This is a genomic window from Streptomyces sp. NPDC088706 (genome assembly GCF_044752765.1).
Lineage (GTDB): Bacteria > Actinomycetota > Actinomycetes > Streptomycetales > Streptomycetaceae > Streptomyces.
This window is the reverse complement of the sequence record NZ_JBIVLW010000003.1, coordinates 112,991-168,714: the sequence shown is the minus strand read 5'-3', so window position 1 is coordinate 168,714 and position 55,724 is coordinate 112,991. Positions and strand designations below refer to the sequence as shown.

Sequence of the window (55,724 nt, the reverse complement as noted above, 5' to 3'; positions counted from 1 at the left end):
ACAAAGCCCCGGGCCGCTGGCCTGGGGCTTTCGTAGGTACTGCGTGGAGCGGGTAACGAGAATCGAACTCGCGCTCTGAGCTTGGGAATCAGCGGTTCTCCAACGGTCACATTGGCTCTGACCTGCATATTCGCTCAAGGCGTGCGAGGTTGGAGAGTGTTCTTGACGCCGTACATGACCTCTGCTGTCCGCTCCGCTGGGCACAGATGGGGCACGGCGGCGACGGCTTCTAGAGGGGAGCCGATTGCCGCGTTTCCTCAATATTTGTGCAGGCGAGGAGCCTTGGCGGTCCGTCGTTGGGTGCCGCTAAACGCGCCACATGTCGCGCGGAGAGACGATCGGTGGAGACTGTACGCAGCGGAACCGCTCCCCCGGGGCCGCACCTCGCGCTAACATGCGGCATACGGTCGCACAACAGCTCTGGGGGGAAAATGCTAGAAATTTCGACAGCTACCAACTTCGGTGCGATTGACGCCGACGCCGATACGCTGTTGCGGGAATGCTTTCAGGATCATCCGGCCTATATTGCAGCTAAGAACAATGAGAAGTTCCTTATCCTGGGGCGCAAAGGGTCTGGCAAGACTGCGATCTTCAAGCGCTTCCTGACAGAGCGAAACCCTAACGAATTCTCCTACGGTCATTCGTTCAATGATTACCCTTGGCAGCACCATGACCTCCAAGCCCAGACCGGCGTACCAGAGGAGAGGAGGTTCTTTCATAGCTGGAAGTACCTAATCCTTATGGGGCTGGCAAAAATTCTCCTAAATCAAGACCAGAGTCAGCCGTGGAGTGAGCAATCTGCTGAATCAATGCAGGCGCTTGAGGATTCTGTAGTCGATTCTTACGGGTCCCGTGACCCTGACGTCCGGCAGCTATTTAGCCCGGAAAAGGAGCTACGCTTTAAGGGGGCCCTTAAAATCCCCTTCCTTGACATTTCGGGCGAGCGGGTCCGAGTCAGGGAGCTCCCTCCTCATATTCAAGAAGTGAATCAGGTGATTCAGGAGCATGTGCTTTCGTTCTTTGAATCCAGAGAGCTCATACTATGTATGTTTCGACGAGCTTGACCTTGGCTACTCGGACTATCTGCTGAATGAGCTGGATGACGAGATTGCGAAGCATGTTCCGCAGTACAAGGAATATTTGGAGGTTGTAAAAGAGTTGGGTTCTCTGTCGTTCACGTTGGAAAACTTTTCTTCCGCTTGGTCGAGGAGATCCTCTCTGTCTGAAATTGAGCCTATCTCTGGATTGGCGCAACTATTTGAATTTTCGGTGGTTGGATATCTGAAACCCGGCGGACGTGGCGGTGGCTCTGAGTACGTCTGGCGCTATCGAGATCCGCGCGCGCGGTTCAACGCGGCGTCCGAATCTTTTCGTGTGCACCCCGGCTTTAAGGAGGCCTTGGACCTGCTGACCGGTCGCAGCTGACGTCCAATTTGGCAGAGCGGCTTCGGTAAATCTGTGGAATCGGCTATGCGGCGGCAGAGGGTGTTCGATCGCTTTACGCTTGTAGTCGCTGGGCGCGGCCAGGCGGGTCGAGGATGGGACTCGGTTCGAGCACGGAGGGGGCCCTCTGTGCTCGAACCGTACTGAAGCAGGGAAGGTTGGCCACGACAGAATTGTGGCTTCTGCGGTGGTTGATCACCCCTCCGCACCGGACACGGAGGGGCTAGTCGCGTGAGAGCGCCCTGATGGTCGTGAATGCTAGTTCGCGGAACGCGTCGCGAACTTCGGCCAACGGTTGCCGGTCGCGGGTGTAGAAGAGCTTGTTGGTGAGAAGAGCGGCCCAGCGGTTGTTGGTCGGCGAGATCCACATGGCGGTCCCGGTGAACCCGTAGTGCACCCAGACGTCATCCGCGGCCCTTGTCCCGGGCGCCGGATGCCAGAACAAGCCGCGGGCCGGTTCGAGGCTGTTGGTCTGGGTGGTGAGCGACTGCGCGATCCAGTTGGGGCCGAAACCGGCGCTGGGCCCGTCCGTCGAGGGTGCCAACATGTGGCTCAGGAAGTTCGCCAGGTCGTCGAGGACCGTGAAGGCGCCGGCGATGCCGCAGACCCCACCGAGCAGGCGGGCCGAGAAGTCGTGGGCGACGCCCTTGAGATGGGTGTCCGTCTCCTGATTCAGCTCGGTGGGGGCGCAGCGAGCCGCGAGCTCGGTGGGCAGCGGGCCGAAGCGGGTGGTTTCCATCCCGAGTGGCTGCCAGGTTCGCTCGGTGGCGAGCTGGTCCAGGGGCATTCCAGAGAGGTGCTCGGCGAGGAAGCCGAGGATCAGGGCCGCGCGGTCGGTGTACTCGACCGCCTCGCCCGGCGGCCGATGTAGTGGTTCGCGTAGCACGCCTTTGCGGATGTCGTCATGGTTCGTTCCGTACTGGTTCTTCAACTGCGCCCGGAGAGGAACGCCGGCCGTGTGGGTCAGCAACTGTCGCGCTGTGACATGGCCCAGCTCGTAGTCGGTGACCTCTGGCCAGTGGGTGGCGAGTTGGTCGTCCAGGTCGAGGTGGCCGTCCTCCCAGAGCGCTCCGATCGAGGACCAGACGGCGAGGATCTTGGTGAGGCTGGCGGCGTCGAAGACGGTGTCCAGCTGCATTCGGTGTTCTGGTTCGCCCGGATCGAGCACCCCCGTGTAGCCGTTCGCCTTGATGCCGGTGGAATCTCCCACGGCCCAGACCGCACCGGGGTAAATCTTGTCTCGGACGCCCTCGTCCAACAGGGCTTCAATACGGTCGATCATGGTCTCCCTCTACTTCATGGGGTCTCCGCCGCTCAGCGTAGTGACGGAACGCGGCGGCTCAGGGTTCGGCGCGGCTTACCTCAGCACCTGGTGTCCCAGGGCGTGTAGAGCCCGTTGGGTTGAAGAGAGCGGGTAGCGCTGGGCGTTGGCGAGCCCTGCTTCTCGGAGTGCGGGAAGCACCTCCCTGGAGTCCCGCATCCGCCGCAACCCTCGGGCTACCGCACCAGGCCGGGTGAAGTCGACGGGCGCTGCGGAGTCGCCGAGCACCTCGTTGAGGCCCGGCACCGGTTGGTAGAGGACGGGCAGTCCACATGCCTGTGCCTCAAGAGCCACCAGCCCCATGGCCTCCAGCGTGGTGGACGGCATCACCAGAAGGTCGTGGTCCGCGAAGGTCTTCCACAGCTGGGGACGGTGGAGCCAGCCGAGGTAGCGGGCCTGGATGCCTGCTCGCCGTAGCAGCGGTGTCATCGCCTGGAACTCATCTTGCGGCGCGGCGATGCTCAGCTCGATTCCGCAGGCCGGCGCGAGGCTCTTGATCAGAGCCTCGCCTCCCTTCTCAGTCGTGAGTCGACCGGCGTACAGCAGGCGGAGGTGGCTCGCTGGTGGCCTCGCGCGTCGGGGCTGCGGGCTGCTCAGCAGGTGGTCGGGGACGCCCCATGGAATGTGGGCGATCTTCCGGCGGTCCGTACTCGGGGCCAGCTTGAGGAGGCGATCGGCCATCGCGCCCGTGGGCACCACGATGGCGTCCGCCGATCGCACTGTCTCACGCAGGATCCGGTTCTGGTCACGGTGCCTCTCGGCGAAGAGCAGGTCGGTGCCGTGTACCAGGGCGATCCTAGGCGGCGTCGGCAGAGCCCGTATTAGGGCCGGGGTCGCGCCGAAGGCAAGGTGCTGGAGATGAAGAACATCGATCTCGGACGGGTCGATGGCCCTCCGTAGGGCCTCACGCAGTTCGGCTACGTACCTGCCGAACGCGGGGCCCACCAGGCACTTACCTCGAACCCGCAGGAGCTTGAGGCCAGCCCTGGGGCGCGCATCCGAATTCTCGGTGGCGAGCATGAACGCGTGGGCCGGGATGCCGGGTCGGTTGCCGGTGTAGAGGTCCAGGAAGAGTTCAACGCTTCCTCCCGGGCTGTCGGCAGGAAGGTCCAGAGCCGTGGCAACCATGGGGTTCACAGTCGGTCTCCCCGCATCTCCTCGTACAGGCGGGAAGTCTCGATGCCCTTGCTGGTCCGGTACTTGCGGCCGTGCTGCTGGTAGCTCGCCGGATCGCCGAAGGTCTGGTGGAAGGTGACCTTCCCGAACACCATGAGCGGATAGACGCGTACGGGACGAGCTGCCCGTATCTCCAGGGTCCACTGGATGGCATGGCCCTGGTGGCCGAGCGGGGCGGAGACATGGACCCAGATTCCGAGGGCACCGACGCTTCGACTGCCGTTCAGGAGTTGGGCGTACGTCTCCGATCCGGTCCTCTCGTAGGTGATGCCCAGGTACAGGCGTTCCGGCAGCAGGACGTATCCCTCAGGAGGGATGGTGACCGTCCGGCTCTGAGTGCGGGCTGCCGCGTCAAGTTCGCCGTCGCACACGTGGAGAGCCTCGCCGAGCCGCCAGTCGTATGCGTTGGGCGAGAGCCGGTCAGGGTCGTAAGGATCGATGGTGACGGCGCCGGCAGCACGTGCCGCAGCGATGGCCGACCCGGTGAGGATCATGAGACTGCCGATCCGAAGACGGGGTTGTCGCGCCAGTACGCGGAAGGCTGCGGGCCTGTGGCTGCCTGGTATTTACCGGTATACAGATCGACGGCTCCGACGGCGACGAAGAACATGATCTGGCCGATCTTCATGCCGGGGTATACCCGCAAGGGACGGATCGCTGACAGCATCAGCGTCCACTGCCCGTGGAAGCCGATGTCCCCGATCGGGGCGGTGATCTCGACGAACAGGCCCAGTCGCCCCACCGAGGACCTGCCGAAGAGCAGGGGCACGAAGGAATCGGAGCCGACTTCTTCGAGGGTGTGGCCGAGGTAGAGCTCGCCCGGTTGCAAGACGAATCCGCCCTCGTCCATGCGTAGATCCATCGTGGGGTTCGGGCGATGGCTGTCGATGACTGGCGTCGTGTAGGTCAGCAGGGTCGGACCGAGTCGGACGTTGTAACTGTTCGGGTTGACCTGGTCCTGGTCGAAGGGCGCGATACGCAAACGACCGTCGGCCGCAGCGGCACTGATTTCAGGGCCGGTCAGGATCACGGCCTTTCTCCCTCGGTCAGTACGTGCTGGATGGCCTGGCCAAGAGCAACGACTGCGTGTGCGGGCTGTCCGCCGAAGTACGCGTCGGCCAGGTAGTCAGTGGTCAGCACGGTGCGGATGTGGGGCGGCAACGGAGCGGGTGCAGTGATGAACGGTCCGGCCGAATCCGGCAGGGAGGCCAGCAACGAGACGCGCTGTTGATCATCCGACAGCGTCACGTTGACGAGGTGATTGTCGAATGGCTCGGTCGCGAGCAAGTCGCCCACGGTGAGCGTGCTGTGCAGGGGGACGGGCCGCAGCGCGGTCTCGTTGAGGAGAACTGTCTCCGCCCCCAGCCCCGTGTGCAAGCGCCGGGCGACCTCGGCAAGCAACGCACCGCGGTCGGGTAGTCGGTGCCGGTACGCCGGAACGATGGTGCCGAGGGGCGAGTTCATCCGGCGGCGTAGGATTTCGATCTCCGCGAGAAGCGGAGCCAGCTCGGGGCAGTGGCCGTCAGGCGCCGGCGGTAGGAGATTCGTCTGGGCGTCCCACCGGTCGTCCGCAGGTTTCGCCAGTGCGTATCCAACGCCCAGCTCGCGCCCTTTGAGGACCAGGGTGTCGCCTACGCGAACTGGGCCGTACTGCTTGCTGTGGCAGTGACCGGCGAAGATCACGTCGAGGAACGGACAAGCTTCGGCGATTCTGAGGTCTTCGGAGAAGCCGGAGTGGCTGAGCAGCACCCAGTCGTCCACCTCGTGGTGGTAGGCCAACATCAGCTCCCGTAGCGCCCGCACCGGGTTGGTGACGCGTTGCTGGGTGCGGTCGGCGTACGGGATGGAGCTGAACGCCTCGATGCCCATCACGGCTGTCACGGCCACGCGCCGGCTACCCACGGAGGCCACGTGGATACGGCGGAACGCGGGGTCGCGACTGACCTTGTCCACGACGTTGGCGCACACGGTGAGCCGGTGCAGATTCGGTTCGAAGTAGTGAGACCAGCCGTGGTTCCCCGGAGCGATCACGTCGTACAGGCTGGTGAGGATCTCGCGCTCGACCTGGCCACCACCGAGCCGGTAGTAGCCACTGCCCTCAAAGAAGTCGCCGCAGTCGACGATGAGGGCCTCGGTACGAGACCTGCGCAAGTGGTTCAGCAGGTGCACGGCGTCACCGAAGGCGGAGTGGACGTCGGTCGTGGCCAGGATGCGCCGTACGGTCCGCGTCATGCCGTGACCTCGCAGATGTCGGCGCCGAGCGCACGGAGCTTGGTGGGGAGGTCCGCGTGGCCTCGCCGCAGTTGCTGCAGTCCTCCGAGCGTGGTGACGCCACGAGCGGTGAGGCCGGCGATGAGAAGGGCCGAACCGGTACGGATGTCGGTGGATTCGACGCCCGCGCCGATGAGGTACTGCGGGCCGGTGAGACGGCACTGGGTGGGCGAGATCTGCTCGATTCGCGCCCCCAGCACGGCGAGTTGAGGCACCAGGTTGCTGTGGCGGCCGGGGTTGATCGTGTCAGCGAAGAGGTGCGTGCCGGGCAGCCCCAAGGTCAGAGCCATGAGCGCGGGTTCGAAGTCGGCGTCGAGGCCGCCGGGGGAGAGGGAGGCAATGGCGCGCAAGGAATGGCTGGTCGGCTGCGTGTTCCCGGAGTGGACCGTGAGGGAGTCCTCCTGCGCGGCCACCGGAATCCCGAGCCAACGCAGCGCTGCCACGAGCGGAGCGACATCCCTGCCACGTACGCCCTCGATGCGGCCGTTGCCTTTCGTGGCCGCGAGCGCGCAGGCGAGCGTTCCCGCTTCGATCTTGTCTCCGGGAACGGCCCAGGCGACGGATCCCTCCGGGGTACCAGCGGCCGGTGGTGCAAGGGCGATCAGACGCTCGGTCGCTTGCGTGCCCCAACCCGCTGACTTCAGCGCGTCCAGGACGCTGATGACCTCGGGCGACAGGTTCGGGTGCCCCAGACGGAGCGGGCGGCCCGCGACCACGGCTCGGAGGATGGCGGCGACGGTCGCGCCGCGAGACCGGAAGGGCAACATGACCGATACGGAGTCGGCACGAGCGCTCCCGGCCACGACGGTGTATCCACGATTGTTTACGGCGTACTGGTCCCCGAACGCCTCGTACACCCTGAAGTGCTGCTCCATGCCGCGCTCACCGATCTGGCAGCCGCCCGGCCAGGGCAGGACGGCACGCCCGTGGGCGGCAAGCAGAGCGGGCACCAGGTAGTACGAGGCGCGGATGCGGCCAGCGGTCTCGAACAGTTCCGGAGCGATGGGCCCGACGTCACCGCCCAGAACAAGGACCGTGGCCGGGGCACCGACTGTGCGGGCGAGCCGGTGACCGGCCTGCTGCAACAGCGTGAGCATGGCCTGCACGTCGGCGCTGGCCGGAACATTGCTGATCTGCCCCGGGCGCCCGAGGGCCGCAGCCGCCGCGAGAAGCGGTAGAGCGGCGTTCTTGGAGCCGTCGACGGTCACGGTCCCGGCCAGTGGCGGCCCAGGGCGGACCGCGATCACTTCTGCCGTCATGGGAGGGAACTGTGTGGTGGGCATGGTCATCTCCTCGGAAGCAGTACATGGACTGCAGCATCAGGACGCGGAGGATGGGTGTGAGCCGGAATCTCGGCCCAGCACCGCTTCCCGGAGGCGCTGGTCTCGACGCCGTGATCCAGGGCTAGGGCGGCCACGATGAACAGGCCGCGGCCGTGCTCGTCGTCCGGGCCCGGCAGGCCGGCCTTCGGGCGTACGGAGCTGGCGTCGCAGACCTCGATCCGGACCCTGTCGTCGGTCAACCGCACGGTCACGGAGATCGGGCCCTGGGTTGCGTGCTGCACGGCGTTGGTCAGCAGCTCGCTGGCCACCAGCGCCAGGGTCTCCACCATGTCGCTTTCGGCAGGGAACCCCCAGCCGTGCACGCCTGCGACCACCTGGTGTCTGGCGTCGCTGACGGCGTATGCCGTGCTGGGGACGGGAAAACTGAAGCAATGCGGTTCCACAGGGTGCCTCCCGGTCGAGTTCGGCTCCACCAAGGAACCGCTCGGGGCGGTAGATGGACCAGCTCAGGTGCGTGGTCGGCATGCCTTATGCAGAAGCTGCATGACTGCCAAGTGAGCTTTGAATTACGCTCGTTCGGGCAGGCAGGATCGGGCGACGGCGAGAGGAGCCGTGGCACAGATGGCTGATGCGTACGACGAGGCGAAACGGCTCGGCGAAGTGCTGCGTCGCGCCCGTGTGCTGGCCAGGCGGTCCCAGGCCGACGTCGCCACCGCGCTCGGCTACCACCAGTCGAAGGTCAGCCGCCTCGAACAGGGCAGAGGCACCGAGGACTCCCAGGTCTTGCGCGCTGTCGCTCGGGAGCTGGGCATCCCGTTAGCCTCCGTCGGCCTTGCCGACGTCCCCGACGCCAGGAACCTCGAACCAGAGACAGATGACATGCATCGCCGCAACTTCCTCGCCGCGAGCTTGGCCACTTTGGCGGCACCCGCCGTCCCATCCCACGCCGGCAGCGGAGCACTTGTCCAGGCGCTTCTCCCTGGTCCTATCCCTCCCGCACAGGATGAGGACCAGGACCTTCCTCAGCTCGGTGAGCGTGTTTCGGAGGTTCGCCGACTGTTCTACGCGTGCGACTACACCCGCCTTGAGGGCACGCTTCCTTCTCTGATCATCGACCTCCGCAACGCGGCAGCACGCTCGGACGAAGCCGCAGGGCTGCTGGCCACTGCCTACCAGACCTCCGCCAGCCTGCTTCTGAAACGGGGGGATCACGGCAACGCGTGGCTGGCGGTCGGACGTGCCATGGCGGAGGCGGAGCGCAGTGGCGATCCCGTCGTCCTGGCCTCCAGTGTGCGCGTCCACACCCACCTGCTGGCCCGGGAGCAGCACACATCGCAGGCCATCACGCTCGTCCGCCACACCGCCGACCAGCTCACGGGCGCCTACGACCAACGTTCCCCCCGTTACCTGGCTGCCCTCGGACTGCTCCTGCTGCGCGGGGTCACCGCCGCGAGCAGTGGCGGGGACCGCGCGGCCACCCACGACTTCCTCACCGAGGCCAAGGAAGTCGCTCGGTACGTCGCACTCGACCGCGCCGACGCCTGGGCCAACTTCAGCCCGACGAACGTCTCCCTGCACGAGGTCAGCGCGACTGTGGCCTTCGGCGACGCGGGGCTCGCTCTGGAGGCCGCGCGTCCCCTCATGCGTCGGCACATCCCCGCTCCTGAACGACGGGCGGCGCTGTGGGTCGAAACGGCGCGTGCCTACAGCCAGCAGGGTCGACTCGCAGACGGATATCAAGCGCTGCGTATCGCCGAGAGCTGCGCTGCGCAGGACATCCGGCGTCCGGCCATCCGCGAGTTGGTTGCGGACATGGCTGCCCGCGACCGTCGTCGTACGCTGCCTGAACTGCATCACTTCAGCCGCCAACTGGGAGTCCCCGCGTGAGCGATCAGTCCGGGCACGAGGCCGGCAAGCCGTTTCTGTATGTCGTCGTGTGCGCGGCGGGCATCGCCGGTGATGTCGGCCGACTGATCTCGGCAGCTCAGGAGGCCGGTTGGGAGGTGGGTGTCGTTGCCACCCCTCAAGGTCTGGGCTTCATCGACGCGCCGTCCATCGAAGCGCAGACCGGCTATCCGATCCGCTCGGCCTGGCGGTCCCACGCCGACCCGCGCCCTCTCCCACCCCCGGACGCCATCGCTGTCGTACCGGCGACGTTCAACACGATCAACAAGTGGGCGGCCGGCATCTCAGACACCCTGGCCCTGGGCATCCTGTGCGAGTCGTACGGCCTCGGTGTCCCCACCGCCGTCCTGCCGTACGTGAACGCCGCCCAGGCGGCCCATCCCGCGTACGCCGAAAGCCTTCGCAGCCTGCGGGGCATGGGTGTCCTGATCGGTTCCTACGAGCCCCACCGTCCCAAGGCCGGCGGCGGTGCGGACCGTTTCCACTGGGAGGAAGCGCTGGAGCTGCTGGCACCCAGTCTGTCCGCGCCGGAGTGATCACCTGCGCCGAGGGCGCGAATTAGAGGTTGGCTCGGTGAGCGTTGCCGCCGGGGCAGGAACGGATGCGGGTGTGGCGGCGAGGGGCATGGTGCTGCGAGCGCGCGCCGCGAGGGCCTGGCGGCTGGGGGCGGTCCTCTGGGCGATTCGCTGTACGCGCCAGGTGAGAGTGCGCGCTGGGGAGCGAGCGTCGTCGAGGGCTCGTCCGTCTATCACCACCTGCAGCACACGTGCGGGATCGTGTCCCGCTGCTTCCGCGTCGGCCAGCGCAGTGAGGAGCGCCCCTGCGGCCGGGTCGTTGAGCGTTTGATCGGCGTAGGCGGGAGCGGCTTGGCGGATGCAGCGAACGTACCGGTCCGCGACGTTTTCTGCCGGGTGGCGTTGGCTGAGGGCAGCCAGGGGTCCTGGCGCGGTTCGGTCGTAGGCGGCCTGGAGGTGGAGCAGGCTCTTGTGTGCTGCGGCCACCTGTTGCTCGTGCTCTCGTCGGTCGTGCCAGCGTGCGGCGGCGATGACGGCGAGGAGCGCGGCGTCGAGGAACATCGCCAAGGCGGCTCCGTCCTTCGGTGCCGGTTCGCGAAGCATCGCCTTGACCGCGCCGCGTAGGGCACGAGCGTGGTGGTGCTCGGCGCGGACGCGCGAACGGGTCGCGCGCTCGAAAGCCGAGGCCGCTGAGCGGAGTTCGGTACGAATGTCCGGCGGTGCGGTGAGAGCTACGGCGTCGAGCGCTTCGCCGAAGGCGGCCAGGTGGGCCTGGGCGGCTTCGGCGTCCGGCTGGTCGAGGTGGTGGGGGATGCGCTCGAAGCGCTTCTGCCGACTCCCGGCGATCAGCCAAACATCCTGGATGCAGTGCCGGAAGATGCACGCTCGTGGGCGCAGGATGTGCTCGCGAATGCTGAGGAGGAAGATCGTGGCTAGACGGGCCGAGGCTCGCGCAGCTCAATTGCTTGCTGACTGCGGAGTGTTTTCACCGCCCGTCAACGTCGAGCGGCTCGTCAGGCATCAGGGAGCGATGGTCTCTGGAGCTCCTTCAAAGATGGTGACGTGTCAGGGATGTTGCTTCGGCGGGACGGGCAGTCGCCGGTGATCGGGGTCAACGACTCCCAACCCCCCTTGCGTCAGCGCTTCACTATCGCCCATGAGCTCGGACACCTCCTGCTGCACCCGGGGCGCGAGGTCATCCTAGACCGCCCTGTTCGAATCAACCTGCGTGATGGGCTGTCCAGCACCGCTACGGATCGCGAAGAGATTGAGGCGAATGCCTTCGCTGCGAGCCTGCTCATGCCGGCCGATATGGTGCGCGAACAACTCATGCTGCTGCCGGTGGCGATCAGGCAGGATCCTGACCGATGCACGACTGCGCTTGCCGAGCGCTTCGAGGTCAGTGCGTCGGCGATGGGCTTTCGTTTGATCAACTTGGGATTGGTTAGCTGAGGACGCGGGGGCCGCGTCACTCTAAGGGTGCGCATCTTGCCTTTGAGAGCGAGCCTGCACGTCCCCGCCGGAGGTGGCGCAGATCACTTGTGTTCGCCGACGAAAAGCGAGTCGCCGCCGGGCTGGTGGTGCCGAGGTAGATGAGTACCCATCGGCCAGGGCGCGATTAAGAGCCACTTGGGGCACGCGGAGGGCACGCCGCACCGCAAGAGGTCTAGACAACAAAGAAGCCCCGGGCCGCTGGCCTGGGGCTTTGATGTGGAGCGGGTGACGAGAATCGAACTCGCGCTCTGAGCTTGGGAAGCTCATGTTCTACCATTAAACTACACCCGCGAAGCATGCCGATGATCGGCGCTGCATCGTCACACACTGTACCCCATGTCAGGCCCCCGGGGGATGAGCCGTGGGGTCTGTTTGGTGTGTGGTCCGTGGGGTGGGCGAGGTGGACGTGGTTGGGGTGGGCGGGAGTTGGGGGCGTAGCGTGCGGGGGCGGAGTGCCGGTCGTGGTGGCGTCCTGTTCATCCCCTAATGTGGCGTTCTCGTCCATGTGTGGTTGGGGAAGGGGCTTGATGGAGTCGATGCAGCGCACCGTCGTCCGCTGTGCCGAAGGGCACGTGTTCGCGACCTCGTCGTTTCCGATGCAGCAGCTCGGGGCCGACCGGATCGGGCCGGGGCGGTTGATCCGGTGCCCCCGGTGTGCCCGGTTGCGGCAGGCCGTTCCGGTGGGGTTCGAGAAGCGGTAGGGGTCGGCAACAGGGGCGTGCGGTGGGTGGAGCCCGCCGCCGACGCCCCTGCCTGTCTCCGGGCCCCGGGTGGTCCGGTTGGGGCGGGCTCGTGCCTTCTGCGTATCCTCGGGACGTGCTTCTCTCAGACAAGGACATCCGGGCCGAGATCGACGCCGGCCGAGTCCGCATTGATCCCTTCGACCCGTCGATGGTGCAGCCGTCGAGCATCGACGTGCGGCTGGACCGCTACTTCCGGGTGTTCGAGAACCACCGGTACCCGCACATCGACCCCGCCGTCGAGCAGCCCGACCTGACGCGCACGGTCGAGCCGGAGGGGGACGAGGCGTTCATCCTGCACCCCGGTGAGTTCGTGCTGGCGTCCACGTACGAGGTGATCTCGCTCCCCGACGATCTGGCCTCGCGGCTGGAGGGGAAGAGTTCGCTCGGGCGGCTCGGTCTGGTGACGCACTCGACGGCCGGGTTCATCGACCCCGGGTTCTCCGGGCATGTGACCCTGGAGCTGTCGAACCTCGCCACGCTGCCGATAAAGCTCTGGCCGGGCATGAAGATCGGGCAGCTGTGCATGTTCCGGCTCTCCTCGCCCTCAGAGTTCCCCTACGGCTCCGAGCGGTACGAGTCGCGGTACCAGGGGCAGCGGGGTCCGACGGCCTCGCGGTCGTTCCAGAACTTCCATCGGACCCAGGTGTGATCGATCATGGCTAGTGACGTACGGGAAAACCTCACCTACGAGGGCTTCGGGCGGGCTGTGCGCGAGCTCGCGCAGGCCGTCGCCGACGACGGGTACGAGCCCGACGTCGTGCTCAGCATCGCGCGCGGCGGTGTCTTCGTCGCCGGCGGGCTCGCGTACGCCCTGGACTGCAAGAACATCCATCTGGTCAACGTGGAGTTCTACACCGGGGTGGGGACGACCCTGGAGATGCCCGTCATGCTGGCGCCGGTACCCAACGCGATCGACTTCTCGCAGAAGAAGGTGCTGATCGCCGACGACGTCGCCGACACCGGCAAGACGCTCAAGCTCGTCCACGGCTTCTGCGTCGACCACGTCGCCGAGGTGCGCAGCGCCGTCATCTACGAGAAGTCCCACTCCCTCGTCAAGTGCGAGTACGTGTGGAAGAAGACCGATCAATGGATCAACTTCCCTTGGAGCGTGGAGAAGCCCGTCGTCCGGCGGGACGGCCAGGTTCTGGACGCGTAGGCCCAGTGACGCGTGAGCCCAGCCACGCGTAGGCCCAGCCACGCGTGAGCCCAGCCACGCGTAAGCCCAGCCACGCGTAAGCCCAGTGACGCGTAGGCCCAGTGACGCGTGAGCCCAGCCACGCGTGAGCCCAGTGACGCGTAGGCCCCGCCACGCGTAAGTCCAGCCACGCGTAAGCCCAGCAGAGTTGCGTAAGTTACCTAGTTATGTGAGAGGGCCCCGGGAGCGCAAGCAGTAGCGCTCCCGGGGCCCTCTCACGCAGGTCCTCAGATCGTGCCCAGCTTGATGATCGACAGCAGCGCGAGCAGCTGGATTCCCGACGCTCCCAGCGCCTTCGGCCACGGCAGGTCGTGCGACTTGCTCACCATCGACGTGAACAGCGCGCCGGCCGCCAGCCAGGTCAGCCAGCCCATGATCTGGACCAGGGAGTTCTCGCCGCCGAGGAAGACGGCGAAGAGCAGGCGCGGGGCGTCGGTGATCGACATGATCAGCATCGAGAGGCCCACCGTCGGCTGCCACGAGCCCGTGCCGCCGAGCTGGCGGGCCAGGGTGTGGGTGACCGCGCCGAGGACCAGGCCGCCGATGACGAAACCGACGCCGGTGAAGAGGACGTACGGGACGGCCGTGGCGACCGGGGCGCCGATCGCCTCCTCGCGCGCCTGGTCGAAGCCGAACAGCGCCAGCAGGCCGTAGAGGAACGTGACGATCAGCGCCGGACCCCACACCGCGTAGTCCCGCATCTGCCAGAACGTGGCACCGGGGCGCGTCACGATGCCGGTCAGCAGCTCCTTCCAGGGCAGGCGTGGGCCGCTGGGCTGGGCGGGGGCGGAGCCGGCGCGGTAGGTCTCGCCGTCGCCGTAGGGGTCGTCGTTGATGCTGAACGCCTGCGTGTGACCCGGGTTGTTGGCGTACGGGTCGTGGGGCGCGGGGTCGGTGTAGGGGTCGCCGAAGTACTCCGGTTCGCCGTTCCCGTGCGGGCCCTGTCCGTGTCCGCGGCGGCCCTGGGGGTGCCCGCCGTGCCTGCTGTCGTGCCCGCCGCGTCCGCCGTCGTGCCCGTTGCCCGCGTAGCCGCCGCCCGTGTACGGGGCGCCCTGCGGGGTTCCGTACGGCGGTGGCGCCGCGCCGTTGCCGCCGCCTCCCGGCGTCGGCCACGACGGAGCTCCGTACGGCGGCTGTGGTGCCTGCCCTCCGTACGGCTGCTGCCGCTGCTGCTGCGGTTGTTGCGGGGTGCGGTTGTCCCGGCCGCGTCCGATCCTGAATCCAGCCACCCATCGAACGTACCTGGTCCTCGCGGGTGTGGAGCGGGGGCGGGGGGAACCCGCCCGCCATTGCGGCCGAGCTGTGACATCCCCTAGGGGGCGTACGGAAGGGAGTTCAGGGAGTTCTGGGGCGCCGGTGGGAGTTTCGGCCCCGCATGCCCCGCAGACGGGGCATGCGGGGGAGTCAGGGAGGGAACACCGCGTCGAAGTCGCCGCAGACCGGGTGTGCTCGGGCCGGTCCTTGCCGAAGCGGGCCTGCGCCGGGATGCGTACGGTGACCGCCCTGCCGGTTTGGCCCTCCGGGGAGCCGAAGAGGATCTGCCGGGGGACGGGCGGGGCGCCGACGCCGTTGTTCCTGGTCGTGGTGGGGCGTCCGGTGTTCGGCGGCGCGAGGGCATACCCGGTCCGCGGACTCCGGACTCATGACGCTCCAGATGCGGCTGCGCGTACCAGGGGGGCTCCCGGGGCCGTCCGTGTCCCGGCCGGGCCCTGAGCACGCGGAAGCGGCCGGTCCTGCCCGCGAGGCAGGTCCGGCCGCTTCCGATGGTGCTGTGGTGGCCGTGGTGCTGCGGTCGCTAGTTTGCCGGTTCCGGCTCCGGCGCGTCCACCTGCTCCGGCTCGCCCGCCGGGTCGGCCGGGGTCTTCACCGACTCTAGGAGGAGCTGCGAGACGTCCACGACCTGGATGGACTCCTTGGCCTGGCCGTCGTTCTTCTTGCCGTTGACCGAGTCGGTCAGCATGACGAGGCAGAACGGGCAGGCGGTGGAGACGATGTCCGGGTTGAGGGCGAGGGCTTCGTCGACGCGCTCGTTGTTGACGCGCTTGCCGATCCGCTCCTCCATCCACATCCGGGCGCCGCCGGCGCCGCAGCAGAAGCCGCGCTCCTTGTGACGGTGCATCTCCTCGTTCCGCAGCCCCGGGACCTTCGCGATGATCTCGCGCGGCGGGGTGTAGATCTTGTTGTGCCGGCCCAGGTAGCACGGGTCGTGGTACGTGATCAGGCCCTCGACCGGGGTCACCGGGATCAGCCGGCCCTCGTCGATGAGGTGCTGGAGCAGCTGCGTGTGGTGGATGACCTCGTACTCGCCGCCGAGCTGCGGGTACTCGTTGGCGATCGTGTTGAAGCAGTGCGGGCAGGTGGCGACGATCTTCTTGGCCGACCTGGGCTTCTTCGTCTCCGGCTCGACGTTGCCCTCGTCGTCGAAGGACTCGCCGTACGCCATGTTCAGCATGGCCACGTTCTCCTGGCCGAGCTGCTGGAACAGCGGCTCGTTGCCCAGGCGGCGGGCGGAGTCACCGGTGCACTTCTCGTCGCCGCCCATGATGGCGAACTTGACGCCCGCGATGTGCAGCAGCTCCGCGAAGGCCTTGGTGGTCTTCTTGGCCCGGTCCTCCAGGGCGCCCGCGCAGCCGACCCAGTACAGGTAGTCGACCTCGGTGAGGTCTTCGACGTCCTTGCCGACGATCGGGACCTCGAAGTCGACCTCCTTGGTCCACTCCACGCGCTGCTTCTTGGCCAGCCCCCAGGGGTTGCCCTTCTTCTCCAGGTTCTTGAGCATCGTGCCCGCCTCGGACGGGAACGCGGACTCGATCATCACCTGGTAGCGGCGCATGTCGACGATGTGGTCGATGTGCTCGATGTCGACCGGGCACTGCTCCACGCAGGCACCGCAGGTGGTGCAGGACCAGAGCACGTCCGGGTCGATGACGCCGTTCTCCTCGGCGGTGCCGATCAGCGGGCGCTCGGCCTCGGCGAGGGCGGCCGCGGGGACGTCCTTGAGCTGCTCCTCGGTGGCCTTCTCGTTGCCCTCCATGTCCTTGCCGCCGCCGGCCAGGAGGTAGGGGGCCTTGGCGTGCGCGTGGTCGCGCAGCGACATGATCAGGAGCTTGGGGGAGAGGGGCTTGCCGGTGTTCCAGGCGGGGCACTGCGACTGGCAGCGGCCGCACTCGGTGCAGGTGGAGAAGTCGAGGATGCCCTTCCAGGAGAACTGCTCGACCTGGGAGACACCGAAGACCGCGTCGTCGGCCGGGTCCTCCCAGTCGATCTCCTTGCCGCCCGTCGTCATCGGTTGCAGCGCGCCGAGCGCGACATCGCCGTCGGCGTTCCGCTTGAACCAGATGTTCGGGAAACCGAGGAAGCGGTGCCAGGCGACGCCCATGTTGGTGTTGAGCCCGACCGTGATCGCCCAGATCATCGTCGTACCGAGCTTGATCATCGCGGCCAGGTAGACCAGGTTCTGCAGCGTCCCGAGGTCCAGCCCCTTGAAGGCCAGCACCAGGGGGTACGACGCCCAGTACGCGGCCTCGTAGCCGTCCACGTGGTGCAGCGCGCCCTCCAGGCCGCGGAGCACCATGATCGCGGCGCCGATGATCAGGATGATCGCCTCGACGAAGTACGCCTGACCCATCTTCGAGCCCGTGAAGCGCGACTTGCGGCCGGCCCGCGAGGGCAGGTTCAGCTGGCGGATCGCGATCAGGACGAGGATGCCGAGGGTCGTACCGAGCGCGATGAACTCGATGTAGATCTCGTACGGCAGGAAGGTGCCGATGTACGGCAGCACCCAGTCGGCCTGGAACAGCTGGCCGTACGCCGTGACGATCGTCAGGCCCAGCGTCAGGAAGCCGACCGCGACGAACCAGTGGGCGACGCCCACGATTCCCCAGCGGTTCATGCGGGTATGGCCGACGAACTCCTTGATCAAGGTGATCGTCCGCTGCTTGGGGTCGTCGGTGCGGCTGCCTGCCGGTACCGCCTGTCCGAGACGGACGAAGCGGTAGATCTGCGCGACGGCTCGGGCGACGAGCGCAACGCCGACCACCGTCAGCACCAGCGACACGATGATCGCGGCGAGTTGCATGAGTAGGGCTCCTCGGGCCTGCGAGAGCGGGGTCCAGTTGACTACTGCCCACTACTACTAAGCAGTAACTTAATGAGTCTGTGCTGACACTATCCACTTATTCCACCCCGCTGTAGCCGGGTGGGCGGTGATCTGTGTCGCTCAGGTGTGCCTTGGTTGCGCCGCTGTCGGACGCGCCTTGCGCAGTGCCGTCCGCGGCAGGCCGCGGACGGCTTCCGTCAGGACCGTCAGATAGAGCACCACTCCATGGTGCTCTGCGTAGTGCTGGTCCAGCAGGGCGGGGTCGTCCCACGGCATGCCGGAACGGCTGCGCACCTGGGCCAGCCCGGTCAGTCCCGGCCGCAGCTCCTGCCGCCACTGCCGGGCTCCCGGCCGGGCGGCGCGCGGGTCGCCGGGGGGCAGCGGGGCCGGCCCTACGAGCGAGAGATCGCCCCGGACGACCTGGGGGAGCCGGGAGAGCAGGTCGAGCCGGAGCCGGCGGGTGCGCAGGGAGCGGAGCGTGAAGACCTGGCCGCCCAGACCCGTACGGTCGCTGCGTTCCCATACGTTGCCGGGGCCCCGCCGGACGGCCAGGGCGAGGGCGCCGACGGCGAGGGCGGGGGCGGCCGCGAGCAGGAGGACGGTGCCGAGCGTCAGGTCCAGCACCCGTTCGGCCGACGTCCGCGGGGTGAAGCGGTCGGCGAGGCGCTCGACCCGGTCCGTGAGGCCCGCCAGGCGTGCGGCCGGGCGGGTGGGGAAGTGGCTCCTGGTGGTGCCGGTCGGCGGGGGTGGCGGCTGCGCCTGGGGCCCGGTGCGGGCCCGGGACTCGTGCCGGGACCGGGGCTGCGGCGCGGACTCCGCCCGCTTCCGTCGGCCCTGCCGCTGATCCTGCCGCTGGCTCTGGTTCCGTCGCTGCTGCCTCTTCCGCTGGTTCTTCTGCCGCACGCGCCGCTGTCTCGCGTCTCGCATCGCGCCCGCCCGGGGTTCGGAGTCCGATGGTGCCGATCGATGACGTTTGTGACCGTCTCGCGGCATTTTGTGACAGAACGATCCCACGGTGGGATGGTGGGTCGGGTGGTGCGCGGGGGGTGTGGCGTGTGCTGGTGCGGCTTCGGGGCGGGCGAGGAAGCCCCGGGTGACGCGCATGGGCAGGTAAGTTGAGTCGGGCCGACTCAGGTCTGTTGACTCCGGGAGGGGTGTCGTGCATTCTTGAGTCAGATCCACTCAAGTAGTCAGTTGGAGGAATTGAAATGGCACGTGCGGTCGGCATCGACCTGGGCACGACTAACTCCGTCGTCAGCGTTCTCGAAGGCGGCGAGCCCACCGTCATCACCAACGCCGAAGGCGCCAGGACCACGCCGTCCGTCGTCGCCTTCGCCAAGAACGGCGAGGTGCTGGTCGGCGAGGTGGCCAAGCGCCAGGCGGTCACCAACGTCGACAGGACCATCCGCTCCGTCAAGCGCCACATGGGCACCGACTGGAAGATCGACCTGGATGGCAAGAGCTTCAACCCGCAGCAGATGAGCGCCTTCATCCTGCAGAAGCTGAAGCGCGACGCCGAGTCCTACCTGGGCGAGAAGGTGACCGACGCGGTCATCACCGTCCCGGCGTACTTCAACGACTCCGAGCGCCAGGCGACCAAGGAGGCCGGTGAGATCGCGGGCCTCAACGTCCTGCGTATCGTCAACGAGCCGACCGCCGCCGCCCTGGCGTACGGCCTGGACAAGGACGACCAGACGATCCTCGTCTTCGACCTCGGTGGCGGCACCTTCGACGTGTCGCTCCTGGAGATCGGTGACGGCGTCGTCGAGGTGAAGGCCACCAACGGTGACAACCACCTCGGTGGTGACGACTGGGACCAGCGCGTCGTCGACTACCTGGTGAAGCAGTTCGCCAACGGGCACGGCGTGGACCTGTCCAAGGACAAGATGGCTCTCCAGCGTCTCCGCGAGGCCGCGGAGAAGGCGAAGATCGAGCTCTCGTCCTCGACCGAGACCACGATCAACCTGCCCTACATCACGGCGTCCGCCGAGGGCCCGCTGCACCTGGACGAGAAGCTCACGCGCTCGCAGTTCCAGCAGCTGACCGCGGACCTCTTGGACCGCTGCAAGACCCCGTTCCACAACGTCATCAAGGACGCGGGCATCCAGCTCTCCGAGATCGACCACGTCGTTCTCGTCGGTGGCTCCACCCGTATGCCGGCCGTCGCCGAGCTCGTCAAGGAGCTGACCGGTGGCCAGGAGGCCAACAAGGGTGTGAACCCGGACGAGGTCGTCGCCATCGGCGCCTCGCTCCAGGCCGGTGTCCTCAAGGGCGAGGTCAAGGACGTCCTGCTCCTCGACGTCACCCCGCTGTCCCTCGGTATCGAGACCAAGGGAGGGATCATGACCAAGCTCATCGAGCGCAACACCACGATCCCGACCAAGCGCTCCGAGATCTTCACGACGGCCGAGGACAACCAGCCGTCCGTCCAGATCCAGGTCTACCAGGGCGAGCGCGAGATCGCGGCGTACAACAAGAAGCTCGGGATGTTCGAGCTGACCGGTCTGCCGCCGGCCCCGCGCGGTGTGCCGCAGATCGAGGTCGCCTTCGACATCGACGCCAACGGCATCATGCACGTCGCCGCCAAGGACCTCGGCACCGGCAAGGAGCAGAAGATGACCGTCACCGGCGGCTCCTCGCTGCCGAAGGACGAGGTCAACCGGATGCGCGAAGAGGCCGAGAAGTACGCGGAGGAGGACCACGCCCGCCGCGAGGCCGCCGAGTCGCGCAACCAGGGCGAGCAGCTCGTCTACCAGACGGAGAAGTTCCTCAAGGACAACGAGGACAAGGTCCCCGGTGACGTGAAGACGGAGGTGGAGACCGCCGTCGGCGAGCTGAAGGAGAAGCTCAAGGGCGAGGACACCGCCGAGATCCGTACGGCCACCGAGAAGGTCGCGGCCGTCTCCCAGAAGCTGGGCCAGGCGATGTACGCCAACGCCCAGGCCGAGGGTGCGACCCCGGGCGCCGAGGCTCCGGGCGACGCCCAGGGCAAGGCCGATGACGATGTCGTCGACGCCGAGATCGTGGACGACGAGAAGGACACCAAGGGCGGTGCGGCGTGACCGAGGAGACCCCGGGCTTCGAGGAGAAGCCCGACGTCCCCTCCGGCGCCACCCCTGATGACGCCGAGCCGAAGGCCGCCGACCCCTCCGAGGAGGAGGCGGCGGCCCCGGCCGGGGACACCGACCCGACCGTCGGCCTGACCGCACAGCTGGACCAGGTCCGTACGGCGCTGAGCGAGCGCACCGCGGACCTCCAGCGGCTCCAGGCCGAGTACCAGAACTACCGCCGCCGCGTGGAGCGGGACCGGGTGACGGTCAAGGAGGTCGCTGTGGCGAACCTCCTGTCCGAGCTGCTGCCCGTGCTCGACGACGTCGGCCGCGCGCGGGAGCACGGCGAGCTGCTCGGCGGCTTCAAGTCGGTCGCCGAATCGCTCGAGACGGTCCTTGCGAAGCTGGGCCTCCAGCAGTTCGGCAAGGAGGGCGAGCCCTTCGACCCGACGATCCACGAGGCCCTGATGCACAGCTACGCGCCGGACGTCACCGAGACGACCTGCGTGGCGATCCTCCAGCCGGGGTATCGCATCGGCGAGCGCACCATCCGCCCCGCGCGGGTGGCCGTCGCCGAGCCGCAGCCGGGCGCGACGCCGGCGGCGGCCAAGGAAGAGAAGACAGACGACGAGGAGAGCGGTGGCACCGAGGAGGTCTGACGGGAACCCGTCCGACCAGCGAGGTGCACACCGACCGGCCAGGCGGCCGGCCCACGGGCCGGCCGCCGCGCCGATCGTCCGGAAGGAGGGACGTCGATGAGCACGAAGGACTTCGTCGAGAAGGACTACTACAAGGTCCTCGGCGTCCCCAAGGACGCCACCGACGCCGAGATCAAGAAGGCGTACCGCAAGCTCGCCCGAGAGTTCCACCCGGACGCCAACAAGGGTGACGCCAAGGCGGAGGAGCGCTTCAAGGAGATCTCCGAGGCGAACGACGTCCTCGGCGACACCAAGCGGCGCAAGGAGTACGACGAGGCGCGCGCCCTCTTCGGCAACGGTGGTTTCCGTGCCGGCCCCGGTGGTGCGGGCGGCAACTTCAACTTCGACCTGGGCGACCTCTTCGGCGGGGGCGCCCCGGGCGGCGGACAGGGCGGCGCGGGCGGCGGTTTCGGCGGCGGCGGGGGCGGTCTCGGCGACGTCTTCGGCGGGCTGTTCAACCGCGGTGGCGCGGGCACCCGCGTCCAGCCGCGGCGCGGCCAGGACATCGAGTCCGAGGTGACGCTCAGCTTCACCGAGGCGGTCGACGGGGCCACGGTCCCGCTGCGGATGTCCAGCCAGGCGCCCTGCAAGGCGTGTTCCGGCACCGGTGACAAGAACGGCACCCCCAGGGTCTGCCCGACCTGCGTCGGCACCGGCCAGGTCTCGCGCGGCACGGGCGGCGGCTTCTCGCTCACCGACCCCTGCGTGGACTGCAAGGGCCGGGGCCTCATCGCCCAGGACCCGTGCGAGGTCTGCCACGGCAGCGGCCGGGCGAAGTCGGCCCGCACCATGCAGGTCAGGATCCCGGCGGGCGTCTCGGACGGCCAGCGGATCCGGCTGCGCGGCAAGGGCGGCCCGGGCGAGCGCGGCGGTCCGGCCGGCGATCTGTACGTCGTCGTCCACGTCGGCGCCCACCCGGTCTTCGGCCGCAAGGGCGACAACCTCACGGTCACCGTGCCTGTCACGTATCCGGAGGCGACGCTCGGCGGCGAGGTGAAGGTCCCCACGCTCGGCGGACCGCCGGTCACCCTGAAGCTGCCTCCCGGCACCCCCAACGGGCGTACGATGCGCGCCCGGGGCAAGGGCGCGGTCCGCAAGGACGGCACCCGCGGCGACCTGCTGGTCACCGTGGAGGTGGCGGTCCCCACGGACCTCGGCCAGGAGGCCAGGGACGCGCTGGAGGCCTACCGCAAGGCGACCGCGGACGAGGACCCGCGGGCGGAACTGTTCCAGGCCGCGAAGGGAGCTTGAGATGGACGGCCGTCGACGCAATCCGTACCAGCTGACCGATGAATCACCGGTGTACGTGATCTCGATCGCGGCCCAGCTCTCGGGCCTGCACCCGCAGACGCTGCGCCAGTACGACCGTCTCGGCCTGGTCTCCCCGGACCGTAGCGCCGGGCGCGGCCGGCGCTACTCGGCCCGCGACATCGAGCTGCTGCGCACGGTGCAGCAGCTGTCGCAGGACGAGGGCATCAACCTGGCGGGCATCAAGCGCATCATCGAGCTGGAGAACCAGGTCGCCGCGCTCCAGCAGCGTGTCGCCGAGCTCTCGGCGGCGGTGGACGGCGCGGCGGTCGCCATGCAGCAGCGCGAGGCCCAGGTGCACGCCTCGTACCGGCGCGACCTCGTGCCGTACCAGGACGTGCAGCAGACCAGCGCGCTGGTGGTCTGGCGGCCGAAGGCGAAGCGGCCGCCGACGGAGTGACCACGCGTCTGCGAACAGCGGGGCCGGGGGAGAGCGTTCATCCGCTCTCCCCCGGCCCCGCAGTCGTATGCCGCCTGCCGGGCCCTCCGTCACGCACCGCCCGGGTTCCCGGCCGGGGATCGGTCGCGCGGTCAGGAATCCGATTCCAGGATTCCCGAGCGCGCGATCAGATAACCGAGTTGTGCCCGGCTGTTGCTGCCGAGCGCGACACTGAGCTTGGCGATGTGGGAGCGGCAGGTGCGGACGTTCATGCCGAGGCGGCGGGCGATGGCCTCGTCGACATGGCCCTCGACCAGCAGCTTGGCGATCGAATGACGGACGCCGGAGATGCCTTCCGGCCCGGGGTCGTAAGGGATCTGCTCCTGCAAAGGCACTGCACGGTGCCAGAATTGTTCGAAGACCTTGACGAGGTACTTCACGATGCCGGGGTGCCGTAGTTCGAGGGCGACGGTCCGGTCGTCCGTGGCGGGGATGAAGGCGACGGTGTGGTCGAAGATCATGAGTCGCTCTATGAGTTCTTCGAGAGTCCGGATTTCCACCTTGCTCTCCGCCATGCGGGCCGCATAGGTGAGAGTCCCGTGGCTGTGGCGGGCGGTGTGCTGGTACAGCGTGCGCATGCCTACGCCACGCTCCGCGAGAATGTGTCCGCGTTCCACGGCGATGTTCAGCGCGTCCTCGCTGCGCCCGCCGCCGGGCTGGATGGTGAGAACCTCCGCCTGGCACTCCGAAAGGGCCAGTTTTATGGAGGCGTTGATACGGTCGATGCCTTCCAGAACGGTGATCGCGTGGGTGGTCGGCGGGGTCTGGGCGCTGACGGCCATGAAGGGTTCGAACGCCTCGGTGAGTTCGACCGAGAGCCGTCTGCGCTCCTGGATCTCCCGCTCGATGGGGTGGAGCCGCTGGGTGAGCGCCGCGAATGCCGGCACCGGCCGTAGCCAGGTGGGGTCGTCCGGGTCGGGGTGCAGCAGGGCGAACTCCAGCAGGCACGGCGCGTCTTCCGCTTCGGCGCGGGCCACCTTCCCCACGCTCAACGCACTCGCGTAGAGCCGGGCCCCCTCGTCGCACAAAGTGGTGACAGAGTGGGGATGTGTCGCTTTCGCTCTATCTGTGGTCAATTCTCCACCCCCCAGGAACATGCATCAGCAGGAACATGATGCATCGTTTCTGTGGTTTGACGTGCCTTGATGGGCCATCGTCTTGTGATGCGGGGGAGAGGAAACCTTGGAAGTGAGGACGAAGCCCACTATGAGTAAGAAAACGCTTCGCTCGGTGCTTGCCGTGGCCTTCTCCGTCGGGCTGGCGTCCGGAGTGTTCAGCGCCCAGGGAGACCCCGTCTGGGACACGGCGCCCAATCAGGCCGTCGAACTGCGTTCGCAAGCCGCGCCGCCCCCCGACCTGGCCTGGGACTTCACCCCGACCACGAAGGACCGAGCATGACCACGCCGCCGGACGATCGCACCTTCCGGCGCGAGATGGCGACCGCCTATCGCTCAGGGTGGCATTTCATCGATCTGCTCACGGCACTGCCCCGCCGTGGCGACTCGTTGATGGTCACCCTGTTCGGAGAGCCGATCGTCGTGGTGATGGAAGAGGACGAGGACGTCCGCGCCTATCGCTGTCTCCGACGCCCCCGTGGCGCGCCGCAGCCCGTCCGCTGCGCCGTCAGGTACGGGATGATCTTTGTGAACCTCGATCAGCGGGACCATGAGCTGATCACGTCAGAACCCCTTTCCGCCACCCCCCGCAGTGCCTGAGCGATTCCCCCGTCGTCACCTATCGCTCCGGCGCTTCCCCCACACAGCGGCGCCACCGTGACCTGAACACGGTGGCGCCGCTGTGCTGTGCCCGTCCGGCGCGTATCCGGGGGCCGGCCCTTCCGAGCGCCCGGTCGGCGGCGCAGGGGGCGGTCAGGCCTTTCCGAGCGCCCGGTCGACGGCGATCTCGATGACGACCCGTTCCGGGTTGGGCCTCGGCGTGCGCTCGTAGCGCTCCGCGTAACGGCTCACCGCGTCCACGACGGCCTCCGGCTCCCTGCGGATGGTCGCGCGGCCCTCCAGGGTCGCCCAGCGGGCTCGGTGCATCTGGCAGACGGCGACCCGTGCCCCCTCCGGCCCGGCGGCCAGGATGTTGGCGACCTTGCGGGTGCCCCCGCCGGTGATCACGCGCGCCACCCCCGCCTCCGGGTCGTACGTCACGCCCACCGGTACCACGTGCGGCGTGCCGTCCGGGCGCAGCGTCGTCAGCGTGCACACATGCCGCTCGCGCCAGAAGGCGAGGTACTCGGGGGTGGGGTTCCGTACGTCTGCCATGGGTGAAGCGTAGGTGGCGGTGCGGTGGCGGGTTGCCCCGGTGGCCCGTTCACTCGGAGCGGAGGGCCGGGGTGCCGTATTCTTGCCTTGAGTGGAATAGACTCAACTTTGTGCATGTTGTTTCCGTCAAGGGAAGAGTTCCAGCCGCGAGGAGGAGTAAGCACACGTGGACGCCGAGCTGACCAACAAGAGCCGGGACGCCATCAACGCGGCCACCGACAGGGCCGTGAAGGACGGGCACCCCGACCTCACCCCCGCGCATCTGCTGCTCGCGCTGCTGGGGGGCGAGGACAACGAGAACATCATCGACCTGCTGGCCGCCGTCGAGGCCGACCAGGCCACCGTGCGTGCCGAGACCGAGCGGCTGCTCGGGGCCCTGCCCAGCGTCACCGGCTCCACCGTGGCCCCGCCGCAGCCCGACCGGGAGCTGCTGGCCGTCATCCAGGACGCGGCGCGGCGGGCGAAGGAGCTGGGGGACGAGTACCTCTCCACCGAGCACCTGCTCATCGGGATCGCCGCGAAGGGCGGGCGTGCCGGTGAGATCCTCGACGGGCAAGGGGCCGGTGCGAAGAAGCTGTTGGCCGCATTCGAGACGAGCAGGGGAGGGCGTCGCGTGACCACACCCGACCCGGAGGGCCAGTACAAGGCCCTGGAGAAGTTCGGCACCGACTTCACGGCCGCCGCGCGCGAGGGCAAGCTGGATCCGGTCATCGGCCGCGACCAGGAGATCCGCCGCGTCGTGCAGGTCCTGTCGCGCCGGACGAAGAACAACCCGGTGCTCATCGGTGAGCCCGGCGTCGGCAAGACCGCCGTCGTCGAAGGGCTCGCCCAGCGCATCGTCAAGGGTGACGTCCCCGAGAGCCTGAAGAACAAGCGCCTGGTCTCGCTCGACCTGGGCGCGATGGTGGCGGGCGCGAAGTACCGCGGCGAGTTCGAGGAGCGCCTGAAGACCGTCCTCTCCGAGATCAAGGAGAGCGACGGCCAGATCATCACCTTCATCGACGAGCTGCACACCGTCGTCGGCGCCGGCGCGGGCGGCGACTCCGCCATGGACGCGGGCAACATGCTCAAGCCGATGCTGGCCCGCGGCGAGCTGCGCATGGTCGGCGCGACCACGCTCGACGAGTACCGCGAGCGCATCGAGAAGGACCCCGCCCTGGAGCGCCGCTTCCAGCAGGTGCTGGTGGCCGAGCCGTCCGTCGAGGACACCATCGCGATCCTGCGCGGCCTCAAGGGCCGTTACGAGGCCCACCACAAGGTGCAGATCGCGGACTCGGCGCTGGTGGCCGCGGCCACCCTCTCCGACCGCTACATCACCTCCCGCTTCCTCCCCGACAAGGCCATCGACCTGGTGGACGAGGCGGCCTCCCGGCTCCGTATGGAGATCGACTCCTCGCCCCTGGAGATCGACGAACTCCAGCGCTCGGTCGACCGGTTGCGGATGGAGGAGCTGGCGCTGAAGAACGAGTCGGACGCCGCCTCCAAGCAGCGCCTGGAGAAGCTGCGCCGCGACCTCGCCGACAAGGAGGAGGAGCTGCGCGGCCTCAACGCCCGCTGGGAGAAGGAGAAGCAGGGCCTCAACCGGGTCGGTGAGCTCAAGGAGCGCCTGGACGAGCTGCGCGGCCAGGCCGAACGCGCCCAGCGCGACGGCGACTTCGACGCCGCGTCCAAGCTGCTGTACGGGGAGATCCCCGGCCTGGAGCGCGAGTTGGAGGAGGCTGCCGAGGCGGAGCAGGAGGCATCCAAGGACACCATGGTCAAGGAGGAGGTCGGACCGGACGACATCGCGGATGTCGTCGGCGCCTGGACCGGCATCCCGGCCGGCCGGCTGCTGGAGGGCGAGACCCGGAAGCTGCTGCGGATGGAGAGCGAGCTCGGCAAGCGGCTGATCGGGCAGAGCGAGGCCGTGCAGGCCGTCTCCGACGCCGTACGCCGGACCAGGGCCGGGATCGCCGACCCCGACCGGCCCACCGGGTCGTTCCTCTTCCTCGGCCCCACCGGCGTCGGCAAGACCGAGCTGGCCAAGGCGCTGGCGGACTTCCTCTTCGACGACGAGCGGGCCATGATCCGCATCGACATGAGCGAGTACGGCGAGAAGCACAGCGTCGCCCGTCTCGTCGGCGCCCCGCCCGGTTACGTCGGCTACGAGGAGGGCGGCCAGCTCACCGAGGCCGTCCGCCGCCGCCCGTACAGCGTCGTGCTCCTGGACGAGGTGGAGAAGGCCCACCCCGAGGTCTTCGACATCCTGCTCCAGGTCCTCGACGACGGCCGGCTCACCGACGGCCAGGGCCGCACGGTCGACTTCCGCAACACCATCCTCGTCCTCACCTCCAACCTCGGCAGCCAGTTCCTGATGGACCCGCTGGTCAAGCCCGAGGTGAAGAAGCAGCAGGTGCTGGAGGTGGTGCGGGCGTCCTTCAAGCCGGAGTTCGTCAACCGGCTGGACGACCTGGTGGTCTTCTCGGCGCTCTCCGGCGACGAGCTCACGCACATCGCGAAGCTCCAGGTCGACCGTCTCGCGGCCCGGCTCGCCGACCGGCGGCTCACCCTCGACGTCACCCCCGAGGCACTGGCCTGGCTCGCCGAGGAGGGCAACGACCCGGCGTACGGGGCGCGCCCGCTGCGCCGGCTCATCCAGACGGCGATCGGCGACCGGCTCGCCAAGGAGATCCTCTCCGGCGAGGTCAGGGACGGTGACACCGTCCGGGTGGAGCGGGCCGAGGACGGACTGATCGTCGGCCCCGCCTCGTAACACCCGGGCACGGCTCGTCACACGCCGTGTACGTTCGCCCGCCCGGCCCCCTCCCCACCGGCCCTCTCTCAGCTTGTGGCGGATAGGGGCCGTGCGGGCTTGCCATGCCCCGCCCGCCATGGGAGAGGATGGCCGCAACCGCACGAAGGGAAATAACGGTGAGCATCGATCCGTCCTCGATTCCTAATTTCGGGGGCCAGCCCGAACCGCAGGCGGCAGGACCGGAGGGCCCCGTCGTCCCTGACCAGGACCTCGTCAAGCAGCTCCTCGACCAGATGGAGCTGAAGTACGTCGTCGACGACGAGGGCGACCTCGCCGCGCCGTGGGAAGAGTTCCGGACGTACTTCATGTTCCGGGGCGAGGACGAGCAGCAGGTCTTCTCCGTCCGTACGTTCTACGACCGCCCCCACGCGCTCGACCTGCGTCCCGTCCTCCTGGACGCCATCGACGACTGGAACCGCCGCACCCTGTGGCCCAAGGTCTACACCCACGCCCACGAGGGCGAGGAGGGCGAGGCGGGTTCCGTCCGGCTGATCGGTGAGGCGCAGATGCTCATCGGCACCGGCGTCAGCCTGGAGCACTTCGTCTCCTCGACGGTCAGCTGGGTGCGCGCCTCGATCGAGTTCGACAAGTGGCTCGTCGAGCGCCTGGGCCTCGCGCCGGCCGAGGAGAACACGGACCCCGAGGGCGCCTAGCCCCTCGATGTATCCACGGGAACGGCCCGGGCAGCGGTCACCACGACCGCCTCCCGGGCCGTCTCCGCGTTCACCCCAGCCGGCCCAGCCGCTCGCCCGCCTCCGCCAGCACGTCCTCGCGCTTGCAGAAGGTGAAGGCGCGCGCATCGAAGGCCGGCCGGTCTCCCTTGAAATCAGATCGTGATCTGAGTAGGCTCTGATTATGTCTACCACGCGTCTGGAAGCAGAAACGGAATCCGTCTCCTTCACCGATCTCTCCCGCAACCCCAAAGGTGTCGCCGCCAGAGCTGCTGCCCTGGGACGGCTTCGGGTCACCCATCGGGACGCGCCGGACATGGTGCTGACCACGGCTGTACGCGCGGAGGGCGCGGAGGAGAACCTGACCACCGCCTCGCGGCTCTTCCTCGCACTGATGAAGCAGGACGACGGTGCCAGGGCACTCCTCCTCGCGCTGCCCGAGGTGTTCCCCTGGGCGCGACACCTGGACGCGGAAGAGGTCCGGGCTTTCACTGTCGAGCTTCTTGAAGCGCTGTCGGACGCCGCCGAACTGGGGGCGGGGGAGGCTGTGCACCGCGCGATCGTCTCCTGGCGGGCCACGGCACGCATCAATGCCGATCCCGAGCAGCTCAGGGAATCGCTGCGTCCGCTCGACGGTGATGACCTCGGTCAGGTCGAGGTGCGTGGGTGAGCCCGAAGAAAGGAGACCGAGTGAGCGTTCCGCCCCTCAACGGGTGGAACGTCGTCTTCGGGACCACAGAGGCGGTGACGGGCTGGGAGGAACTGTGTCGTGTGGCCCTGCCGAGCGCGCATCGCTGCCTGGATGCTCTCCGGGGTGACCCCCTGGCCCGGTCCCATGGAATCGCCAGCACCAGTTGCGCGGCAGGCACGCCACCAAAGTGTGGAAGGGCTCCGACCTGGACCAGTGGGAGTACGAGGTCACCAGCGGTGGTCGAGTGCGCTACCTGGTCAGCCCGGAGACTTCCACCGTGATCCTCGTGTATGCCTCCCCGCGACATCCCAAAGACACCGAGTGAACCGTGATCGCTTCGGGGGCGGGGCTTGAGCAGGTCCCGCACCCCGAAGCGAACCGGCGGCGTTCTTTTCGCGCCCCCTGTCAGACCGCCAAGCGCTTGAGGCGGGTAACCGCCTCTTCCAACACACCCTTCCGTTTGCAGAACGTGAAGCGGACCTGGCTGCGGCCCGCCTCAGGGTCGTCGTAGAAGACCGAGACCGGTACGGCGGCCACCCCGCAGCGCTCCGGGAGCGCCCGGCAGAAGGCGTACGCGTCCTCCTCGCCGAACGGGGAGATGTCGGTGGTGATGAAGTAGGTCCCCTGCGGCTCGTAGACCCGGAAGCCCGCGCTCCGCAGGCCCTCCGCGAGCAGGTCGCGCTTGCGGCGCATGGAGTCGCGGAACTCCGTGAAGAACGTGTCCGGCAGCTGGAGCGCCTCCGCGATCGCGTACTGGAGCGGGCCCCCGCTCACGAACGTCAGGTACTGCTTCGCCGAGCGCACGGCGGTCACCAGCGGCGCGTCGGCCGTCACCCAGCCGATCTTCCAGCCGGTGTACGAGTACGTCTTGCCGGCCGACGAGATGGAGACCGTGCGCTCGCGCATCCCCGGCAGGGCGGCGATCGGGTGGTGGGAGCCCTCGAACACGAGGTGCTCGTACACCTCGTCGGTGACCACCAGCAGGTCGTGCTCCACCGCGAGGGCCGCGATACCGCTCAGCTCCTCGGGGGTGAGGACCGTGCCGGTCGGGTTGTGCGGCGAGTTGAGGAGCAGGAGGCGGGTGCGCGGGGTGATCCTGGCGCGCAGCTCGTCCAGGTCCGGGCGGAAGGCGGGGGCGCGGAGCGTCAGCGGGACGCGGACGCCGCCCGCCATGGCGATGCACGCGGCGTACGAGTCGTAGTACGGCTCGAACGCGATGACCTCGTCGCCCGGCTCCACCAGGGCGAGCAGGGTGGCGGCGATCGCCTCGGTGGCTCCGGTGGTGACCAGGACCTCGGTGTCGGGAGACCAGTCAAGGCCGTAGAAGCGCTTCTGGTGGTCGGCGACGGCGGTGCGCAGCTCCGGGACGCCGGGGCCCGGCGGGTACTGGTTGCCGTGCCCGGCGCGCAGCGCCCGGACCGCTGCCTCCCGGATCTCCTCGGGGCCGTCGGTGTCGGGGAAGCCCTGGCCGAGGTTGATCGAGCCGGTCCGCGCGGCCAGCGCGGACATCTCGGCGAAGATCGTCGTGCCGAACCCGGCGAGGCGTCGGTTGAGCAGCGGTCGTCCCTGTGTCATGGGCGCCATCCTGTGCCCAAGCTCTGGAGTTGCTCAAGTCTGCTTTGGGTCGCGTGGGCCAGGGGGATCCCCCTGGCACGAAGGAAACCGGGAAGCGACGGGGGAGCCGCGCTTCGGGGGAAGAGAAGGTGGGTGAGGGGCATGGGTGTCTTCATCACGGTGCTGATCGCGGTGGGTGTCCTCGTCGGTCTGGTGGTTTTCCTGGTGCGGGTGAGCAGCGTCGGGAACGGTTCGTCCCGGTCGGGTGCCGGGCGCCGGTCCTCCGCGAGCGGTGCGGCGGCCGGCGGCGGCTGGTGGGTGGGCGGAGGGGGAGACGGCGGCTCGGGCGGCCACTCGTGCGGCGGCGGATCGTCGTGCGGTGGTGGCGGGGGCGGCGGCTGCGGCGGGGGCAGCTGACCGGGACGCACGACCGTCACCGACAGTGACTCGGTCACCGGGCGCCCGGAGGGTGAACTCCCTTCGGGCGCCCTGTCGTTGAGCCACGCAGGGGGAAATGGTTGAACAGTTGAACCGGGCAGCCCCCGGGGGGATGGAAACCACGTCAAGTTGGGTAAAAACGCTGCGAGTGCGGCGTATTTCGTGATTCCCTCTTCGAAGAGAACATTCAGCCCTCGGACCCCAGTTGGACCAGATCGGGCGTTCCCCGCCTCCCACGCGCATGTTCCGGGGACATCCGCTGTCCATGTGTCCATGTGTGTTTGCGGAGCCGACCCATGCTCACCACCCTCCAGACGGCCTACTCCGATACCCGCGCCGCCGACCTGGCCTGGACCCTGGGCCGGGAGCCGCTCCCCGCCCTCGCCGTCCTCGACCTCCAGCTCGGCGGCGCCGAACTCCAGTTGAGGCTCCTCGGCGCCTCCCATCAGGTCCTCCTCCAGGAGGACCGCGGGGTCTGCTCCGAGACCGTTGCCTGTCTGCCGGGCAGCAGCACCCCCCTTCCGCTCGGCGTCGCCGAGCGGATCGGGGACTGGGAGTACGAATTCGCCGCGCGCGTCGAGACCTTGAACCAGGGTCAGTTCGCGGGGCGCGCACAGGAGCTGCTCGCGCTCGTCAGCGACCACCCGCACGGTCTGGCGGGCACCTTCCCCGGCAGCCCGTACGCCTTCACCGCGATGCTCGCCCAGCGCGTCGAGGGCCAGGTGCGGTGGCGCACCTGGCACGCGTACCCGCAGGAAGGGCAGTTGGTGGTCACCCGGACCCGGGTGGGGGTGCGGGTCGCCGCGCCCGCGCTCTGAGGGGGCACGGGGCGCCCCGATCCGCCCGGGGTGCCCCGCACGGCCGCTCCACTTGCACCCGTGTGGGTGACAAGCGGCGACCAGGCAGTGACGTAGCGTTCGCAGCATGATCGACCAGCAGGTGTCGCTGCGAGGGGGCGCGGCGCGGCTTCCCGTGCGGCCGAGGACCGGCCGGTTCCTCGTGCTGGCGGCCGTCTTCGTCTGTGCGGCCTGCGGCCTCGTGTACGAGCTGGAACTGGTCGCGCTCGCCTCCTACTTGATCGGCGACTCGGTCACCCAGGCCTCCGTCGTGCTCTCCGTGATGGTCTTCGCCATGGGCATCGGCTCGCTCCTTGCGAAACGTTTACGCTGCCACGCGGCCGTCGGCTTCGGACTGATCGAGGCGGCCCTAGCGCTGATCGGCGGCTCATCGGCGCTCGTGCTGTACGCGTCGTTCGTCTGGCTCGGTGAGTCGCGGTACGCCCTGGTCGGGTTCTCGCTGGCGATCGGAGTGCTGATCGGTGCGGAGATCCCGCTGCTGATGACGCTGATCCAGCGCGTCGACCGGCAGGACGCGGGCGGGGCGGTGGCCGACCTCTTCGCCGCCGACTACGTGGGCGCGCTCGTCGGCGGGCTGGCCTTTCCCTTCCTGCTGCTGCCGATGCTGGGGCAGCTCACCGGCGCGCTGTGCACGGGCGCGGTCAACGCGGCGGTCGGCGGGGCGCTGGTCCTGTGGGTGTTCCGCCGCGACCTGACCCCCCGCTCCCGCTGCCTCCTCGTCCTGGCCAACCTCTCGGTGATCGCCGTCCTGGCCACGGCCACGCTCCTGGTCGACGACTTCGAGCGGGCGGCGCGGCGCGCGGTCTACGGGGACCAGGTACGGGTCGCGGTGCGGACCGGGGTGCAGGAGGTCGTCCTGACCGGCAGCGACCGCGCCTCCCTCGGCCTCTATCTGGACGGCCGGCTGCGGGTCACCGCCCGCGACGAGCACCGCTACCACGAGGCGCTGGTCCACCCCGCGATGGACGGTCCCCGCGCCCGGGTCCTCATCCTGGGCGGCGGCGACGGGCTCGCCGCCCGTGAGGTCCTCCGCTACCGCGACGTCCGCTCGGTCACCGTCGTCGAGATCGACCCCGCCCTCACCCGACTGGCCCGCACCGACCCCGCTCTCTCCGGGCTCAACGGCCACGCCTACCGCGATCCGCGCCTCACCGCCGTCGGCGCGGACGCGTTCACCTGGCTGCGGGCCGACCGCCACCGCTACGACGTGGTGATCTCGGATCTGCCGGGCCCGGGGATCACGGCCAGTACGAAGCTGTACTCCGCCGAGTTCTACGGGCTGATCGCCGAGGCCCTGGCGCCGCGAGGGAGGCTCGTGGTCCACGCGGGCCCGCCGGCCGCCCGGCCGCGGACCTTCTGGACGGTGGAGGCCTCGGTACGGGCCGGAGGCCTGGCGACCCGCCCGTACCGCGTCCCGGGCCGCCCCTCCGGTTTCACCGCGGGCCCCGACCGGCTCGGCGGCGGGGGCGAGGTCCCGGAGGACTGGGGGTTCCTCCTGGCGGGGGCCCAGCCGCTGGGGGAGCCGGGGCTGGGGACCGGGGCACCCGCGCTGCGCTCGCTGGGGGAGTCGGAGCTGCGCGAGGGGGCCCGGGCGGCGGACCGGCTGCGGCTGCCGGGCCAGGAGCCGTCCACGTTGATCCATCCGAAGTACTGGGAGGACGCGTGAGGGAGGGGGCGCCGGAGAGTGTGCGGCAGGGCTCGGACGGGGGCGCGGGGAGGGGTCGTGCGGCAGGGCTCGGGCGGGGGCGGGGAGGGGGCGTGCGGCAGGGCTTGGGCGGGGGCGGGACGGCGGGTGGGGCGGGGGAGGCGTGAGGTTCGGCGTGGGGAAGCCCTGACGTGCGGGCCGGGGCCGATTAGGCTCGGTTGTCATGGAGCATCAGGTGTTCGTTCCGGTCCCGGTCCCGGCCCTGCGGCGCACGCTGGGCGATCCCGTCCGGGTCGCCCGCTGCGTTCCGGGAATCCAACAGGACGCCGACGCGTCGGCCTCGCCCCTGGCCGGCCGCTGGAAGTTCCGGGCCGGCGGCCACACCATCACCTACCGGGGCGAGCTGAAGCTCTCCGGCCCGGAGCGTGCGGGGGACGGTGAGCGGTTCTCGGTGACCGGGGAGGGCGTGGAGGCCCGGGGGACCGGTGCGGTGCAGCTGGCCCTGACCATCGGCCTCACGGAGACGGACGGCGGGACGACCCTCGCCTACAGCGGTACGGCGAGCGGCGGCGGCCGGCTGGCCGAGCTGGCGGAGGGCGCCGCGCTCGCGGCGGCCCAGCGGTTCCTGGACCGCTTCACCCAGCAGCTGGTGACGGAGACCCTGGCCGCGCAGGAGGAGGACGGTGCGGAGAGCGTCGCCGCCGAAGGCCTGGAGGGGGACGTCGAGGCGCCGACCGAGGACGCGCCGGCCGAGGACGCGGCGGGCGGCGAGCTGGCGGGCGGCGAGCTGGCGGGCGGCGAGCCGAGTGGCGGAAAGGCTTCTGCCGATGCGGGCACCGCCTCCGAGTCCGCCGAGTCCGATGTGCCTGCCGCGTCCGCTGAGCCCGCCGAGCCCGATGTGCCTGCCGCGTCCGCTGAGCCCGCCGAATCCGCCTCCGTCTTCGACTCGCCCGTCCCCCCGCCCGCGCTCGACCCCGTCGCCGGTGTGGAGTTCACCGTGCCGGACGAGCCGCCGGCCGAGGCCGCGCACGCCCGCCGCACCATGATCGGGCGCAGCGCGGAGGAGGTCGATCACGCGCCCCCGCGGGGCCGGTACGCCCCCGTGCCCTCGCCGGACGCGGGCGGTGCGAGCAGCACCCTGCGCTGGGTCGCCCCGGCCGCCGCCCTCGCGCTCGCCTCCGCCGTGGTGCTGGGCCGGGCGCTGCGGCGCCGGAGATAGCGGGCCGATCCGGTCCGGCCGGCGGGACACTTCCGCGAGTCGCCAGTAGGGTCGTCGGGTGAGCAGTAGCGAAGAGAACGTCAGGCTGACCGTCGGCGATGCCGAGTTGACCGTCGATCCCGCCCACGGCTGCCGGATCAGCAGCCTGCGGATCGGCTCCACCGAACTGCTGCGCCAGGGTGAGCGGTACGGCTGCTTCCCCATGGTGCCCTGGTGCGGGCGCACCGGGTACGGCCAGTTCCGCAACGGTGACGCCTCCCACCAACTGCCCGTGAACTCGCCGCCGCACGCGATCCACGGCACCGGCCGGGACACCGTCTGGCAGACCGCCCACGCGGGCAAGGACAAGGCGGCCTTCTACTACGACCTCGCCGAGCCCTGGCCCTACCCGGGCCGGGTGACCCAGACCTTCGAGCTGACCGAGGACGCGCTGTCCCTCGGCCTCGCCGTCGAGACGTACGGCAGCTCCTTCCCGGCCCAGGCGGGCTGGCACCCCTGGTTCCGCCGCAGCCTCGGGAGCCGGGACGTCGAGCTCTCCTTCGACGCCGCCTGGCAGGAGGAGCGGGGTGAGGACCACCTGCCGACCGGCCGCCGCATCGACCCCGTACCCGGCCCGTGGGACGACTGCTTCGGGATGCCCGACGGCGTGGATGTGAAGGTCACCTGGCCGGAGCAGCTGGAGCTGACGGTCAGGAGCCGCAGCGAGTGGGTGGTGATCTACGACGAGCAGGACGAGGCGGTCTGCGTGGAGCCGCAGTCCGGCCCGCCGAACGGGCTGAACACCGCGCCCCGGCTGGTCACCCCGATCGACCCGCTGGAGATCACGGCGACCTGGAGCTGGACGCGGCTCTGAGCGGGTGCGGGGGTAGCGCCCGGACTCCACCGCTTACCCTCGTCACCATGACTGACGTACGCGCTGACCTGCTCCAGCAGATCAAGGACAAGGCCGTGGTGCACGGCAAGGTGACCCTCTCCTCGGGGCTGGAAGCCGACTGGTACATCGACCTGCGCCGGATCACGCTGGACGGCAAGGCCGCGCCGCTGGTCGGCCAGGCCATGCTCGACGCCACCGCCGAGCTGGACTACGACTGCGTCGGTGGGCTGACCCTCGGCGCCGACCCGGTCGCCACCTCGATGCTGCACGCCTCCGCCGCGCGCGGGCAGAGTCTGGACGCGTTCGTCGTCCGCAAGGCGCAGAAGGCGCACGGGATGCAGCGCCGGATCGAGGGCACCGACGTCCAGGGCCGCCGCTGCCTGGTCGTCGAGGACACCTCGACCACCGGCGGCTCGCCGCTGACCGCCGTCGAGGCCGTACGGGAGGCGGGCGGCGAGGTCGTCGCCGTCGCCGTGATCGTCGAGCGCGGTGCCGCTCCGGCCATCGCCGAGGCCGGTCTGCCGTACGTCCAGGTCTATTCGGTGGCCGACCTCGGCCTCGCCTGAGCGACATCGGACGGGGCGGACGGTTTCACGTGAAACAGGGTCCGCCGGGTGGAGCCGTATGAGGAGTCTGGGAAGATGGGGGCGACGATGACGTCGCCCCCAGGTCAGGGACTCAAGCCTGCACACCCGCACATCCAAGGAGCGGTCAGATGCCCATCGCAACCCCCGAGGCTTACGCCGAGATGCTCGACCGGGCAAAGGCGGGCAAGTTCGCCTACCCGGCCATCAACGTCACCTCGACGCAGACCCTGCACGCGGCCCTGCGCGGCTTCGCGGAGGCCGAGAGCGACGGCATCGTCCAGATCTCCACGGGCGGTGCGGAGTTCCTGGGCGGCCAGCACAACAAGGACATGGTGACGGGCGCGGTCGCCCTGGCCGAGTTCGCGCACATCGTCGCCGCCAAGTACGACGTCACCGTCGCGTTGCACACGGACCACTGCCCCAAGGACAAGCTGGACGGCTACGTACGTCCGCTGCTCGACATCTCCGCCGAGCGCGTCGCCAAGGGCCTGAACCCGCTGTTCCAGTCCCACATGTGGGACGGCTCGGCCGAGACCCTCGCCGACAACCTGGCCATCGGCCAGGAGCTGCTGGCCAAGGCCGCCGCCGCCAAGATCATCCTTGAGGTCGAGATCACCCCGACTGGCGGCGAGGAGGACGGTGTCACGCACGAGATCAACGACGAGCTGTACACGACCGTCGACGACGCGCTCCGCACCGCCGAGGCGCTCGGCCTGGGCGAGAAGGGCCGCTACCTGCTGGCCGCCTCCTTCGGCAACGTCCACGGCGTCTACAAGCCGGGCAACGTCGTGCTCCGCCCCGAGCTGCTGAAGGACCTCCAGTCCGGCGTCTCCGAGAAGTACGGCAAGCCGGCCGGCAGCCAGCCGTTCGACTTCGTCTTCCACGGCGGCTCGGGCTCCACCGCCGAGGAGATCGCCACCGCGCTGGAGAACGGCGTCGTGAAGATGAACCTCGACACCGACACCCAGTACGCCTTCACCCGCCCGGTCGCGGACCACATGTTCCGCAACTACGACGGTGTCCTGAAGGTCGACGGCGAGGTCGGCAACAAGAAGACCTACGACCCGCGTACCTGGGGCAAGGCCGCCGAGGCGGGCATGGCCGTGCGCGTCACCGAGGCGTGCGCGAACCTGCGCTCCACCGGTACGAAGCTGAAGTAGGCAGTACACGAGTACGGATGTACGGCGACGGGCCCGGTCCTCCTTCGGGGGGCCGGGCCCGTCGCTGTGCCGAGGGAAGGAGGGCCTCCCGTGGCCGCGCTCTATGACTTCGACACCGTCGTCGACCGCCGGGGCACCTGGTGCGTCCAGTGGGACGGGGTCGCGGACCGGTTCGGGGTCGACGGGCTGCTCCCGTTCACCATCTCCGACATGGACTTCGCCACCGCCCCCGAGGTGCTCGCCGCGCTGCGGGCCCGGCTGGAGCACGGCGTCCTCGGCTACACCACCTGGCAGCAGGACGACTTCCGCTCGGCCATCGCCCACTGGTACGCCACCCGGTACGGCACCGCGATCGACACCGGGCAGCTCGTGTACGGCCCGTCCGTGCTCAACCAGCTCTCCCAGCTCCTCCAGATGTGGACCGGGGAGGGGGACGGCGTCGTCGTCCACACCCCCACGTACGACGGTTTCCGCAAGGCGATCACCGGGCTGGGGCGGGAGCTGCGCGGGGTGCCGGTGGGGGACGAGGAGGCGCTGGAGCGGGAGCTGTCCCGGGCCAACGCGAAGGTCCTGGTGCTCTGCTCGCCGCACAACCCGACCGGGCGGGTCTGGACGGGCGCCGAGCTGACCCGGATGGCGGAGCTGTCGGAGCGGTACGGCGTGGCGGTGGTCAGCGACGAGATCCATGCGGACTTCGTGCACGAGGGGTACGTCCATGTGCCGTGGCTCCGGGTTGCCGGCGAGGGCCGCTGGGCGGTGATCACCTCCGGGTCGAAGGCCTTCAACTTCCCGGCGCTGACCGGTTCGTACGGGCTGATCGGGGATCCGGCGGACCGGGCGGAGTATCTGCGGCGGATGGAGACGGCGGAGGGGCTGGCGTCCCCGGCGGTGCTGTCGCTGACCGCGCACATCGCGGCGTACCGGGAGGGGGCCGCGTGGCTGGACGCGGTGCGGGCGTATGTGGCGGGGAACCTGGCGTACGTCGCGGAGCGGCTCTCCGCCGACCTGCCCGAGCTGGGGTGGGAGCCGCCGCAGGCCGGGTACCTGGCGTGGATCGACCTGCGGGCGGCGGGGGTGGACGACGCGGAGTTGCAGCGGGCGCTGGTGGAGCGGGAGCGGGTGGCGATCATGGGGGGTGCGGTCTATGGGGCGCCGGGGTTCGTGCGGCTGAACGTGGGGTGCCCTCGGGGGAAGGTCGAGGCGGGGGTGGAGGCGTTGATCCGGGCGGTGAAGGCGGTCGAATCCAGCCCCTCCGGCGTTTGAGGAGCGGGGTTACGGGGGCAGCGCCTCCGTGACGCGGGCGCGGAGTGCGCGGAGAGGCACCACGGGGCAAGCTGACCCCATGGCTGCTGCCCCCGCCCCCGGGGAGATCCGGGTCGCCTCGCCCGTCGGGCGCTGGGTCGTGCTGACCACCGTGCTCGGGTCCGGCATGGCGATGCTCGACTCCACCGTCATCAACGTCGCCCTGCCCCGCATCGGCGCGGACCTCGACACCGATCTGGCCGCGCTCCAGTGGACCGTCAACGCGTACATGCTCACGCTCGCCGGGCTGATCCTGCTCGGCGGGGCGCTCGGGGACCGGTACGGGCGGCGGCGGGTGTTCGTCGTGGGGATCGTGTGGTTCGCACTGGCCTCGCTGCTCTGCGGGATCGCGCCGAACGCGGGGGTCCTCATCGCCGCCCGGGCCCTTCAAGGGGTGGGCGGCGCGCTGCTCACCCCGGGGTCCCTGGCACTCATCCAGGCCAGTTTCCACCCGGACGACCGGGCCCGGGCGGTAGGGCTCTGGTCCGGGTTCGGCGGGGTCGGGGCGGCCGTGGGGCCGTTCGTGGGCGGGTGGCTCGTGGACGGGCCCGGATGGCGGTGGGTGTTCCTGCTGAACCTGCCGCTCGCCGCCGTCTGCGTACCCGTCGCCCTCCGCCACGTACCGGAGTCGCGTGATCCGGCGGCGCGCGGCCGGTTCGACGTGCTGGGGGCCGCGCTCGGGGCCCTCGCGCTGGCCGGGGTGACGTACGCGCTGATCGAGGCGCCGGGGCGGGGCGCCTCGCCGCTGGTGATCGGGGCGGCCCTCGGCGGGCTGCTGCTGGGGGTGGCGTTCGTGCTGGTGGAGCAGCGGCGGGCGGATCCGATGCTGGCACCGTCGATCTTCCGCTCCCGGCTGTTCACCTCGGTCAACCTGGTGACGTTCTGCGTCTACGCGGCCCTCGGCGGCTTCTTCTTCCTCTCCGCGATCCAGCTCCAGGTGGTCGCCGGGTACTCGGCGCTGGGGGCCGGTACCGCGCTGCTGCCCACCACCGTCCTGATGCTGCTGTTCTCCGCCTGGTCGGGGGAGCTGGGGCGGCGGATCGGGCCGCGTATCCCGCTGACGGTGGGGCCGCTGCTGGCCGCCGCCGGGATGCTCCTGATGCTGCGGGTGGGGCGGGGCAGCGCGTCCTTCGGCGGGTACGTGAGTGAGGTGCTGCCCGCCGTCACGGTGCTGGGCGCCGGGCTCGTCGTGGTCGTGGCCCCGCTCACCGCGACGGTCCTGGCCGCCGTGGACACCGGGCGGGCCGGACTGGCCAGCGGGATCAACAACGCGGCCGCCCGGGCCGCCGGGCTGATCGCGGTGGCCGCGCTGCCGCTGCTCGCCGGGATGGGCCCGGAGGCGTACCGGGACGCGGGCGAGTTCGCCGCGACCTTCCGGCGGGCGATGCCGATGTGCGCCGGGCTGCTGGTGCTGGGCGCGGTCATCGCCTGGTGGACCGTCCGCGCCCCGGCGGCCCCCGCCGCCCGGGAGCGGGAGGAGGAACGGCCCGCCTGCACCATGCACTGCGGGGTCGTGGCCCCGCCGCTGGAGCCCGAGCGGGCGCGGGAGGGCGAGCGGTGAGGCGGCCCTTCGGGACCGTCGCGCGGCGCCGCCCGCCCGCGCGGCGCCGTTCGTCGCCCGGTCCCGTCGGCGTGGCGCCGCTTGTCGCCCGGTCCCGTCGGCGTGGGGCCGTTCGTCGCCCGGTCCCGTCGGCGTGGGGCCGTTCGTCGCCCGGTCCCGTCGGCGTGGGGCCGTTCGTCGCCCGGTCCCGTCGGCGTGGCGCCGTTCGTCGCCCGGTCCCGTCCGTGTGGCGCCGCTTGCCGCCCGGTCCCGTCCGCGCGGCGCCGCTTCTCGCCCGGTCCCGCCCGTCGTCTGGTCCCACCCGGGCGTACGGTCCCCGCCGCGAACCACCAGATCCCGCCCCGGCGCCCCCGGTGCGGCCCCACCCGCGCCCCGCTCCAGGCACACTTGATCCATGTCCATCCACGAGAACCTCCTCGGGGGCCCCGCCCCGACCCACCTGCCCGACGACCCCGAGCCGCGCGAGCTGCTCGCCGCCGGCACCCCGCCCGCCGAGGTCGCCGCGAAGTACCCCACCTCCTCGCTCGCCTGGGCGCAGCTCGCCGACGAGGCGTACGAGGGCGGCCGGGTCATCGAGTCGTACGCGTACGCCCGTACCGGCTACCACCGCGGGCTCGACGCCCTGCGGCGGGCCGGCTGGAAGGGCCACGGCCCGGTCCCGTTCGAGCACGAGCCGAACCGCGGCTTCCTGCGCGCCCTGCACGCCCTGGCGCGGGCCGCCGGGTCCATCGGGGAGACCCAGGAGCACGAGCGCTGCTCGACGTTCCTGCGCGACTCCTCCCCGACCGCCGCCGACATCCTGAGCTGACCCCGGTCGCGCACTCCTGAGCCGGGCCCGCGGCCCACAGAGCGCGGGTCCGGCTTAGTATGCGAGCAGGGGACCGGAGCTCCATCACCTCACGGAAGGGGCGGACCGCTACCCGGAAGCTCGTGTCGAGGAGACAGCGATGTCGACGAACCACCCCGACCCCGAAGCCACCGGTGCGGACAACCCGCACCTGGACTTCGCGGGAACGACTCCGTACGAGGACTATGTCCAGGCGGATGTCCTGACCCACCTCCAGCACCTCCGCTCCGACGACCCCGGCGAGATGGTCTTCCTGGTCACCACCCAGGTCATGGAGCTGTGGTTCACGGTCATCGTCCATGAGTGGGAGACCGCCACCCGCGCCCTGCGCGAGGACCGCATACCCGTCGCGCGGGACGCCCTGAAGCGTTCGCTGCGCGAGCTGGAGGCGCTCAACGAGTCCTGGCGGCCGCTGGCCGGGCTCACCCCCGCCCAGTTCAACTCCTACCGGGGCTCCCTCGGCGAGGGGTCCGGGTTCCAGTCCGCGATGTACCGGCGGATGGAGTTCCTGCTCGGCGACAAGTCCGCCTCCATGCTGGTGCCGCACCGGGGCGCGCCCCGGGTCCACGCCGAGCTGGAGAAGGCGCTCGGGGAGCCCAGCCTGTACGACGAGACGCTCGCCCTGCTGGCCCGGCGCGGGTACGCCGTCCCGCAGGCCGTCCTCACCCGCGACCTGACCAAGCGGTACGACCCCTCGCCCGAGGTCGAGGCGGTATGGGCCGAGATCTACTCCGCCGACCAGAACGACGAGCTGGTCCGCCTCGGCGAGCTGCTCACCGACGTCGGCGAGCTCGTCTGGCGCTGGCGCAACGACCACCTCGTCGCCACCCGGCGCGCGATGGGCTCCAAGACGGGCACCGGCGGCTCCGCCGGGGTGGCCTGGCTGGAGAAGCGCGCCACGAAGAACGTGTTCCCGGAGCTGTGGACGGCGCGCAGCCATGTCTGAGACGACACGTGACACGCTCCGTGAGCGGGCGTTGAAGCTCGACGCGGTCGATCCGCTCGCCGGCCGGCGGAGGCTCTTCGCCCTCGACGACGGCGTCTACCTCGACGGCAACTCGCTCGGCGCGCTGCCCGCGCACGTCCCCGCCCGGGTGCAGGACGTCCTCACCCGCCAGTGGGGCGAGCTGCGCATCCGGTCCTGGGAGGAGAGCGGCTGGTGGACCGCGCCGGAGCGGATCGGCGACCGGATCGCCCCGCTCGTCGGCGCCGCCGCCGGGCAGATCGTCGTCGGCGACTCGACCAGCGTGAACGTCTTCAAGGCGGTCGTCGCGGCGGCCCGCCTCGCGGGCGGGGGACGCGACGAGATCCTGGTTGACGCCACGACGTTTCCCACGGACGGGTACATCGCCGCCTCCGCCGCCCGGCTGACCGGCCACCGGATCGTGCCGGTCGCGCCCGCCGACGTACCGGCCGCGCTCGGACCCCGTACGGCTGCCGCCCTGCTCAACCAGGTGGACTTCCGCACCGGCCGGCTGCACGACCTGCCCGGCCTGACCGCCGCCGTCCACGCGGCGGGCGCGGTCTCCGTCTGGGACCTCTGCCACAGCGCGGGAGCCCTGCCGGTCGGGCTGGACGAGCACGGGGTGGACCTGGCGGTCGGCTGCACCTACAAGTACCTGAACGGCGGCCCCGGTTCGCCCGCGTACCTGTATGTCGCCGAGCGCCACCAGGCCGCCTTCGACTCCCCGCTGCCGGGGTGGAACTCGCACGCCGACCCGTTCGGCATGACCCCCGACTACGCCCCGGCGGACGGTTCCCTGCGGGGCCGGGTCGGCACGCCCGACATCGTCTCCATGCTCACGCTGGAGGCGGCGCTGGACGTGTGGGACGGGGTCTCCGTGGACGACGTGCGGGCCAAGTCGCTGGCCTTGACGGACTTCTTCCTGGAGTGCGTCGAGGCGTACGCACCGGCGGGCCGGGTCACCTCCGTCACCCCGGCCGCGCACGCCGAACGCGGCAGCCAGGTCGCCCTGCGCTGCGATGCCGCCGAGCCCGTGATGCGCCGGCTCATCGAGCGCGGTGTCGTGGGCGACCTGCGGCGGCCCGACGTGCTGCGGTTCGGATTCACCCCGCTGTACGTGGGGTTCGCCGACGCGGAACGGGCGGCGCGGGTCCTGGCCGAAGTGCTCGACGAGGTGCACGCCGCCTGACGGACCGTCAAGGCGGGTGCGACCGGGCGGGGACGGTGCCGATCACTGGTACCGTCCCCGCAGGTCAAGCCAGTTGGGCACAGGACACAGGCATAGGACGGTTGAGCAGCATGTCGGATTCTGCCGCGCGTGATCGGGATGTCGCCGAGACCGAGTCGGCGCTCGCGCATCCGGTGGTCGCCCCCGACCGGACCGCCGCCTACGGCGACCACCCCGACCAGATCATCGACTTCTACGCCCCGCGCGACGGCCGCACCGCCGCCCCCCTCGTCGTCCTGCTGCACGGCGGCGCCTGGCGGGCCCCCTACGACCGGGCGCACCTCTCGCCGCTCGCCGACTTCCTGGCCCGGCGGGGCTTCGCCGTGGCGAGCGTGGAGTACCGGCGCGGCGACGGGACGGACCAGGTGCGGGAGCCCGGCGCGGAATCCGTCGCGGGGCGCTGGCCGGAGACCTTCGACGACGTGGCCGCCGCGCTCGACGCCGTACCGGCCCTGGCCGCCCGGGAGGTGCCGGGGGCCGACGTGCGCCGGATCGTGGTCGCCGGTCACTCGGCGGGCGGTCACCTCGCGCTCTGGGCGGCGGCGCGGCACGTACTGCCCGAGTCCTCGCCGTGGCGCCTGCCCGCCCCGCCGCCACTGCGCGGGGTCGTCGCGCTGGCTCCGATCGCGGACTTCACCACGGCGGTGGAGCTGGGGGTGTGCGGCGGTGCGGTCAGCCAACTCCTGGGCGGGGAGGAGGGGTTGGCGGACCGTATGGCACAGGCCGACCCCGGGGCCCTGCTGCCCACCGGGATCGCCACCGCGATCGTCCACGGCGAGGAGGACATCGTCGTCCCGCTGGCCGTCTCGGAGGCGTACGTCGAAGCGGCGGCGAAGTCCGGCGAGATGGTGGGGCTGACCCTGCTCGGCGATGTCGGGCACTTCCCGCTGATCGACCCGGCCGCCGGCGCCTGCGCGATCGTGGCGGAGGAGATCACCCAGCTCGCGTGGTGAGGACCCGCTTCCGTAGCCGGGTGATTTGCGGACGGAAGCTGACCTCAAGGGTCCCTAACGTGGTTCTCGTCGAACCGAACGAAGGAGATCCGCCATGACGATCCTGGTGACCGGGGCCACGGGAACGGTCGGCCGTCGAGTGGTCGAGCAGCTGCTGGAGCGCGGCGAGCACGTCCGGGCCGTGACCCGCGACCCGGCGCGCGCCGAGTTCCCCGCGGGCGTCGAGGTCGTCCGCGGCGACCTCGCCGACCCGGCCTCGCTGGAGAGCGCGCTGGAGGGCGTGACCGGGCTGCACCTGATCACCTTCGACGGCGGGCTCTTCGCCCCGCTGACGACCGGCGAGGAGATCATGGAGCTGGCCCGCGGGGCGGGGGTGCGCCGGGTGACCGTGCTCAACGGTGGCGGCGACACCCCTCTGGAGAGCGCGGTGCGCGCGAGCGGGCTGGCGTGGACCGTCGTCATGCCGGTCGAGTTCATGGCGAACGCACTGGAGTGGGCGCCCGACATCAAGGCCGGGGGCGTCGTCCGCGAGCCCTTCGTCGACCGGCTGAGCGCGGTGGTCCACGAGTCCGACATCGGCGCGGTCGCCGCGGCGGCGCTCACCGAGGACGGCCACGGCGGCCAGGTCTACCTGATCACCGGACCGCAGGCGCTGAGCGTCGGCGACAAGGTGGCCGCCCTCGCGGCGGCGCGGGGCCAGGAGATCGAGCTGGTCGAGCTGACCGAGGAGGAGGCGCTGGCCGGCTGGCGGGCCAAGGGGATGCCCGAGGACGTCATCGCGTTCCTGATCGAGGTCTACCGGGACACCCCGCCCGAGGGGAGGACGGTGATCGACACGGTCCGGGAGGTCACCGGCCGGCCGGCCCGGACGTTCGCGCAGTGGGCCGAGGAGAACGCGGAATCCTTCCGTCCGTGACCTGCGGGAATCCCCTGGGAAGCCCTCGGGAACCCCTCGGGGCGGCGCCGGGGGGCGCCGCCCCGGGGCGCGCGTAGGGGCGCGTAGTCCTTGAGAGGGATGCCCCGGAATCAGCATCGATAGGGACGACCCGCATGTCGCCGCCGCCTACCGTGGAAACGTGACCGAGACCCAGACGAAGACCAGTAGCCCGGAGTTCCGGGTGGCCGCCGGCGCGATGGACGGCCTGCGGGAAGACCTCTTCCGCCACGTGCTCGCCTACCGCCCGTTGCCGCCCCTCTCGCCGGAGGGGCGGTTCATACGCCGGCTGCCCGAGGGGCTGAAGCGGGCCGTCGTCTGGACCCCGCACGCCCTGGTGCTGTTCGCGGCCTTCATCGTGCTGGTGGCCGGGTTCGCCGAATGGCGCTTCCGCCTCTTCATGGGGCTGGTGCCCGCGATCGCGGTCGCCATGACCCTGATCAGGCCGGTCGCCGCGTTCTGGGCCTCCTGGGTGACGACGCTCTTCTGCGCCCTCCTGGGCAGCGACGGGCTGTGGGGGCCCAGCGCCTTCATGGCCCAGGTGGTGGTCCTGGTCGTCGTGGCGGCCCGGACCCGGCCCCGCACGGCTGCCTGGATGTGGCTGCTGACCCTGATGTTCGGGATCGTGCTGGAGGGCGGGGACCCGTCGATCACCGCGCCCATGGCCGTCCTGACCGCGTTCGCGCTGCTCGTGGTCACCGTGGTCCAGGTCCGCAGCGATGCCGCGCGGGAGGTGCGTGACGCCGAGCTGGAGGTCACCGTGCAGCGCACCGTCACCGCCGTCGAGCGTGACCGGCGCACGCTGCTGGAGGAGCGCACCACCATCGCCCGGGAGCTGCACGACGTGGTGGCCCACCACATGTCGGTCGTCGCCATCCAGGCGGAGGCCGCCCCCTACCGGGTGGAGAACCCGCCGCCCGAGCTGGAGCAGGCCTTCATCACCATCCGGGAGAACGCGGTGGCCGCCCTCACCGAGCTGCGCCGCGTCCTCGGAGTCGTACGGGCGGAGGACTACGAGGCCCCGGACGCCCCGCAGCCCACCCTCGCCGTGCTGGACGGGCTGCTGGACAACGTCCGCGAGACGGGCCTGGAGACGGAGAAGGTGATCACCGGGGCCGTCCGCGAGCTGCCCCAGGGCGTCGAGTTGTCGGCGTACCGGATCATCCAGGAAGCCCTCAGCAACACCCTGCGGCACGCGCCGGGGGCCGGGGCCCGGGTCGAGATAGCGTACGTGCTCGGCGGGATCGGGCTGCGGATCGTCAACGGGCCCCCGGCCGGCCTGGTCAAGCCGTCGCCGGGGGCCGGGCACGGGATCACCGGGATGCGGGAGCGGGTGGCGATGCTGAACGGCGCGATGACGGCCGCGGCGACGGAGGGCGGCGGGTACGAGGTCGCGGTCTTCCTGCCCGTACCGCCGGCGCAGAGCGAGCCGGACGAGCCGGGCGACCGGGGCACCGTGGCGCAGACGCTCGTCATCGAACGGGACGGCGGCGCATGAGCACCACCGCCACCGGCACGGGAACCGCGGGGTCCGGCGCCGGCACCGACATCCGGGTCCTGATCGTCGACGACCAGATGATGGTCCGCGAGGGCTTCTCCGTCCTGCTCAACGCGATGCCCGGGATCACCGTCGTGGGAGAGGCGGTGGACGGCCGCCAGGCGGTCGCCCAGGTCGCCGCCCTGCGCCCGGACGTCGTCCTGATGGACATCCGGATGCCGGAGATGAACGGCATCGAGGCGACCCGCGAGATCGTCGCCCAGGACGCCGACGCCAAGGTCCTGGTGCTGACCACCTTCGACCTGGACGAGTACGTGTACCAGGCGCTGCGGGCCGGCGCCTCGGGGTTCCTCCTCAAGGACGCCTCGGCCCGGCAGCTCGCGGACGGGGTACGGGTGGTGGCCTCGGGTGAGGCGCTGCTCGCGCCGACCGTGACCCGGCGCCTGATCACCGAGTTCTCCAAGCTCGCGGAGGCCCCCCGGACACCCGCCCTCGCCCGGATCGGGGACCTCACCGAGCGCGAGACGGAGGTGCTCGTCCTGATCGCGCAGGGGCTGTCCAACGCGGAGATCGCCTCGCACCTGATCGTCGCCGAGTCCACGATCAAGACGCACGTGAGCCGCATCCTGGTGAAGCTCGGCCTGCGCGACCGGACGCAGGCGGCGGTGTTCGCGTACGAGGCACGGCTGATCACGCCGGGGTAGGGCGGGGCACGGCTGGGCGCCCCGGGGTAGGGGCCATGCCGGGTCCCTCGCGGGAGGCGGCGGGCGAGGGCGAGCGCTTTCGCCTGCCCCCTTGTGCTCGCGCCGGGCGCGGGTAGCGTCGGGCCATGCACGTGTCCTTCGACCCCTGGTCGCCCGCGTTCGTCGCCGATCCCTACCCCGCCTACGCCGCCCTGCGCGCCGCCGGCCGGGCCCACTGGTTCGAGCCGACCGGGCAGTGGCTGATCCCGCACCACTCCGACGTGTCGGCACTGCTGCGCGACCGGCGCCTGGGCCGTACGTATCTGCACCGCTTCACCCACGAGGAGTTCGGCCGCACCCCGCCGCCCGCCGCGCACGAGCCGTTCACCACGCTCAACGGGCAGGGGCTGCTCGACCTGGAGGCCCCCGACCACCCCCGCATCCGGCGGCTGGTCTCCAAGGCGTTCACCCCGCGCACGGTCGAGAACCTGGTCCCGACCGTACGGCGCCTGGCGGCCGGGCTGGTCGACGCGTTCGTGGCCGAGGGCGGCGGTGATCTCCTCGCGCAGGTCGCCGAACCGCTGCCGGTCGCCGTGATCGCCGAGATGCTGGGCGTGCCGGAGGAGGACCGCGCGCCGCTGCGGCCCTGGTCGGCGGCGATCTGCGGGATGTACGAGCTGAATCCCTCCGAGGAGACGGCAGCGGCCGCCGTCTCGGCGTCGGAGGAGTTCTCCGCGTATCTGCGCGGGCTCATCGCCGAGCGGCGCAAGGCCCCCGGCGACGACCTGATCTCGGCGCTCATCGCCGCCCACGACGAGGGGGAGCGGCTGACCGAGCAGGAGATGGTCTCCACCTGTGTGCTGCTGCTGAACGCGGGCCACGAGGCGACGGTGAACACCACGGTCAACGGCTGGCGCACCCTCTTCCACCACCCGGAGCAGCTGGCCGCCCTGCGCGCGGCACCGGCGACGCTGCCGACGGCGGTGGAGGAGCTGCTGCGCTACGACACCCCGTTGCAGCTGTTCGAGCGGTGGGTGCTGGACGACATCGAGGTCGACGGCCAGGTGATCGGGCGTGGGGCGGAGGTGGCGCTGCTGTTCGGTTCGGCCAACCGGGACCCGGAGCGGTTCACGGACCCGGAGCGGCTGGACCTGACCCGGCCGGACAACCAGCACGTCTCGCTCGGCGCGGGCATCCACTACTGCCTGGGAGCTCCGCTGGCACGGCTCGAACTGGCGGCTTCTTTTGGAGAGTTGCTCCGGAAGGCGCCCGCGATGCGGTTGACGGCGGAGCCGGAGTGGCAGCCGGGGTTCGTGATCCGGGGGCTGAAGGAGCTGATGGTGGAGGTATAGGCGAGTCGCGCCGACCCTCTGCGGCGGTCGCGCCGGCCCTCTGCGGCGGTCGCGCGGGCCCCCCGCGGCAGCCGAGGCGGCCCCCCGCGGCAGCCGAGGCGGTGCAGGGCGGGCGCCGCTACGTCAGCGGGTACGACGTCCGGCCCGAGGCCTCGTCGATCTCGTCGTGCGCCTTGGTCAGCAGCTTCATCGCCAGCTCGTTGAGCGCCCGCGCCCCCGCGATCTCCTCGCCCACCCGCTGCTGGTCCACGTCCGACGGGTGGCGGCTGGCGTAGCCGTGGGCGCGCATCTCGGTTCCGTCGGAGAGGCGGACGAGGGCCGCCGCACGGGTGCGGTGGGAGTCCTCCTCGAATTCCAGCTCGATGTGCCATCCGACAGCGATCCTGGTCATGACGCTCACCTCCGCGGCCGATTCCCTACCTACCCCTTCAGCGTGGACCCGCCGCCCCGTCCGCGCTCGCCGGGAGGGGCAGCATCAGCCCCCAGGCACCCGCCCGCACGGTCCAGGTCCGGGTCCGGACCGGGCCGCCGGTCTGTATGTCGGCCCGGTAGCGGAAGTCCGCGCCGGAGACGGTGACGGCCTTGGCCACCACCGTGACGTCCTCGCCCGCCGAGGTGCGGACGACGACATCGGCGAGGCCCCCGTCGCCCTGGGAGAGCACCGAGACGCCCCGCACCGGCGCGTCCAGATCGCTCAGCAGCACCCCGTCCGCCTCGACCCGCAGCCGGTACGTCCCCGGGGGCGCGGTGGCGGCGGTCGGGGCCGCCGGGCGGACCAGGGACGTCATCAGGGAGCGGCAGGTGTCCCAGACGGCCGTGACGCCCGTGTGCGGGGCGTCGGCGAGCAGCGTGGGAGCGGGGATGCGCAGCCGGCCGAGCACCACGCCGTCGCTGTCGTCCACCAGCAGGTCCAGGCGCCGCACCGCCCCGTCCAGCGCCGTCCGCGCGGCCGCCACCGCGCCCCGGGGCACTCCGAGTGCGTGGGCCACCTCCAGGGCGTGGGCGGCTCCCACGGGGATCAGGGAGAGGACGCCCCGGGCCAGCTCCCGTTCCCGGTGGAGCTGGGCCACGGCACGCAGCAGCGCGTGGTCGTCGCCCACCACCACCGGGCGGCGCGAACCCCGCCGGGACAGGGCGCGGGCGAACTCCTCCGGGGTGTCCGGGAGGCAGATCTTGGCGTGCGAGCCGGCGCTCAGCACGTCCCTGGCGATACGGACGGACTCGCCGTCGGTCCGGCGGGCGACCGGGTCGATGACCACCAGAAGCTGGTCGTCGCCGTCGCCGGGGGGCTCTGCAGCCGACACCTGGGTCCTTCCTCGGGTAGCATCTTGGTGCAAGAGCCCCTTGCGCTATTGCGCCAGGGGCTTCGTCTATTCCGGGGCACCCGGTTCGACGGCTCAGGCTTTGCCGTACATCGTCGTGCGGCAGGTACGACCTTTACGTACGCCCCCTGACCTTGGACATGCCCCGCCCGGAAGGGGTGTACGCCTGTGCCCGCACTTGTGCTGCTCGGTGCTCAGTGGGGTGACGAGGGCAAGGGGAAGGCCACCGATCTCCTCGGTGGATCCGTGGACTATGTCGTGCGTTACCAAGGCGGAAACAACGCCGGTCACACGGTCGTCGTGGGCGACCAGAAGTACGCACTGCATCTCCTCCCCTCCGGAATCCTGTCGCCGGGCTGTACCCCGGTCATCGGGAACGGTGTCGTGGTCGACCCAGCGGTCCTGCTCTCCGAGCTGAGCGGTCTGAACGAGCGAGGCGTCGACACGTCCAAGCTTCTGATCAGCGGCAACGCTCATTTGATCACTCCGTACAACGTCACGCTCGACAAGGTGACCGAGCGCTTCCTCGGCAAGCGCAAGATCGGCACGACGGGCCGCGGTATCGGTCCGACCTACGCCGACAAGATCAACCGGGTGGGCATCCGCGTCCAGGACCTCTACGACGAGTCGATCCTGGAGCAGAAGGTCGAGGCCGCCCTGGAGCAGAAGAACCAGCTCCTGGCCAAGGTCTTCAACCGCCGGGCCATCGAGGCCGGCAAGGTCGTCGAGGACATGCTCCAGTACGCGGAGCAGATCAAGCCGTACGTCGCCGACACGACGCTGATCCTGAACGATGCCATCGACGAGGGCAAGGTCGTCCTCTTCGAGGGCGGCCAGGGCACGCTGCTCGACGTCGACCACGGCACGTATCCCTTCGTCACCTCGTCGAACCCGACCGCGGGCGGCGCCTGCACCGGTGCCGGTGTCGGCCCGACGAAGATCAGCCGCGTCATCGGCATCCTCAAGGCCTATACGACGCGTGTGGGCGCCGGTCCGTTCCCGACGGAGCTGCACGACGAGGACGGCGAGGCGCTGCGGCGCATCGGCGGCGAGCGCGGTGTCACCACCGGCCGTGACCGCCGGTGCGGCTGGTTCGACGCCCCGATCGCGCGGTACGCGACCCGGGTCAACGGCCTGACCGACTTCTTCCTCACCAAGCTGGACGTGCTCACCGGCTGGGAGCAGATCCCGGTCTGCGTGGCGTACGAGATCGACGGCAAGCGCGTCGAGGAACTCCCGTACAACCAGACCGACTTCCACCACGCGAAGCCGATCTACGAGAACCTGCCGGGCTGGTCCGAGGACATCACCAAGGCCCAGACCTTCGACGACCTGCCGAAGAACGCCAAGGCGTACGTCAAGGCCCTGGAGGAGATGTCGGGCGCCCCGATCTCCGCGATCGGCGTCGGCCCCGGCCGGACCGAGACGATCCAGATCAACTCGTTCCTGTAGGCGGCGCCTGCCCGAGCGACGACAGGGCCCCCGGACCACTGCCCGGTCCGGGGGCCCTGCCGTGTCCTACCCCTGGGGCACGGTGGCCGCCGGAGGGCTCCAGCGGCCGGAGCGGGCGGGCCCGGACGGGACGCCGTACTCCTTCTTGAGGTGCTCGGGGATCGCGTAGTGCATGACGCGGCCCCGGGTCAGGGAGGACAGCTCCAGCACGCTGGTGAGGTGCCCGATCCGGTCCAGGGCCCAGGCGCCCAGCGGGGAGCGGTCCTCGATGGTCTCCAGGACCCCGAGCAGGTGCGGGACGGCTTTGGCGACGGTGTCCCAGGGCGTACGGGGCACCTCCAGCCAGTCGGCGCAGGTGTCGCCGACGAGGTGGCGGATGAGGGCGGAGACGATCGGGTCGAAGAAGGTGCCGGGGACGACCTCCTCGTAGAGGTCGATGAGCTGCCGGGTCAGCAGCGCGCCCTCCGGGGAGGGGCCCATGTGCCGGATCATGTAGAGGTCGAGGAACGCGCGGGCCTCGGCCAGGGTCTTCGGCACGGCGTCCTGGTTGACGCCGAGCATGGCGCCTACCACCCGCCAGGCGTAGGAGTAGGCGTCCGCGCCCTCCTCGGACATGTGGATGCCGAGCCGGTGCAGGCTGTCCAGGACCAGCATCGAGAAGAACATCTGCCCGCCGATCATGTCCTCCTGGCAGATCGGCACCCCCGCGCTCTCCACGTCCCAGATGCCCTCGCGCCGCAGGTGGTGGCGGATGGAGGCGTGCAGGAGGCGGACCTTCTGCGCGGCCGGGATGAAGCGGCTGCCGGCCTCGAAGGCGTCGGGCCGCATCAGGTACACGGTGAACTGGCCGGTCTCCGCCATCCGCTTGGACGGATAGCTCAGCCCGTGCGTCGCCGACAGCAGCTTCGCCACGTGCGGGACGACGTAACAGGCGGGCATGGAGGCGAAGGAGAGGGCGGTGGAGATGTGCACGTTGTTGTCGATGAAGAACAGCCGGGCCTTCTCCATCTCACCCCAGTCCACCCAGGACGGCGGGGCGGCGGTGGCGTTCAGGTACTCCCGGGCCACGTCCGGCAGCCCGTCGGGGAGCGGGGCCCCGGCGGTGGAGACATAGCGCATCAGGGTGTTGAACGTGCCGACCTCCCCGCGCTCGAAGAGGGTGGCGACCGTGGCGTCGGCGAGTTCGTCACCGCTCAGCCGCAGGGCGTCCAGCGACGCGCGGGTGTAGGTCGGTGCTTGGGGCGTGGGTGCCTGGGTCATGGTGGCGCTCCTTGTCTCCTCGTCTCCGTGCTTCCGTGCTTCCGTGCTTCCGTGCCTCCGTGCTTCCGTGCCTCGGGGGGTCAGGAACGGCGGACGGCCGCCGAGTGCGCCAGGCCGCTGAGCGCGCCGGCGGCGGGGCCGGGCAGGTCCAGCTCGTCGAGCGCGCGCAGCGCCTCCTCGACCCGGCCGGTGATCATGTGCTCGATGCGCTCGGGGGCCTTGAGGCGGTGCATCACCTCGCGTACGGCCTCGGCGGCGTCGGCGGCCGGGAGGCCGGTGCCGGGCGTGAGCAGGGTGCGCAGGCGGGCGCGGTCATCCTCCCCGGCCAGCCGCCAGCTCTCCGCGAGCAGGGCGGTCGGCCGGTGGCCGCGTACGTCGTCGGAGCCGTCCTTGCCGGTGAGCTCCGGGTCCCCGAACAGGCCCAGCAGGTCGTCCCGCAGCTGGAACGCCTCGCCCAGCGGCAGCCCGTACGCGGAGCAGCCCGCGCGCAGCCGTTCACCGGCCCCGCCCAGGAGCGCGCCGATCAACAGGGGCTGCTCGACGGTGTACTTGGCGGTCTTGTAGCGGACGACCTTGAGCGAGGTCGCCGTGTCGGGGGTGGCGGCCCCGGTGTGCAGGATCTCCAGGCACTCGCCCGCGACCAGCTCCCGGGCCAGCGCGGCCCAGATCGGGCGGGCCCGGCCGAGGTAGGCGGCGGGCAGGCCGCTGGTGACGTAGAGCTGCCCGGCCAGCGATATCAGCAGATCCCCGACCAGCATCGCCAACGACCGTGCGGCCAGACCGGGTTCGGGGTGATGATCCACCGCGTCGCGCAGGGCCAGGTGCGCGGTGGGCCGGCCGTGCCGCAGCCGGCTCTCGTCGATCAGGTCGTCGTGGACGACGGCCGCCGCGTGCACCAGCTCCATCGAGGCCGCCGCCCGCACCAGTGCCTCGCTGTCGGGCTGCCCGGCCGCGCGCCAGCCCCAGTAGCAGAACGCCGCCCGCAGCCGTTTGCCGTCCGCCACCGCCGCCTCCACCGCGTCGGCCACCGGGCCCAAGGAGGCGTCGACCGCGGTGAGCCGGTCGGCCTCCTCGGCGGCGAAGCGGTGCAGCACCTGGTCCACCCGGGCCTTGAACGCGCCCGGCTGCCACCCCTCAGGCACCGTCACCGGCCCGGCCGCCGTCACCGGAGCGCTGGGCGATCACCTGGCGTGCCAGCACTTCCAGATGGGCCAAAGGCGCTCCCGCGTACCGGTCGAGCGCGAGGCGGCCGCGCGCGATCAGGTCCTGTTCGGCCTCCGCCGCCAGCTCGGCCGTGTCCGACCGCCGCAGCAGTCGCCGTACGGAGCTGAGGGCCGCGCCCGCCGTGCTCACGGCCAGCTCCGCGAGGCCCGCCGCCAGCAGCACCGCCCGCTCGTCCAGTCCGCCCCTGTGTGTTTCCGCAGTTCGTTCCACGCCGTCCCCCAGCCGTAGTGCGTCCGGGGCGGCGCCGCGTTCGTACCGCCCTTTCCGAGTCTTGCCGGGGGTGCCTGCCGGAGCCGGGGAAACTCACCAACGAGTGATCAGCGCCTTCCAAACCCGCGACCGCCCGGCGGTCGGGAGCGTTCCGCATGCTGGACACGCCCCCAAGTTTTACCTTCGGCCCCGACCCCGGCCGCGGGGTGGTCCGGCTGGACTTCGCCTGCCATCGGGCCAGTTGAGGGGTCTGCTGGCATCGTTGTCACGGGCGTCGACGGGGTGCGCGGGGGTGCGGGCATCTGCGCGAACTCTGGTCTAGACCTTGACAGGTCCAGACCATCATCGCTTGAGTGTCGGCACCCCCACGGCGGCGCACGGCCGGACGTCGCGCCGCGTCAAAGGAGTGTGATCACGTGATCCGACGTGTCCTCAGCCTGCTGGTCGCGCTCGGCGCGGTCGTCGCGGCGCTCGTCGTCCTCCCCGCCGCCACCGCGCAGGCCGCCACCTGCGCCACGGCCTGGAGCTCCTCCGCCGTCTACACCAACGGCGGCAACGTCTCCTACAACGGCCGCAACTACACCGCCAAGTGGTGGACCCAGAACGAGCGGCCGGGCAGTTCCGACGTCTGGGCCGACAAGGGTGCCTGCGGCACCGGCGGGGGTGGTGAGCAGCCGGGCACCGGCTTCGTCGTCAGCGAGGCCCAGTTCAACCAGATGTTCCCGAACCGGAACTCCTTCTACACCTACAGCGGCCTCACCGCCGCCCTCAGCTCCTACCCGGCCTTCGCCAACACCGGCAGTGCCGAGGTGAAGAAGCGCGAGGCCGCCGCCTTCCTGGCCAACGTCAGCCACGAGACCGGCGGACTGGTGTACATCAAGGAGATCAACGAGGCCAACTACCCCCACTACTGCGACCGGACCCAGCCCTACGGCTGCCCGGCCGGCCAGGCCGCGTACTACGGCCGCGGCCCCATCCAGCTGAGCTGGAACTTCAACTACAAGGCCGCCGGTGACGCGCTCGGCATCGACCTGCTGAACAACCCCTACCTGGTCGAGCAGAACGCCTCCGTCGCCTGGAGGACCGGCCTCTGGTACTGGAACACCCAGAACGGCCCCGGCACCATGACGCCGCACAACGCCATCGTCGACAACCGCGGGTTCGGCGAGACGATCCGTTCCATCAACGGCTCGATCGAGTGCAACGGCGGCAACCCGGCACAGGTCCAGAGCCG

54 protein-coding genes, 1 tRNA gene and 1 pseudogene (1 of these 56 cut by a window edge) are annotated in these 55,724 nt (G+C 70.2%); 36 read left to right on the top strand and 20 right to left on the bottom strand.

Features of this window, described 5'->3' with window-relative positions; translation table 11 throughout:
• Positions 1–431 precede the first annotated feature (431 nt).
• Both ACIQAK_RS10270 and ACIQAK_RS10265 read left to right on the top strand, forming a co-directional pair.
• Positions 432–1,064, top strand: a complete 633-nt coding sequence (locus ACIQAK_RS10270) for a P-loop ATPase, Sll1717 family (RefSeq protein WP_366388835.1) — start codon at positions 432–434, stop codon at positions 1,062–1,064.
• On the top strand, positions 1,021–1,425 hold the full coding sequence (locus ACIQAK_RS10265; protein WP_366388836.1) for a hypothetical protein: 405 nt from the start codon (positions 1,021–1,023) through the stop codon (positions 1,423–1,425). The genes ACIQAK_RS10270 and ACIQAK_RS10265 overlap by 44 nt, the downstream gene beginning before the upstream one ends.
• 241 nt (positions 1,426–1,666) lie before the next feature.
• Here ACIQAK_RS10265 and ACIQAK_RS10260 read toward each other — a convergent pair whose 3' ends face one another.
• The 7 genes from ACIQAK_RS10260 to ACIQAK_RS10230 all read right to left on the bottom strand — a co-directional run bounded on the left by ACIQAK_RS10260 (position 1,667) and on the right by ACIQAK_RS10230 (position 7,937).
• A complete protein-coding gene (locus ACIQAK_RS10260; protein WP_366388837.1) occupies positions 1,667–2,725 on the bottom strand; it encodes a serine hydrolase domain-containing protein in 1,059 nt (352 codons plus the stop codon).
• Between the two features lie 75 nt (positions 2,726–2,800).
• The gene (locus tag ACIQAK_RS10255; RefSeq protein ID WP_366388838.1) at positions 2,801–3,892 is read right to left on the bottom strand and encodes a glycosyltransferase family 4 protein; all 1,092 of its coding nucleotides are present in this window, start codon (positions 3,890–3,892) and stop codon (positions 2,801–2,803) included.
• Between the two features lie 5 nt (positions 3,893–3,897).
• Complete coding sequence (locus ACIQAK_RS10250) at positions 3,898–4,434, bottom strand: dCTP deaminase domain-containing protein (protein WP_366388839.1); 537 nt, start codon at positions 4,432–4,434, stop codon at positions 3,898–3,900.
• Positions 4,431–4,970 carry a dCTP deaminase gene (gene dcd, locus ACIQAK_RS10245; protein WP_366388840.1) on the bottom strand — a complete coding sequence of 180 codons (540 nt, stop codon included), beginning with the start codon at positions 4,968–4,970 and terminating at the stop codon, positions 4,431–4,433. The genes ACIQAK_RS10250 and dcd (ACIQAK_RS10245) overlap by 4 nt, the downstream gene beginning before the upstream one ends.
• A complete protein-coding gene (locus ACIQAK_RS10240) occupies positions 4,967–6,172 on the bottom strand; it encodes a metallophosphoesterase (RefSeq protein WP_366388841.1) in 1,206 nt (401 codons plus the stop codon). Before ACIQAK_RS10240 ends, dcd (ACIQAK_RS10245) begins: the two co-directional genes overlap by 4 nt.
• On the bottom strand, positions 6,169–7,494 hold the full coding sequence (locus ACIQAK_RS10235) for a UDP-N-acetylglucosamine 1-carboxyvinyltransferase (protein WP_366388842.1): 1,326 nt from the start codon (positions 7,492–7,494) through the stop codon (positions 6,169–6,171). The genes ACIQAK_RS10240 and ACIQAK_RS10235 overlap by 4 nt, the downstream gene beginning before the upstream one ends.
• Before the next feature lie 2 nt (positions 7,495–7,496).
• Complete coding sequence (locus ACIQAK_RS10230; RefSeq protein ID WP_401847896.1) at positions 7,497–7,937, bottom strand: ATP-binding protein; 441 nt, start codon at positions 7,935–7,937, stop codon at positions 7,497–7,499.
• 178 nt (positions 7,938–8,115) lie between these two features.
• On the opposite strand from ACIQAK_RS10230, the gene ACIQAK_RS10225 reads away from it, so the two are divergent.
• Both ACIQAK_RS10225 and ACIQAK_RS10220 read left to right on the top strand, forming a co-directional pair.
• Positions 8,116–9,381 (top strand): helix-turn-helix domain-containing protein, encoded by a 1,266-nt coding sequence (locus ACIQAK_RS10225; RefSeq protein WP_242738393.1) that lies wholly within the window; start codon positions 8,116–8,118, stop codon positions 9,379–9,381.
• A complete protein-coding gene (locus ACIQAK_RS10220) occupies positions 9,378–9,935 on the top strand; it encodes a flavoprotein (protein WP_366388843.1) in 558 nt (185 codons plus the stop codon). Before ACIQAK_RS10225 ends, ACIQAK_RS10220 begins: the two co-directional genes overlap by 4 nt.
• Here ACIQAK_RS10220 and ACIQAK_RS10215 read toward each other — a convergent pair.
• Positions 9,936–10,733, bottom strand: a pseudogene (locus ACIQAK_RS10215) (mobilization protein); the annotation flags it as partial. It lies immediately after the preceding gene.
• Here ACIQAK_RS10215 and ACIQAK_RS10210 point away from each other — a divergent pair.
• Positions 10,680–10,850 (top strand): hypothetical protein, encoded by a 171-nt coding sequence (locus ACIQAK_RS10210; protein WP_366388844.1) that lies wholly within the window; start codon positions 10,680–10,682, stop codon positions 10,848–10,850. The pseudogene ACIQAK_RS10215 and the gene ACIQAK_RS10210 sit on opposite strands and share 54 nt — an antisense overlap.
• Before the next feature lie 135 nt (positions 10,851–10,985).
• Positions 10,986–11,366: an ImmA/IrrE family metallo-endopeptidase gene (locus tag ACIQAK_RS10205; protein ID WP_401847989.1), complete on the top strand. Its 381-nt coding sequence runs from the start codon at positions 10,986–10,988 to the stop codon at positions 11,364–11,366.
• Positions 11,367–11,625: 259 nt separating this feature from the next.
• Here ACIQAK_RS10205 and ACIQAK_RS10200 read toward each other — a convergent pair.
• Positions 11,626–11,699 (bottom strand) — tRNA-Gly (locus ACIQAK_RS10200).
• A gap of 525 nt (positions 11,700–12,224) precedes the next feature.
• Here ACIQAK_RS10200 and dcd (ACIQAK_RS10195) point away from each other — a divergent pair.
• Positions 12,225–12,800 (top strand): dCTP deaminase, encoded by a 576-nt coding sequence (dcd, locus tag ACIQAK_RS10195; protein ID WP_366388845.1) that lies wholly within the window; start codon positions 12,225–12,227, stop codon positions 12,798–12,800.
• 6 nt (positions 12,801–12,806) lie between these two features.
• The gene (locus tag ACIQAK_RS10190; RefSeq protein WP_366388846.1) at positions 12,807–13,307 is read left to right on the top strand and encodes a phosphoribosyltransferase; all 501 of its coding nucleotides are present in this window, start codon (positions 12,807–12,809) and stop codon (positions 13,305–13,307) included.
• Between the two features lie 266 nt (positions 13,308–13,573).
• Here the strand turns inward: ACIQAK_RS10190 and ACIQAK_RS10185 are convergent, their stop codons facing one another.
• From ACIQAK_RS10185 to ACIQAK_RS10175, 3 genes are all read right to left on the bottom strand, one after another.
• Positions 13,574–14,575: a Yip1 family protein gene (locus ACIQAK_RS10185; RefSeq protein ID WP_366388847.1), complete on the bottom strand. Its 1,002-nt coding sequence runs from the start codon at positions 14,573–14,575 to the stop codon at positions 13,574–13,576.
• 566 nt (positions 14,576–15,141) lie between these two features.
• Entirely contained in the window at positions 15,142–17,424 is a 2,283-nt protein-coding gene (locus ACIQAK_RS10180) for a (Fe-S)-binding protein (RefSeq protein WP_366388848.1), read from the bottom strand.
• Positions 17,425–17,565: 141 nt separating this feature from the next.
• Positions 17,566–18,348, bottom strand: coding sequence for a sugar transferase (locus ACIQAK_RS10175; RefSeq protein WP_401847893.1), 783 nt, complete (start codon positions 18,346–18,348; stop codon positions 17,566–17,568).
• A 305-nt stretch (positions 18,349–18,653) separates the two neighbouring features.
• Between ACIQAK_RS10175 and dnaK the strand changes: the two genes are divergently transcribed.
• The 4 genes from dnaK to ACIQAK_RS10155 all read left to right on the top strand — a co-directional run bounded on the left by dnaK (position 18,654) and on the right by ACIQAK_RS10155 (position 22,901).
• Entirely contained in the window at positions 18,654–20,507 is a 1,854-nt protein-coding gene (dnaK, locus tag ACIQAK_RS10170) for a molecular chaperone DnaK (RefSeq protein WP_366388849.1), read from the top strand.
• A complete protein-coding gene (gene grpE, locus ACIQAK_RS10165) occupies positions 20,504–21,154 on the top strand; it encodes a nucleotide exchange factor GrpE (protein ID WP_366388850.1) in 651 nt (216 codons plus the stop codon). Before dnaK ends, grpE begins: the two co-directional genes overlap by 4 nt.
• Positions 21,155–21,250: 96 nt before the next feature.
• Complete coding sequence (gene dnaJ / locus ACIQAK_RS10160; protein WP_366388851.1) at positions 21,251–22,444, top strand: molecular chaperone DnaJ; 1,194 nt, start codon at positions 21,251–21,253, stop codon at positions 22,442–22,444.
• A gap of 1 nt (position 22,445) precedes the next feature.
• Positions 22,446–22,901 (top strand): heat shock protein transcriptional repressor HspR, encoded by a 456-nt coding sequence (locus tag ACIQAK_RS10155; protein ID WP_366388852.1) that lies wholly within the window; start codon positions 22,446–22,448, stop codon positions 22,899–22,901.
• A gap of 131 nt (positions 22,902–23,032) precedes the next feature.
• Here ACIQAK_RS10155 and ACIQAK_RS10150 read toward each other — a convergent pair whose 3' ends face one another.
• Positions 23,033–24,037 carry a helix-turn-helix transcriptional regulator gene (locus ACIQAK_RS10150; protein WP_366388853.1) on the bottom strand — a complete coding sequence of 335 codons (1,005 nt, stop codon included), beginning with the start codon at positions 24,035–24,037 and terminating at the stop codon, positions 23,033–23,035.
• A 109-nt stretch (positions 24,038–24,146) separates the two neighbouring features.
• Between ACIQAK_RS10150 and ACIQAK_RS10145 the strand changes: the two genes are divergently transcribed.
• Both ACIQAK_RS10145 and ACIQAK_RS10140 read left to right on the top strand, forming a co-directional pair.
• Positions 24,147–24,338: a hypothetical protein gene (locus ACIQAK_RS10145; RefSeq protein ID WP_366388854.1), complete on the top strand. Its 192-nt coding sequence runs from the start codon at positions 24,147–24,149 to the stop codon at positions 24,336–24,338.
• Positions 24,335–24,655 (top strand): (2Fe-2S)-binding protein, encoded by a 321-nt coding sequence (locus tag ACIQAK_RS10140; RefSeq protein WP_366388855.1) that lies wholly within the window; start codon positions 24,335–24,337, stop codon positions 24,653–24,655. The genes ACIQAK_RS10145 and ACIQAK_RS10140 overlap by 4 nt, the downstream gene beginning before the upstream one ends.
• A gap of 153 nt (positions 24,656–24,808) precedes the next feature.
• Here the strand turns inward: ACIQAK_RS10140 and ACIQAK_RS10135 are convergent, their stop codons facing one another.
• The gene (locus ACIQAK_RS10135; protein WP_366388856.1) at positions 24,809–25,210 is read right to left on the bottom strand and encodes a TIGR03618 family F420-dependent PPOX class oxidoreductase; all 402 of its coding nucleotides are present in this window, start codon (positions 25,208–25,210) and stop codon (positions 24,809–24,811) included.
• Positions 25,211–25,376: 166 nt separating this feature from the next.
• On the opposite strand from ACIQAK_RS10135, the gene clpB reads away from it, so the two are divergent.
• The 3 genes from clpB to ACIQAK_RS10120 all read left to right on the top strand — a co-directional run bounded on the left by clpB (position 25,377) and on the right by ACIQAK_RS10120 (position 29,345).
• The gene (gene clpB, locus ACIQAK_RS10130) at positions 25,377–27,962 is read left to right on the top strand and encodes an ATP-dependent chaperone ClpB (RefSeq protein ID WP_366388857.1); all 2,586 of its coding nucleotides are present in this window, start codon (positions 25,377–25,379) and stop codon (positions 27,960–27,962) included.
• A 158-nt stretch (positions 27,963–28,120) separates the two neighbouring features.
• Positions 28,121–28,657: a YbjN domain-containing protein gene (locus tag ACIQAK_RS10125; protein WP_366388858.1), complete on the top strand. Its 537-nt coding sequence runs from the start codon at positions 28,121–28,123 to the stop codon at positions 28,655–28,657.
• Positions 28,658–28,859: 202 nt separating this feature from the next.
• The gene (locus tag ACIQAK_RS10120) at positions 28,860–29,345 is read left to right on the top strand and encodes a prevent-host-death family protein (protein ID WP_366388859.1); all 486 of its coding nucleotides are present in this window, start codon (positions 28,860–28,862) and stop codon (positions 29,343–29,345) included.
• A 426-nt stretch (positions 29,346–29,771) separates the two neighbouring features.
• Here ACIQAK_RS10120 and ACIQAK_RS10115 read toward each other — a convergent pair whose 3' ends face one another.
• Positions 29,772–30,941 (bottom strand): pyridoxal phosphate-dependent aminotransferase, encoded by a 1,170-nt coding sequence (locus ACIQAK_RS10115; protein WP_366388860.1) that lies wholly within the window; start codon positions 30,939–30,941, stop codon positions 29,772–29,774.
• Between the two features lie 141 nt (positions 30,942–31,082).
• On the opposite strand from ACIQAK_RS10115, the gene ACIQAK_RS10110 reads away from it, so the two are divergent.
• From ACIQAK_RS10110 to ACIQAK_RS10030, 17 genes are all read left to right on the top strand, one after another.
• Positions 31,083–31,337, top strand: a complete 255-nt coding sequence (locus ACIQAK_RS10110; protein ID WP_366388861.1) for a hypothetical protein — start codon at positions 31,083–31,085, stop codon at positions 31,335–31,337.
• A gap of 317 nt (positions 31,338–31,654) precedes the next feature.
• Positions 31,655–32,176, top strand: coding sequence for a DUF2617 family protein (locus tag ACIQAK_RS10105; protein ID WP_366388862.1), 522 nt, complete (start codon positions 31,655–31,657; stop codon positions 32,174–32,176).
• Positions 32,177–32,282: 106 nt separating this feature from the next.
• Positions 32,283–33,881, top strand: coding sequence for a polyamine aminopropyltransferase (locus ACIQAK_RS10100; RefSeq protein WP_366388863.1), 1,599 nt, complete (start codon positions 32,283–32,285; stop codon positions 33,879–33,881).
• Positions 33,882–34,083: 202 nt separating this feature from the next.
• Positions 34,084–35,079, top strand: a complete 996-nt coding sequence (locus tag ACIQAK_RS10095; RefSeq protein WP_366388864.1) for an SRPBCC domain-containing protein — start codon at positions 34,084–34,086, stop codon at positions 35,077–35,079.
• Between the two features lie 58 nt (positions 35,080–35,137).
• On the top strand, positions 35,138–35,932 hold the full coding sequence (locus ACIQAK_RS10090) for an aldose 1-epimerase (RefSeq protein ID WP_366388865.1): 795 nt from the start codon (positions 35,138–35,140) through the stop codon (positions 35,930–35,932).
• Positions 35,933–35,979: 47 nt separating this feature from the next.
• The gene (gene pyrE, locus ACIQAK_RS10085; RefSeq protein WP_366388866.1) at positions 35,980–36,519 is read left to right on the top strand and encodes an orotate phosphoribosyltransferase; all 540 of its coding nucleotides are present in this window, start codon (positions 35,980–35,982) and stop codon (positions 36,517–36,519) included.
• A 149-nt stretch (positions 36,520–36,668) separates the two neighbouring features.
• Entirely contained in the window at positions 36,669–37,700 is a 1,032-nt protein-coding gene (fbaA, locus tag ACIQAK_RS10080; protein WP_366388867.1) for a class II fructose-bisphosphate aldolase, read from the top strand.
• 90 nt (positions 37,701–37,790) lie between these two features.
• Positions 37,791–38,963 carry a MalY/PatB family protein gene (locus ACIQAK_RS10075; protein ID WP_366388868.1) on the top strand — a complete coding sequence of 391 codons (1,173 nt, stop codon included), beginning with the start codon at positions 37,791–37,793 and terminating at the stop codon, positions 38,961–38,963.
• Between the two features lie 79 nt (positions 38,964–39,042).
• A complete protein-coding gene (locus tag ACIQAK_RS10070) occupies positions 39,043–40,563 on the top strand; it encodes an MFS transporter (protein WP_366388869.1) in 1,521 nt (506 codons plus the stop codon).
• 394 nt (positions 40,564–40,957) lie between these two features.
• Positions 40,958–41,371, top strand: coding sequence for a DUF3151 domain-containing protein (locus ACIQAK_RS10065; RefSeq protein ID WP_366388870.1), 414 nt, complete (start codon positions 40,958–40,960; stop codon positions 41,369–41,371).
• A 139-nt stretch (positions 41,372–41,510) separates the two neighbouring features.
• Positions 41,511–42,356: a tryptophan 2,3-dioxygenase family protein gene (locus tag ACIQAK_RS10060; RefSeq protein ID WP_366388871.1), complete on the top strand. Its 846-nt coding sequence runs from the start codon at positions 41,511–41,513 to the stop codon at positions 42,354–42,356.
• The gene (kynU, locus tag ACIQAK_RS10055; RefSeq protein ID WP_366388872.1) at positions 42,349–43,563 is read left to right on the top strand and encodes a kynureninase; all 1,215 of its coding nucleotides are present in this window, start codon (positions 42,349–42,351) and stop codon (positions 43,561–43,563) included. The genes ACIQAK_RS10060 and kynU overlap by 8 nt, the downstream gene beginning before the upstream one ends.
• Positions 43,564–43,673: 110 nt before the next feature.
• Positions 43,674–44,555, top strand: a complete 882-nt coding sequence (locus ACIQAK_RS10050; RefSeq protein WP_366388873.1) for an alpha/beta hydrolase — start codon at positions 43,674–43,676, stop codon at positions 44,553–44,555.
• Positions 44,556–44,649: 94 nt separating this feature from the next.
• Complete coding sequence (locus ACIQAK_RS10045) at positions 44,650–45,471, top strand: NAD(P)H-binding protein (protein WP_366388874.1); 822 nt, start codon at positions 44,650–44,652, stop codon at positions 45,469–45,471.
• 160 nt (positions 45,472–45,631) lie between these two features.
• Positions 45,632–46,987 (top strand): histidine kinase, encoded by a 1,356-nt coding sequence (locus ACIQAK_RS10040; protein ID WP_366388875.1) that lies wholly within the window; start codon positions 45,632–45,634, stop codon positions 46,985–46,987.
• Positions 46,984–47,691, top strand: coding sequence for a response regulator transcription factor (locus ACIQAK_RS10035; protein WP_366388876.1), 708 nt, complete (start codon positions 46,984–46,986; stop codon positions 47,689–47,691). Before ACIQAK_RS10040 ends, ACIQAK_RS10035 begins: the two co-directional genes overlap by 4 nt.
• 125 nt (positions 47,692–47,816) lie before the next feature.
• Positions 47,817–49,022, top strand: coding sequence for a cytochrome P450 (locus ACIQAK_RS10030; protein WP_366388877.1), 1,206 nt, complete (start codon positions 47,817–47,819; stop codon positions 49,020–49,022).
• A 118-nt stretch (positions 49,023–49,140) separates the two neighbouring features.
• Here ACIQAK_RS10030 and ACIQAK_RS10025 read toward each other — a convergent pair whose 3' ends face one another.
• Positions 49,141–49,413, bottom strand: a complete 273-nt coding sequence (locus ACIQAK_RS10025) for a DUF1876 domain-containing protein (RefSeq protein ID WP_366388878.1) — start codon at positions 49,411–49,413, stop codon at positions 49,141–49,143.
• A gap of 37 nt (positions 49,414–49,450) precedes the next feature.
• The gene (locus ACIQAK_RS10020) at positions 49,451–50,326 is read right to left on the bottom strand and encodes a diacylglycerol kinase (protein WP_366388879.1); all 876 of its coding nucleotides are present in this window, start codon (positions 50,324–50,326) and stop codon (positions 49,451–49,453) included.
• Between the two features lie 186 nt (positions 50,327–50,512).
• Between ACIQAK_RS10020 and ACIQAK_RS10015 the strand changes: the two genes are divergently transcribed.
• Positions 50,513–51,796 carry an adenylosuccinate synthase gene (locus ACIQAK_RS10015; protein ID WP_366388880.1) on the top strand — a complete coding sequence of 428 codons (1,284 nt, stop codon included), beginning with the start codon at positions 50,513–50,515 and terminating at the stop codon, positions 51,794–51,796.
• 66 nt (positions 51,797–51,862) lie between these two features.
• On the opposite strand, the gene ACIQAK_RS10010 is transcribed toward ACIQAK_RS10015, so the two are convergent.
• From ACIQAK_RS10010 to ACIQAK_RS10000, 3 genes are all read right to left on the bottom strand, one after another.
• A complete protein-coding gene (locus ACIQAK_RS10010; RefSeq protein WP_366388881.1) occupies positions 51,863–53,056 on the bottom strand; it encodes an oxygenase MpaB family protein in 1,194 nt (397 codons plus the stop codon).
• Between the two features lie 80 nt (positions 53,057–53,136).
• Entirely contained in the window at positions 53,137–54,204 is a 1,068-nt protein-coding gene (locus ACIQAK_RS10005) for a polyprenyl synthetase family protein (RefSeq protein WP_366388882.1), read from the bottom strand.
• Positions 54,191–54,490, bottom strand: a complete 300-nt coding sequence (locus ACIQAK_RS10000) for a hypothetical protein (protein ID WP_366388883.1) — start codon at positions 54,488–54,490, stop codon at positions 54,191–54,193. The genes ACIQAK_RS10005 and ACIQAK_RS10000 overlap by 14 nt, the downstream gene beginning before the upstream one ends.
• A gap of 416 nt (positions 54,491–54,906) precedes the next feature.
• Between ACIQAK_RS10000 and ACIQAK_RS09995 the strand changes: the two genes are divergently transcribed.
• A protein-coding gene (locus tag ACIQAK_RS09995; RefSeq protein ID WP_366388884.1) for a glycoside hydrolase family 19 protein crosses the window boundary here: on the top strand, positions 54,907–55,724 show its 5' portion. It continues 67 nt past the right edge of the window; the window shows 818 of its 885 coding nt (coding positions 1–818); the start codon lies at positions 54,907–54,909; the stop codon falls past the right edge of the window.

Bases quoted from the DNA above. Each gene is read 5' to 3' on its own strand.
- dnaJ (WP_366388851.1), top strand. From the start codon at position 21,251: ATGAGCACGAAGGACTTCGTCGAGAAGGACTACTACAAGGTCCTCGGC.
- ACIQAK_RS10035 (WP_366388876.1), top strand. From the start codon at position 46,984: ATGAGCACCACCGCCACCGGCACGGGAACCGCGGGGTCCGGCGCCGGC.
- ACIQAK_RS10095 (WP_366388864.1), top strand. From the start codon at position 34,084: ATGGAGCATCAGGTGTTCGTTCCGGTCCCGGTCCCGGCCCTGCGGCGC.
- ACIQAK_RS10140 (WP_366388855.1), top strand. From the start codon at position 24,335: ATGACCACGCCGCCGGACGATCGCACCTTCCGGCGCGAGATGGCGACC.
- kynU (WP_366388872.1), top strand. From the start codon at position 42,349: ATGTCTGAGACGACACGTGACACGCTCCGTGAGCGGGCGTTGAAGCTC.
- ACIQAK_RS10110 (WP_366388861.1), top strand. From the start codon at position 31,083: ATGGGTGTCTTCATCACGGTGCTGATCGCGGTGGGTGTCCTCGTCGGT.
- ACIQAK_RS10010 (WP_366388881.1), bottom strand. From the start codon at position 53,056: ATGACCCAGGCACCCACGCCCCAAGCACCGACCTACACCCGCGCGTCG.
- ACIQAK_RS10235 (WP_366388842.1), bottom strand. From the start codon at position 7,494: ATGCCCACCACACAGTTCCCTCCCATGACGGCAGAAGTGATCGCGGTC.
- ACIQAK_RS10045 (WP_366388874.1), top strand. From the start codon at position 44,650: ATGACGATCCTGGTGACCGGGGCCACGGGAACGGTCGGCCGTCGAGTG.
- ACIQAK_RS10180 (WP_366388848.1), bottom strand. From the start codon at position 17,424: ATGCAACTCGCCGCGATCATCGTGTCGCTGGTGCTGACGGTGGTCGGC.
- ACIQAK_RS10250 (WP_366388839.1), bottom strand. From the start codon at position 4,434: ATGATCCTCACCGGGTCGGCCATCGCTGCGGCACGTGCTGCCGGCGCC.
- ACIQAK_RS10120 (WP_366388859.1), top strand. From the start codon at position 28,860: ATGTCTACCACGCGTCTGGAAGCAGAAACGGAATCCGTCTCCTTCACC.
- ACIQAK_RS10115 (WP_366388860.1), bottom strand. From the start codon at position 30,941: ATGACACAGGGACGACCGCTGCTCAACCGACGCCTCGCCGGGTTCGGC.
- ACIQAK_RS10100 (WP_366388863.1), top strand. From the start codon at position 32,283: ATGATCGACCAGCAGGTGTCGCTGCGAGGGGGCGCGGCGCGGCTTCCC.
- pyrE (WP_366388866.1), top strand. From the start codon at position 35,980: ATGACTGACGTACGCGCTGACCTGCTCCAGCAGATCAAGGACAAGGCC.
- ACIQAK_RS10105 (WP_366388862.1), top strand. From the start codon at position 31,655: ATGCTCACCACCCTCCAGACGGCCTACTCCGATACCCGCGCCGCCGAC.
- ACIQAK_RS10135 (WP_366388856.1), bottom strand. From the start codon at position 25,210: ATGGCAGACGTACGGAACCCCACCCCCGAGTACCTCGCCTTCTGGCGC.
- ACIQAK_RS10270 (WP_366388835.1), top strand. From the start codon at position 432: ATGCTAGAAATTTCGACAGCTACCAACTTCGGTGCGATTGACGCCGAC.
- ACIQAK_RS10255 (WP_366388838.1), bottom strand. From the start codon at position 3,892: ATGGTTGCCACGGCTCTGGACCTTCCTGCCGACAGCCCGGGAGGAAGC.
- ACIQAK_RS10070 (WP_366388869.1), top strand. From the start codon at position 39,043: ATGGCTGCTGCCCCCGCCCCCGGGGAGATCCGGGTCGCCTCGCCCGTC.
- dnaK (WP_366388849.1), top strand. From the start codon at position 18,654: ATGGCACGTGCGGTCGGCATCGACCTGGGCACGACTAACTCCGTCGTC.
- ACIQAK_RS10060 (WP_366388871.1), top strand. From the start codon at position 41,511: ATGTCGACGAACCACCCCGACCCCGAAGCCACCGGTGCGGACAACCCG.
- ACIQAK_RS10050 (WP_366388873.1), top strand. From the start codon at position 43,674: ATGTCGGATTCTGCCGCGCGTGATCGGGATGTCGCCGAGACCGAGTCG.
- ACIQAK_RS10145 (WP_366388854.1), top strand. From the start codon at position 24,147: ATGAGTAAGAAAACGCTTCGCTCGGTGCTTGCCGTGGCCTTCTCCGTC.
- ACIQAK_RS10260 (WP_366388837.1), bottom strand. From the start codon at position 2,725: ATGATCGACCGTATTGAAGCCCTGTTGGACGAGGGCGTCCGAGACAAG.
- ACIQAK_RS10205 (WP_401847989.1), top strand. From the start codon at position 10,986: ATGTTGCTTCGGCGGGACGGGCAGTCGCCGGTGATCGGGGTCAACGAC.
- ACIQAK_RS10150 (WP_366388853.1), bottom strand. From the start codon at position 24,037: ATGTTCCTGGGGGGTGGAGAATTGACCACAGATAGAGCGAAAGCGACA.
- fbaA (WP_366388867.1), top strand. From the start codon at position 36,669: ATGCCCATCGCAACCCCCGAGGCTTACGCCGAGATGCTCGACCGGGCA.
- ACIQAK_RS10025 (WP_366388878.1), bottom strand. From the start codon at position 49,413: ATGACCAGGATCGCTGTCGGATGGCACATCGAGCTGGAATTCGAGGAG.
- ACIQAK_RS10155 (WP_366388852.1), top strand. From the start codon at position 22,446: ATGGACGGCCGTCGACGCAATCCGTACCAGCTGACCGATGAATCACCG.
- ACIQAK_RS10240 (WP_366388841.1), bottom strand. From the start codon at position 6,172: ATGACGCGGACCGTACGGCGCATCCTGGCCACGACCGACGTCCACTCC.
- ACIQAK_RS10065 (WP_366388870.1), top strand. From the start codon at position 40,958: ATGTCCATCCACGAGAACCTCCTCGGGGGCCCCGCCCCGACCCACCTG.
- ACIQAK_RS10030 (WP_366388877.1), top strand. From the start codon at position 47,817: ATGCACGTGTCCTTCGACCCCTGGTCGCCCGCGTTCGTCGCCGATCCC.
- ACIQAK_RS10225 (WP_242738393.1), top strand. From the start codon at position 8,116: ATGGCTGATGCGTACGACGAGGCGAAACGGCTCGGCGAAGTGCTGCGT.
- ACIQAK_RS10190 (WP_366388846.1), top strand. From the start codon at position 12,807: ATGGCTAGTGACGTACGGGAAAACCTCACCTACGAGGGCTTCGGGCGG.